The organism is Frankia alni ACN14a (assembly GCF_000058485.1).
Classification (GTDB): Bacteria; Actinomycetota; Actinomycetes; order Frankiales; family Frankiaceae; genus Frankia; species Frankia alni.
Map to the genome: position 1 here is coordinate 5,742,865 of NC_008278.1, position 57,671 is coordinate 5,800,535.

Genomic DNA, 57,671 nt, shown 5'->3' on the forward strand with positions numbered 1-57,671 from the left:
GGCGCCGGTGACCAGGACGACGGTGCCGGCGAAGCGCCCCCCGACCGTCCCCGTCCCCTCCGGCTCCGTCGCTGATACAGGGGCCGCTGATACAGGGGCCGCGGATACGGGGGCCGCGGATACGGGGGCCGCGGACACGGGCGCCGCGGACACGGGGGCCGGCGACACGGCGGGTTCGGCGGCCGACGATCCGGCGGAGGTGGCGGATAAGCCGGTGGTGGCTTCCGGTGCTGCTGTCATCTGCTCCTCCTGGCTCTCAGGGATAGCCCACACGGCAGGCCCCAGGGATGAGGACCCCGACTGGCTCTCAGGATGGCTCTGCCTGGCATTCGGCGATGGGTCCAGCCCACGCCGGGGTGAGCGCCGCGACCGGTCCGCGCACCCGCATCGAGCGGCCGATCACCGAGGCGCGGTCTTCACCCCGGTGCCGGGCCGCCGTCTCCGGCGGCCCGCCGGCCGTGACCCGCAACACTGCTGAATCATATGATTCAACCGATTTGGAGGCTCGTTTGCCCACGGACGCCCGGCCGGGGGCGCTGCGCGGATCACCTCTCAGGGGCGCGCTCGGCCCACCCCGCGCCGGAACAGCCAGCGCGTCGAGGCAACCCGCGCGCGGGGACAGCAGGCCTGCGCCCGGTCAGCCGCGCCGGCCGACCCCGGTGGTGGCCACGGCATCTCCGCGGCCGCCATCCCCATTGTCGCCATCCCCGCGGCCGCCATCTCCGCCGTCGCTGTTGCGGCCGTCGCCGACCTTGTCGTCGCCGCCCACCGCCTGAGCCGCAGCGACCCCGATCGTCGGTGCGGGCGCCCGGCGCCGGGCGGCAGGGATCATCATCGGGGTGCCCGTCTCGGGATCGGGGATCACCCGGCAGCCGAGGCCGAAGGTCGTCTCGATCAGCGCCGCGGTGACGATCTCGGCGGGCGGCCCTTCGGCGACGATGCGGCCGGCGGCCATCACGACGAGGTGCGTGGCGTAACGGCAGGCCTGGTTGAGGTCGTGCAGGACGGCGACCAGCGTGCGGCCGTGGTTCTCGTGCAGGTCCGCGCACAGGTCGAGCACGTCGAACTGGTGGGTGATGTCGAGGTAGGTGGTCGGCTCGTCGAGCAGGAGGATCGGCGTCTCCTGTGCCAGCGTCATCGCGAGCCACACCCGCTGGCGTTGCCCGCCGGACAGCTCGTCGACGAACCGGCTCGCGAGATCGGTGACGCCGGTGACCGCCATGGCCTCGCGCACGACCTGCTCGTCGCGGGTGGACCACTGGCGCCAGATCGTCTGGTGCGGATACCGGCCGCGGCTGACGAGGTCGACGACGGTGACGCCGTCCGGCGCGATCGCGGTCTGCGGCAGCAGGCCGAGGCGCCGGGCGATCTCCTTGGACGGCAATGACGCGATCTGCGCGCCGTCGAGGCGCACCACGCCGGCGGCCGGGCGCATGACCCGGGCCAGGGCGCGCAGAAGGGTGGACTTGCCGCAGGCGTTCGGGCCCACGATCACGGTGAACGCGCCGTCGGGGATCCGCACCTCGAGGCCCTGCGCGACGACGCGACGGTCGTAGGCGAGGGTCAGCTCCTCGCCGAGCAGCCGGGCCGGCGGGCGGCCGGCATCGCCGGGAGCCGACGAGCCGTCGACCGGCGACGCGTCCGCAGCTGACGACACCTCGGCCGCCGACGACACCTCGGCGGCCGGCCAGGATCGGGCCGTCGGGCCGTGGCGCAGCCAGGGTACGAAAGCCACCCGTCCTCCCCCGTTGTCGGGCTGCCGCCGCCGGGTCCACAGTGCCGACGCCGGTACCTGTGTCGTGCCAACACCAGGGTCGACCAGGCGAAGCCCTCGAATGTTTGGTTAGGCTACCCTAAACCAGCGCACACGGCGATCTGATCGCCGAGGCGTACCGGGCCGGGCCGCAGGGGCCGGGCCGCAGGAGACGGGCGAGGACGCCCAGGACGATCCCGCTCGGACCGCGCCCGCTCGCAGTACCGCGTAAGGCCGTCCCGGCCCGGCGTTCCGGTCCACGGAACCGGAGCCGGGGTTCCGCCGGCGGTACCGCTCCCGACGTGCACGAGAAACGGCCCTGTGCCGCGCAACACCGGTCCGGCCGGACCTTCTCGGCCGGACCTACTCGGCCGGCACGAATCTGCGACCAGGGGAGGCAATTCCGCGGTGGCACCGGCGGGTTCGTCGAAGCTGCGCACAAGCAAGCATGAGCCGTCGAACCAGCATGGCGGAGAGGGCCACAATCGCCCCGCCGGTAGAGTGATGACAGTTCGGCACACTCTGGGCGGGGGCCACGAGGCGCACGCCGGGCCGGGGGGGCAGGGGCATGGCGGTCAGGGACCAGCCGGGGGATCACGCCCGGCGCTGGCTGGTAGTCATCGTCGTTCTCGCGGTGCTTGCTCTCGTGCTGGGCGGGCTGATTCTGGGGAAGCAGGGGAATCATCCGGAGCCCTCAGCACACAAGCGTTCCGACTGCGCCAGGGTGGATATTTTCACCGGCAACCAGCAGTCGCCGTACTGGCCTTTCGCGACGGCCCTGGCAGAGCAGATCAGCCTGGAACTGCCGGGAGTGACAGCAGCCCCGCAGGCGACTGACGGCGGTGCGGACAACCTCTATCATCTCCAGGAGAACGCCCGCTGCGGAATCGCTATAGCCAAGCTCAACGTGGCGGTGGACGCGACCTACGGAGTCAACCAGTTCGCACCTGGCCCGACCGGGGGAGCACGCGCCCCGAAACCTCAGAATCCGATAGCGGGCCTGCGGACCATCGGGCCGGCGTTCGACGACCTCATGCAGATCGTCGTCCGGGACCGGCCCAACCGGCCTGACCAGCCGAACATCACCGACGTGCACCAGCTCTGCGACCGCCCCCTCAGCGCCGGCCTGCCGCTGTCCGGCTCGCTGCAGCTGACCCAGGTCTTCTACCGCGAGATCTGCTCCACCGAACTCGACCTGACGAAGGTCAGGCAGGAGAAACTGCGAGATGGTTTCACGCACCTCAACAGCGATGGGCCCGACGCCGTTGATGCGGTCATCTGGGTGAACGCGACGCCGACGCTCCAGGTTCAGACGGAGATCCGGGAGCACCATGCTCACCTGCTCTCCATCTCACCGGGCGTGCGGTACGACATGAACGACAACTGGCGGGAGGTCTACCGGGAGCGGGCCGGCAGGAAATTCATCGACCAGGACGTGATCCTGCCCGGCACGATCTTCAAGGAGGACTACGGCCTCCCCCATGACGTCACGACCGTCGGTGTACCCAACGGCCTGGTGGTCCTGCAATCCGCCGACCCCGGCTTGGTGGCGGCGTTGGCCCGGATTCTGCTGTCGGAGGAGCGCCGGGCGCCGCTCACGGACGCTCTCTGGGGGCACCAGCCGAGGCACAACAAGCTGGCGGGTCTGGAGAGCTATCTGACGAGCCAGGCGTCCTCTCTGTTCTGCCTGGTGCCGTTGCATCCGGAAGCGGCCGAGGTCTACCATCGTTCGAAGCTCGAGCTGCCGGACTGCGGGAAAACGTAGGAATGTGCGTGGCTCCGACTCCCCGGAACGGCGGTACGTGAACGGACGTCGGCGTACGGCATGGTCTGTTGCGCTCGCCTCGGGCGGAACCGTGGCATCGATCTTCGCCGTCGCCTCGCCGGCATGGTGGCCTGGGCCGGGCGCGGTCCTCAGCCCAGTAGGGGTCGGGGCCGTCGTCGGGACGGCGATGGCGGCGTTCGCCATCGTGAGGTTGCAGCTCCCCCGCCGGCCGGACGGTCTCGTCGTGGTCCTTGCCGCGTTGCTGGGTGCGGTCGTCGGGGTGCCCGTGGCTCTTCTGCTCGGCGCCGGGCCAGAAGAGCCGAGCATCCTCCTCCCCGAAGCCGCGGTCGCCCTGATCTTCTCTTCCGTGGCCTGCCTCCGCCTGTCGGCTCAACCAGGCAGGAGGACCACCCCCGGCAAGCCGCCGCCTCGCCGGAAGGAGCGTTCTCGCATCATGACGGAATCCAGAGGTCCTCTGGAGATCGACTGGGCACGGGTCGAACAGCTCACCGGACCGGAGCAGGGCGAGCTCAGCAAGATTCTGTGCACCGTGTTCCCCAGACGATCGGATTTTGCCCGGTTCCTTCGGCACCGACTCGACCGTGTGCTCGACAACTACGTCGGCGATGCCGTCGGGATGGAAGCCGCCGTGTTCACGGTGGTCGAACAGGCGCAGGCCGCCGGCTGGCTGGCGCCTCTCGCCGCGAAGGCCTACGCCGAGCGTGCGAACAATCCCCTGATGCGAGCCTGGGCCGAGAAATATCGGAGCGGGGCTCCGGCGACCGCCGGAGGAACTCTTCCTGCGGGGCGCGGCTCGGCTCGGTTGACGACAGACCAGCAGATCAAAGCAGTCGCGCAGGCGTTTCACAATCCGACGCTCGCGGACGGGGTTCTGGCCAGGGCCGGGCTGCCCCGAGAGCGCCGACCGCCCTGGCAGGAGGACCTCACCCCCGAGCATTACTGGCAGTTGATCCACGACAGGATCATCCTCGGGGCCGCGAAGGACGTCACCTGGCGTCGCGTGCTCGAAGCCGCACACGAAAACCTTCCGGGGAATCCGAATTTCGAAGTCTAGGTTTGGTCAGTTTAGGTATTAGTTTAGCCTTGGTCAGGCTAGGTTTGGTCGGGTGGTGAGGGCACGTTCGGCCCTGGTTGCGATCGCCGTCGCGTCTCGCGTCGGCGGCGGCCCGTAGTCGACCCGGGGGTGGGCGTCACCGACGCCGTACCGGCTCCGCGACGCGGATCCAAGGACATGGCGTCTACGTCCAGTTCTGGTAGTTGTTGCCGCTGCAGGGCAGCGTGTAGGCCTGGTATCCGGTTCCGTTCGGGCTTTCGTGATTGCTGTCCAGGCAGTTTCCCGTCGCCACGTTGCGGAAGGCCTGCCCGAATCGGGTGCTCGACGCGACCGCCCACTGCTGGCCGGCGGACCCGTCGCAGGTGGTCGCGTACAGGGAGTCCGGGATCTGGGTGCCGTCCGCGGTGTGCCCACCGGCGGCGCTGGCCATACAGGTGCCGGTGTGGAGGTTGCGGAACCGGAGACCGTCCCGGGTCCACCGCTGCCAGTCGCCACCGTTGCAGTCGAGCGTGTAGATCCTGGCACCGTCGCTGTCGAGGCAGGCGCCGGTCGCGGTGTCGGCCCAGGACTTCGTCGCCGACTGGGCCGCGGGAGCCGCCGGGGCCGGTGCGGTCGCGGGATCGCCTGCGGTCCCGGCTGGCGGCTGCGACCTGGGTGCTACCGGTTCGGCGACGGGAACCGCATTGCCCGCCGAGACGTTCCCGGTGCCGGGCCCGGCCGCCGAACCCGGCGCCGGGCGCGACCCGGTTCCGGCGGCAGGCGCGGCCGGCCCCGCGGAACCGGGCTCGGCGGTGGCCGAGGATGCCTCAGCAGTGGCCGACGTCGCGCCCGCGGTGGCCGACGCCGCGGCACCGGTGACCGGGGATGTGCCGGTGGTGGCCGAGGACGCGGCCGCGGTCGACGGTCGGACGGGTCCGGGGTCGCTGGCCGCCAGGTTCTGACGAGGGGCTGGGTCCGGCCCGTCGCGCAACGTGCGCTCCAACGCCGTCGCCCCGAGGGTGAGGACCACCGCCACGACGGCGACGAAGACGGGCACCCGCCGCCAGTAACCGCCGTGCGCGTTTGACGCCACCGGGTCCGACGCCACCGGGTTTGACGCCACCGGGTCCGACACCACCGGGTCCGCTGTCACGGGGTCCGGCGGAGGTAACGGAGCCGCGGCCTGCGGACGGGCGGGGCCGGCCGGGGCCGGCTGCGGTCCGGTCGCGGCGGGCGGCGGCGAGCCGAGCGGCGGCTGGGCGGGGCGGCCCTCGAGTCCGGGCTGCAGCGCGCGCAGGTCCGCCATCCCGGGCCGGTCCGCCGGATTCTTCGCGAGCATGGCCGAGATGACGGCCCACAGCGCGTCGTCGAGGCCGGGGGGACGACCGGGCAGCAGATCGACGTGGGCGCGCATGACGGCCAGCGGCATCAGTCCGGCGAACGGGGTGACCCCGCTGAGCAGTTCGTAGAGCACGATGCCGGCGGCGTAGACGTCCGCGGGCGGACCGACCTCACCCCCGGAGACCATCTCCGGGGCCATGTACGTCGGCGTGCCGAGGATGCCCTGGCTGGTGGTCAGCTCGGTGGAGGCGTCCATCACGGCGGCGATGCCGAAATCGGTCACCCTGGGGTGCAGCGCCGGAGAGTCGCCGCCGAGCAGGACGTTCGCGGGTTTGAGGTCGCGGTGGACGATGCCGAGGTCGTGGGCGACGCCGAGACCGGTCAGAACGTCGCCGGTCAGGGCCACCGCCTCCGCCGGGGGCAGCGTTCCCCGGGAACGCAGGTACTGACGCAGGTCGGAACCCTCGATGAAGTCCATCACAATGGCCAGCCGGCCGTGCTCGGCGACCAGGTCCCAGACCTTCACCACGAACGGCGACTGAATGCGGGTGAGGACCGAACGCTCCCGCATGAACCGGGCGACTATTCTTTCGTCGGTGGTGAGTTCCGGCAGCAGGAGCTTGAAGGCGAGGACTCGTCCGGACTGGTCGTGCCCACGCCACACCTCCCCCATCCCACCCCGTCCGACCAGGGATTCCAGGGTGTAGGAACTGCCCAGCCTCATCGCCATGCCGTGTACCCACCGCTTCGTCCGCCTACGTTGCCGCGCTGACGAGGCAACAACATAGCCAACGGGGCGGTCACCGTTTCTTTCGGGCCAACCCTTTTACCAAGAAAAGGCGGCCGGCCCGCTGACCTGCAAAAACGGCATCTTCGAGCGATGATCCTCGGGGATCAGCACAGGCGCCGCCGACGCACCCGGCTCCAGCCACGCCGATTGCGTCACGGCTGGTAGCGGTAGCCCATGCCGGGTTCGGTGGTGAGGTGGCGGGGGCGGGACGGGTCGGGTTCGAGTTTGCGGCGCAGGCGGTTGACGTAGAGACGCAGGGACGAGGTGTCGTCGGCGTGGCCGGGGCCCCAGACCTGGTCGAGCAGGGACCGCGAGCTGATCAGCTTGCCGGGCTCGCGGACCAGGGTCGCCAGCAGCCGCCACTCGGTCGGCGTCAACCGCACCGACTCGGGAGTCGGCCCCGGCTCGGCCCCCTGCACGGACTCGCTGGCCGAGGGTGTCGCCGGGTCGGGGAGGGTGGTGACCGTCTTGGTGGCGAAGTCGATGCGGTGGCGGCCGAGGGTGATGACCGGACCGGTCTCGGCACCGCCGGCGCGGCGGGTGACGGCGCGGATGCGGGCAAGGAGTTCCTCGACGGAGAACGGCTTGGTCACGTAGTCGTCGGCGCCCGCGTCCAGGGCAGCGATCTTGTCGTGGCCGGAGGTGCGGCCGGACAGGACGATGATCGGAACGCGGGTCCAGCCGCGCAGGCCGCGGATGACGTCGATGCCGTCGAGGTCGGGCAGGCCGAGGTCGAGCACGACCAGGTCGGGCGGGTGGCTGGCGGCCTCGCGCAGCGCGTGGGCACCGTCGACGGCGGTGCGGACCTCGTGGCCGCGGCTGTGCAGGTTGATCCGCATCGCGCGCAGCAGCTGCGGCTCGTCCTCGACGATCAGGATGCGTCCCACCGGCTCCCCGCTCCCCTCGCCGCCCGACCCGGCCGCCGGGCTCACCGCCGCGCCGGGGTGAGCGCGTCCAGCGCCCGGTTGAGGCCGAGCACGTTGACCGCCGGTTCGCCGAGGAAGCCGAGGCTGCGGCCGGTCGTGTGATCCCGCACGAGCGCGGCGACCTGGCCCACGGGCAGGCCGCGGACCCGGGCGACCCGGCTGACCTGAAGGTCAGCGTAGGCGGTGCTGATCTGCGGGTCGAGGCCGCTGGCGCTGGCGGTGACCGCGTCCGCGGGGACGGCGGGGTGCGCGGGAGCGTCGCCGCGGATCAGGACGCGCCGGCCGGCGGCGATGTCGTCGGTCAGCGTCCGGCAGCGCACCGGCACGCCGGCGTAGGTGGCGAGGAACGGCCGGGCCGGGCACAGCTCGTCGACGCTGACGACCCGCGTCACCCGGCCGTCGTAGCCGGGCCCGGCGTGGTAGACGGCGAGCACGGCGCCGACCCCGGAGGCGGTGCAGTACGGCCGGCGGCCGTCGACGCCGTCGAGCGTCCCTACGGCCATGCTGCGGGCGCAGACCTGGGTGAGCAGGCTCTGCCGGGACTCGTCGGTGTCACGCGTGGCCGGGTCGTCGAAGGTGTCGACGACGTCCTCCGGGCCGAGGTTCGACGCGGACGTGGACGTCGGGTCGTAGCCGTCCCCGGCGGCCGACGGCCGGCTCTGGAAGTAGCGCGGCAGCGGGTTGCCGTTGGCGTCGGTGAACGACTGGCCGATCAGCGACGAGCCGAGCCGGCGGCCGTCGGCGCCGTGGACGAACGAGCCGTCGGCGCGGTGGTGCAGGCCGGGGAGCTGGGCGACGGCGAGGATCGCCAGCGGGTAGGCGAGGCCGACGACGACGGTGAACACGAGCAGGATCCGCAGGGCGGCCAGGTGCTGGCGGGCCCAGCCGGGCAGTCGCGCGAACATGGGTCAACCCACCCCCGGGATGAACTGGACGAGCAGATCGATGATCTTGATGCCGACGAACGGCGCGATGATCCCGCCGAGGCCGTAACGGGACAGGTTGCGCGACAGCAGGGCGGAGGCGCTGCTCGGCGTGTAGCGCACTCCGCGCAGCGCCAGCGGGATCAGGGCGACGATGACGAGCGCGTTGAAGATGACGGCGGACAGGATCGCCGACTCGGGGGTGGCCAGCCGCATGATGTTGAGCCGGTCCAGCCCGCCGTAGACGCCGGCGAACATCGCCGGGATGATCGCGAAGTACTTGGCGACGTCGTTGGCGATGGAGAACGTGGTCAGCGCCCCGCGGGTGATCAGCAACTGCTTGCCGATCTCGACGATCTCGATCAGCTTAGTCGGGTCGCTGTCGAGGTCGACCATGTTGCCGGCCTCCTTCGCGGCGGAGGTGCCGGTGTTCATGGCGACGCCGACGTCGGCCTGGGCGAGCGCCGGGGCGTCGTTCGTGCCGTCGCCGGTCATCGCGACGAGCTTGCCGCCGGCCTGCTCGGCGCGGATGAGGGCGAGCTTGTCCTCCGGGGTGGCCTCGGCGAGGAAGTCGTCGACCCCGGCCTCCTCGGCGATCGCCTTCGCCGTCAGCGGGTTGTCGCCGGTGATCATTACGGTGCGGATGCCCATCCGGCGCATCTCGTCGAACCGTTCCCGCATGCCACTCTTGACGACGTCGGCGAGCTGGATGACGCCGAGGACCCGGGCGTGCGCCGCCGGGCCGGCGCCGGTGATCTCCCCTACGACCAGCGGCGTCCCGCCGGCGGCGGAGACCCCGTCGACGATCTCGCCCAGCTCGGCGGGGATCGTCCCGCCGGCCTGGCGCACCCAGAGGATCACCGCGCTGGCCGCGCCCTTGCGGATCCGCCGACGCCTCTGCCCGCCGGCCCCGCCCACGCCCGCGCTCTCGACGCCGTCGGCCGGGTCGGCGAGGTCGACGCCGGACATCCGGGTCTGGGCGGTGAAGGGGACGAACGTCGCCGTGCGTAGCTCGCCGGGTGAGCGTTCGCGCAGGCCGTGGTGCTCCTTGGCGAACACGACGACCGAACGGCCCTCCGGCGTCTCGTCGGCGAGCGAGGACAGCTGCGCGGCGTCGGCGAGGGCGGCCGCATCGATCCCGCCGACCGGGAGGAACTCCCGGGCCTGACGGTTGCCGAAGGTGATCGTGCCGGTCTTGTCGAGCAGCAGCGTGTTGACGTCGCCGGCGGCCTCGACCGCCCGGCCGCTCATCGCGAGCACGTTGCGCTGGACGAGCCGGTCCATCCCGGCGATGCCGATCGCGGACAGCAGCGCCCCGATCGTGGTCGGGATGAGGCAGACCAGCAGGGACGCCAGCACGATGCCGGTGATCCCGTGACCGGTCAGCGCCGCCGAGTCCGGGATGGCGGGCTGCTGCGCCTTGGTGAAGATCGCCAGCGGCTGCAGGGTGGCGACGGCGAGCAGGAAGATGACGGTGAGCGCGGCGAGCAGGATGTTCAGCGCGATCTCGTTCGGGGTGCGGCGCCGGTCGGCGCCCTCGACGAGGCCGATCATCCGGTCGATGAAGCTCTCCCCGGGCTGCTGGGTGATCCGCACGACGATCCGGTCGGAGAGCACCCTCGTCCCGCCGGTGACCGACGACCGGTCGCCGCCGGACTCGCGGATCACCGGCGCGGACTCCCCCGTGATCGCCGACTCGTCGACGCTGGCGATGCCCTCGACCACGTCCCCGTCCCCGGGGATGAGCTCCCCGGCGGCCACGACGACGATGTCCCCGCGTACGAGCCCGGGCGCGGGCACCTCCTGCACCGAGATCCGCTCCCCCGCGGCGAGAGCCCCGGCGGCGATCTCGGCGTCGGAGGGGGCGGCCTGGCCGGGCGACCAGCCGGTCAGACGGCGGGCGATCGTGTCGGTGCGGGTGCGCCGCAGCGCCGCGGCCTGGGCCTTGCCGCGGCCCTCGGCGACGGCCTCGGCGAGGTTCGCGAAGACGACGGTGAGCCACAGCCAGACGGTGATCAGCCAGCCGAACACGGACGGGTCGGCGATCGCCAGCACGGTCGTGAACGCCGCACCGACCTCGACGATCAGCATGACCGGGTTGTGCCACAGCGTGCGGGGGTCGAGCTTGCGCAGGGCCGCGGGCAGCGAGCGGCCGAGCTGGCGCGGGTCGAGCAGGCCGCCGCCGACCCGGCGCGGCCCGCCCCGGCCCCGGCCCGGCCGCGGCGCGGCGCCGGGCGGGGCGATGACGGTGGTGGTCATCAGTGGATCCCTTCCGCGAGCGGGCCGAGGGCGAGTGCCGGGAAGAACGTCAGCGCAACGATGATCAGGGCGATGGCGCCGAGCATCCCGGCGAACTGGGGCCGGTGCGTCGGCAGCGTCCCGGCGGTCGCCGGTACCGGATGCTGGCGGGCGAAGGAGCCGGCCATCCCGAGCACCAGCAGCATCGGCAGCAGCCGGCCGAACAGCATCGCCAGGCCCAGCGCGGTGTTGTACCAGGTGGTGTTCACGCTGATGCCACCGAACGCGGAGCCGTTGTTGTTCGCGGCCGAGGTGAAGGCGTAGAGCACCTCGGACAGTCCGTGCGCCCCGGAGTTGAGCATGCTGGCCCGCTCACCGGGCAGCCCCATCGCGACTCCGGTGCCGAGCAGGGCGATCGCCGGCGTGGCGAGGAAGTACAGGGAGGCGAACTTGATCTCTCGGGAGCCGATCTTCTTCCCGAGATACTCGGGTGTTCGCCCGATCATCAACCCGGCGACGAAGACGGTGACGACGGCCAGCACGAGCATTCCGTAAAGGCCGGATCCGGTGCCGCCGGGCGCGACCTCGCCGAGCATCATGTTGAACAGCAGCGTCGCGCCGCCGAGACTCGTGTAGGAGTCGTGGAAGGAATTGACGGCGCCGGTGGAGGTCAGCGTCGTCGCGCTGGCGAACAATGCCGAGTTCGGCACGCCGAACCGGGTGTCGGTGCCCTCCGTCGCCGCGCCGACCGCGACCGGCACCGTCCCGTGGTGCGCGGTCTGGAAGGCGGCGTTCACCGCGAAGCTGCCCAGGGCCAGCACCGCCATGACCGCGACGATCGCCAGCCCCTGGCGGCGGTCGCCGACCATCCGGCCGAAGGTGCGCGGCAGCGAGAAGGCGATCGCCAGCAGCAGGAAGATCTCGACCAGATTCGTCCACGACGTCGGGTTCTCGAACGGGTGCGCCGAGTTGACGTTGTAGAAGCCGCCGCCGTTGGTGCCGAACTCCTTGATGGCCTCCTGGCTGGCGACCGGCCCGCCGGTGATCGTCTGATGGCCACCGGCCAGCGTGGACACCACCCGGTTGCCGTGCAGGTTCTGGATCGCCCCGCCGGCGACGAGCACGATCGCCGCGATCACGCAGACCGGCAGCAGGATCCGGATCACCGTCCGGGTGAGGTCCACCCAGAAGTTGCCGAGCTCGTCACCGGTGCCGATCACGTCGTCCCGGCTGCCGGCGCCCGGCCCGTTCGGCCCACCCGGCCCACCCGGCCCGTTCGGACCACCCGGACCGCCCACAGCCACCGGCGCGCGGCGCCGCGCGAAGCCGCGCACCACCGCGATCGCCACCGCGATGCCGACCGCCGCGGAGACGAAGTTCTGCACGGCCAGGCCCGTCATCTGCACGGTGTGGCCCATGGTCGACTCGCCGGAGTACGCCTGCCAGTTGGTGTTCGTCATGAAGCTGACCGCGGTGTTCCAGGCCAGCGCCGGCCCCACCGCGCCGAATCCGAGATTCAGTGGCAGATGCTCCTGGACGCGCTGGAGCAGGTACAGCAGCAGCACGCTGACCAACGAGAACGCCAGCACGCTGCGGGCGTACACCGGCCACCGCTGGCCGGTGTCGGGATTCACCCCGGTCAGCCGGTAGATCGCCCGCTCGACCCGCAGGTGGCGTTTCGCCGCGAACACCCGGTACATATAGTCACCGAACGGACGGTAAGTGACCCACAGCGCGGCGACGAGCAGCGCCACGGCCAGCACGCCGGCCACGGACGTCGACATCAGAACCGCTCCGGGAACAGCAGCGCCGCGACGACGAATATCCCCAGTGCGATCGCCAGCACCAGTCCGGCGATGTTCTCCGCATTCACAGCCTTTCGACCCCTCGCAGCACCAGCGCCAACAGTGCGAAACATCCCAGCGTCAGCAGGACGTACACCACGTCTTGCATGCGCCCCTCCTTCGTCCCGGCAGGGGCCCAGTAAAGCGCGACGAAAACCGAAAAGGGTGATCGCTCACACGTTTCTCACGCCGTCCGGCCGGTTTCTCACGGCCCGCTAACACCGATCTTGAAAAAGCGGCCTGTCCGGACCTTCCGATGCTTCCCGCCCAGGCCGGACGGGCGCACCATGGGTGGCGTGCCACGCGGAACACTGCGCATCTACCTGGGGGCGGCGCCCGGGGTGGGCAAGACCTACGCCGCCCTCGACGAGGCCCGCCGTCGCCGGGACCGGGGCACCGACGTCGTCGTCGGCCTGGTCGAGACGCACGCGCGCCACCACACCGCCGCGATGCTCGACGGGTTGGAGGTGATCCCCCGCCGGTTCGCCGAGCACCGCGGCGCCACCTTCACCGAGATGGACCTCGACGCGGTGCTGGCACGGCGCCCCGCGGTGGCGGTCGTCGACGAACTCGCCCACACCAACGTCCCCGGCAGCCGCCACGCCAAGCGCTGGCAGGACGTCCAGGAGCTGCTCGACGCCGGCATCGACGTCATCTCCACCGTCAACGTCCAGCACCTGGAGTCGCTCAACGACGTCGTCGAGACGATCACCGGGGTGGCGCAGCGGGAGACCGTGCCCGACGCGGTGGTCCGCGCGGCGAGCCAGGTCGAGCTCGTCGACATGGCCCCCGAGGCGCTGCGGCGGCGGATGGCCCACGGCAACATCTACGCCGCGGACAAGGTCGACGCGGCGCTGGCCAACTACTTCCGCCCCGGCAACCTCACCGCCCTGCGCGAACTCGCCCTGCTGTGGCTGGCCGGCAAGGTCGACGACCAGCTCGACCGGTACCGGGCCGAGCACCACATCGGCGGGACGTGGGAGACCCGCGAGCGGGTCGTCGTCGCGCTCACCGGCGGTCCGGAGGGCGAGACCCTGATCCGCCGGGCGGCCCGGATCGCCTCCCGGACCAAGGGCGCGGAGCTGCTCGCCGTGCACGTCGCCCGCTCCGACGGCCTCACCGGCGCGGACCCCGCGGCCCTGGCCGGGCAGCGGGTGCTCGTCGACAGCCTCGGCGGCAGCTTCCACCAGGTGATCGGCGACGACGTGCCGACGGCCCTGCTCGACTTCGCCCGCGCGGAGAACGCCACCCAGCTCGTCCTCGGCGCCAGCCGCCGCGGCCGGCTCGCCCGGATCCTCACCCCCGGCATCGGCGTCACCACCACGAACCAGTCCGGGCCGATCGACGTGCACATGGTCACCCACGCCGAGGCCGGCACCGGCTGGCGGCTGCCGCGCGTGCGCAGCGGGCTGACTCCGCGCCGCCGGCTCGTCGCGACCGCGCTCACCCTGGCGCTCGTCCCCGCCCTGACCGCGGCGCTGGTCCAGGGCCGCGGGACCCTCAACCTGGCCACCGAGATGCTCGGCTACCTGATCGTCGTGGTGTCGGTGGCGCTGATCGGCGGGTTCTGGCCGGCGCTGCTGTGCGCCCTGGCCAGCTCCCTGCTGCTGAACTACTACTTCACCCCGCCGCTGCACCACTGGTCGGTGGCGGAGGGCAACAACGCCCTCGCCCTGGCCGGCTTCGTCCTGGTCGCGACGATGGTCAGCCGCGTCGTCGACCTCTCCGCCCGCCGCTACGGCCAGGCCGCGCGCGCCGCCGCGGAGGCGACGACCCTGTCGATGCTCGCCGGCAGCGTGCTGCGCGGCGAGGACGCGCTGCCCGCCCTGCTCGACCGGGCCAGGGAGACGTTCGCCATGACCTCGGCGACCCTGCTCGAACGCGACGGCGACGGCTGGCGGGCCGTGCTCAGCGTCGGCCCGGACCCGTGTTCCCGGCCCGAGGACGGCGCGGTGGACGTCCCCGTCGGCGACACCCTGGCCCTGACGCTCACCGGACGGCCGCTGCCGGCCGCGGACCGGCGCATCCTCGCCGCCTTCGCCGCCCAGGCCGCCGTCGCCCTCGACCAGCGCCGCCTGGCCGAGGCCGCCGCGCGGGCCGTGCCCATCGCCCAGGCCGACCGGGTCCGCGCCGCGCTGCTCACCGCCGTCAGCCACGACCTGCGCACCCCGCTCGCCGCCGCCAAGGCCGCCGTCACCGGCCTGCACTCGACCGAGGCCGTGCTCAGCCGGGACGAACGCGACGAGCTGCTCGCCACCGCGGAGGAGTCCCTCGACCGGCTCACCCGGCTGGTGGAGAACCTGCTGGACATGTCCCGGCTGCAGGCCGGGGCGCTGAGCGTGTTCCCCCGCCCGATCGGTCTCGACGACGTCGTCCCGCACGCGCTCGACGAGCTCGGCCCGCCCGCGCGCGCCATCGCCATCCGCATCCCCGACGACCTGCCGACGATCGACGCCGACCCGGCGCTGCTGGAACGAGTGCTGGTGAACCTCGTCGGCAACGCGCTGCGCCACGCCCCGGCAGGGCGTCCGCCGGTCATCACCGCCAGCAGCCTCGCCGACCGGGTGGAGCTGCGCGTGGTCGACCACGGACCCGGCATTCCCGCCGACCACCGCGACCAGGTCTTCCGGCCGTTCCAGCGGCTCGGCGACCGGGACAACACCACCGGTGTCGGCCTCGGGCTCGCGCTGTCCCGCGGGCTGACCGAGGCGATGAACGGCACCCTGACCCCCGAGGACACCCCCGGCGGCGGCCTGACGATGGTCGTCAGCCTCCCCGCCGCCGAACCGCCCCCGTCCCTGACCGCCCTCGACGACGCCGAACTCGGCCCGGCCACCCGTTCGCCGGCCTCCGTCGACGACCTCGCCTGAAACCCGCCGCCGGTACAACGGCGTGGGGACGGTGCATCGGGCGGAGAGGGGACGGGTGCGGGAGCGGATCGCGGCGGCGCTGGAGCGGTGGCAGGTGCCGATCTACCTGGGCGCGATCGCCGTCGGCGCGGCCGCGGGTCGGGCGGTTCCCGGGGCCGGGCCGGGGCTGGCGCACGCGATCAACCCGGCGCTCGGGGCGTTGCTGTTCGTGACGTTCCTGCAGGTGCCGGCGGCGGAGCTGGCGCGGTCGCTGCGGGCGGGACGGTTCCTCGCCGCGGTGCTGGTCGTCAACTTCGTCGTCGTTCCGAGCGTCGTCGCCGCGATGCTGCCGGTCCTGCCGGGCGAGCGGGCGGTGCGGCTCGGGGTGCTGCTCGTCCTGCTGTGCCCGTGCGTCGACTACGTGATCGTGTTCAGCGGGCTCGCGGGGGCCCGCGCCGGCGCGCTGCTGGCCGCCACGCCGGTGCTGCTGGCCGCGCAGATGCTGCTGCTGCCGGTGTTCCTGCTGGCCTTCCTCGGCCCGGGGCTCGCCGACGTCGTCGAGATCGACCCGTTCCTCGCGGCGTTCGGCGGCCTGATCGTCGTCCCGCTCGCGCTGGCCTGGACGGTGCAGGCGTGGGCCGCGCGCCGGCCCGCGGGCGCGGCGTTCGCCGGGGCGGCCGGGACGGCGATGGTGCCGCTCATGGTCGTCGTCCTGGGCTCGGTCGTCGCGTCGCAGACCCCGAAGATCGACGACGACCTCGCCGAGGTGGCCGCCTTGGTGCCGGCGTACGTCACCTTTCTCGTCGTCATGGCGTTCGCCGGGCTCGGGGTCGCCCGGCTGTTCCACCTCGACGTCCCCGCCGCCCGGGCGGTGGTGTTCAGCGGGGCGACCCGCAACTCGCTCGTCGTGCTGCCGCTGGCACTGTCGCTGCCCGACCGGTTCGCGATCGCCGCCGCCGTCGTCGTCACCCAGACCCTCGTCGAGGTCGTCGGCATGATCGTCTACGTCCGGGCGATCCCCCGCCTGCTGCCCGACCGGTGATGCGCCCGACCGCTCGGTGACGTGCCCGTCCGGACGGGCGATGTGAGCAGACAGACGCTGGCACGAACGGGTAGGTACGCCCTTTCCGAGCAGGATGAACGTGCAGGACAACAGCGTTCACGGGGATGGTCACGAGGGAGTCGTCATGGCATTCGATGGAGCGGGAGTCGTCGTCACGGGGGCGGGTTCGGGGCTGGGTCGCGCCGTCTCGCTGCGGCTGGCGGCCGACGGTGCTCAGGTCGTGGTCTCCGACATCGACGAGAAGGGCGGTCAGGAGACCGTCCGGCGCATCGCCGACCAGGGCGGCAAGGCGACCTTCGTGGCGTCGAACGTCGCCGACCCCGCCAGCGTCACCGAGCTGTTCGACACCGCCGTGTCGGTGCTCGGCGGCCTCGACATGGCGGTGAACAACGCGGGCGTCGCGCACGCGCCGACGGACCTGCACCTGCTGCCGGTCGAGGACTGGGACCGGGTCCTCGGAGTGGACCTGCGGGGCGTGTTCCTCTGCATGCGCGCCGAACTCGGCCACATGGTCGACGCCGGGCACGGCCGGATCGTCAACATGGCGTCCAACGCGGGGGTGAAGAACGCGCCGTCGATGGCCGGATACACCGCGGCCAAGCACGGCGTGGTCGGCCTGACGAAGAACGCGGCGCTGCAGTACGCCCGGCGCAACATCCGCGTCAACGCGGTGTGCCCCGGCACGATCCTCACCGAGGGGCTCGCCGGCTACGGACCCGAGCAGCAGGCGGAGTGGGCCTCGCTCGTCCCGATGGGACGCATCGGCACCCCGGAGGAGGTCGCCGGGTCCGTCGCCTACCTGCTCTCCGACGAGGCCGGCTTCATCACCGGCCACTCCCTGCTCATCGACGGCGGCCTCATGTGGGACTGACCGCCGCGACGCAGCCGGTGGTCGGGTGACGGCGGTCGGGGGCACCCGCCGCCGGCAGCGCGGCTGCCTGGAGGACCTCGTCGTCAACCACGTCAAGGGCAACGTCGTCAGCATGCACTCCGGCGCCGCCTGAGCGACCGGACCGCCACCACCGGCGCGGGCTACTCGACGGTCGGCCCGCGCGTTGCCGCCTGCCAGCCGACGGCGACGACCAGCAGCCCGGCCACCAGCGCCATCACCCCGGTGACGACCCCGTGGAAGGTGACGGCGTGCAGCCCGTGCGGCACGTACGTCAGGCCGACGACACTACCTACACCCGCGGCGACGACCACCACCGCCGGCAGGACCACCGACTCCGACGGATGCCGACGCGGCCGCCGCGGCCCCCGTGGCAGTGCCCGCAGGTGGGCGGCGATCGCCGCCGCGACGACGACCAGCCCGGCCGCACTCATGCCGTACTGCGCCCACTTGTAACCAGGCAGGGCGCCGTGCTCGGCGCGCAACCATGCCACCTGCCGGACGCCCCACCGACCTTCGTGGGTGAAGTCGTCCCAGACGACATGGGTCGCCGCCCCCACGGCCGCGGCCACCGGTGCCAGCAGCCACTGGCGTCCCGTGAGCCGCGCTCGCGCAGCCAGCCGCAACCGAACCGGACCCGGGGCGAGATCGACCAGGGCGTCGCGAGTGAGATGGAACCACACCCCCAACGCGACCAGCGACAGCACCGGAGCGACGGTCACGACACCGAGCAGGCTGTGCGTGAGCCGGTAGAACTCCGGCCACCCGAAGAACACCGGCACGTCGGGAACCATCGACCCGGCCACCATCGCGCTCATCGGCAGCCCGACGCGCCGCAGCGGCAGCACCGCCGCCGGATGACTCAACGTGAACGGCACCCTCAACCCCACAACGCGCAGATCGGCACGGCGAAGGTCCCCGGTTCCGCCCGAACACCACCGAATCGCACCCTCCGACACTAGCCGGTAGGCAGGCGCCCCTCGACGGACCCCGCGCGGCTTCCCTTGCCCTTCTGGGGGACGAATCGGACGCCGAACCCCCCACAAGAGCAAGGAAGTGCCCGCGGCCTGCCCGACTACCGACGGACAGCCGGGCGGCCACCGTCGGCGTCCGGACGGCGGGCATGGCCGGCGACGGTGCCGAACAGGGTGGTGCGCAGAGCCGGGCCGAGGGTGCGGACTATTTCATCAACGGTCATGGAGGCGAGCGGTTCGACGGCCAGGAGGTAGCGGGTGAACACCAGGCCGCCGAGCTGGCCGACGAACGCGCCCGCGCGGTGGCGGGCGTCGGCGCCGCTGAGGCGGTCGGCCAGCCGGTCGACCATCTCCCGCTGCAGGCCGCCGCGCAGCAGCGTCGCGAGCTCGGGGTCGGCCGCCGCCGCGCGGACCGCGGTGAGCAGCGGCAGGCCCGTCTCGGGCCGGTCCCAGCCGACCACCAGGGCGCGGATCGCCCGCTGGGGCAGGGACTCCAGCTCGCCTTCGAGCAGGCCGGCCAGGACATCCGCGGGGTTCAGGGTGAGCTGCAGGACGGCGGCGAACAGGCCACGCTTGGAGCCGAAGTAGTAGCTGATCAGGGCCGCGTCGACGCCGGCGTCGGCGGCGAGCGAGCGCATCGTGACCGCCTCGTAGCCCTCGCGGCGGAACCGATCCCGGGCGACGGCGAGAATCTGGGCCCGCACGTCGGGGCTGCCGGGCCGCCGCCCGCGCCGCGGCGAAGAATTCATCACGGTTGAACAACCCTAGCCGGCCTCGCCATGGTCGATCCAGCACACCAAGCTGGAGGACCGAGATGACCACGTCGCCTTCACCGACGACAACCACGCCGACAACAGCCACACCGACCACGCCACCGACGCCGACGACGCCGGCGGAGACGCACCCGGCGTCCACGACCGGGCCCGCTCTCCACCACACCCGGGTGCTGGTGGTCACGTGCGGGGCCCTGGCCACGGTGATCTCGGGGATGTCGTCGCTGAACGTCGCCCTGCCGTCGATCGCCGCCGACACCCACGCCTCACAGACCCGGCTGTCGTGGATCATCGACGCCTACAGCCTCGTCTTCGCCGCGCTGCTGCTGCCGGCGGGTGCGGTGGGTGACCGGTTCGGGCGGCGACGCGCCCTGCTGACCGGGCTGCTGATCTTCGGCGCGGGTTCGGCGGCGGCGCCGTTCACGAGCAGCGCGACGGCGCTGATCGGGCTGCGCTGCGTCCTCGGCGTCGGTGCGGCGCTGGTGATGCCGGCGACCCTGTCGACGATCACCGGGACGTTCCCGCGGGAACGGCGGGCGGCCGCGGTCGGCGTGTGGGCGGCCGTCGCCGGGGCCAGCGCCGTCGTCGGCCTGCTCGCCTCCGGGCTGCTGCTGCAGGCGTGGTCGTGGCGTTCGGTGTTCCTGCTCGGTGTCGTGCTCGCCGCCCTCGCCGCGGTGGGGACCTGGCTGTTCGTGCCCGACTCGGCCGCCCCGGACGGCCCGGCGCTCGACGTCGTCGGCGCCGTGATCTCGATCGCCGGCGTCGGCGCGCTCGTCTACTCGATCATCGAGGCGCCGGAGAACGGCTGGCTCGGCGTCCCCACCCTGCTCGGGCTGGGCGCCGGCGTCGTGCTGCTGGCCGGCTTCGTCGCCTGGGAGCTGCACACCCGTGCGCCGCTGCTGGACCCGCGGCTGTTCACCCGGCCGGCGTTCGCCGCGGGCACGCTGTCCATCCTGCTGCAGTTCTTCGGCTTCTTCGGCCTGATCTTCATCACGATGCAGTACCTGCAGCTCGTCCGCGGCGACAGCGCGCTCGTGGCGGCGCTCAGCGTGCTGCCGATGGCGGCCGGGATGATGCCCGCCGCCCGCCTCGCCCCGAAGGTCGTCGCCGCGGTGGGCGCCCGCGCCTGCTGCGTGGCCGGGCTGCTGCTGATCACGGCCGGGATGGTCGTGCTGTCCCGGCTCGACCAGGGCAGCTCGTACTGGCTGCTGCTGGCCGGGCTGTTCCCGCTCGGCGTCGGGATGGGCCTGGCGATGACGCCGGCGACCACCGCCGTCACCGACAGCCTGCCCCCGGCGCTGCAGGGCGTCGGCTCCGCCGTCAACGACCTGTCCCGCGAGCTTGGCGGGGCGCTCGGCATCGCCGTGCTCGGCAGCCTGCTCAGCTCCACCTACCGCCGCCACCTGGCCCAGCACGGCGCGCTCCCGCCGGCCCTCGCCGAGAAGGCCCGTTCCTCGCTGGGAGTCGCCGCCCACCTCGGCGAACCGGTCCTCGGCCACGCCCGGACGGCCTTCGTCGACGGCATGCAGATCGCCTTCCTCGGCGGCGCGGTCGCCACCGGGATCGCCGCGCTCGCCGTAGCCCTCCTGCTGCGCACCTCCCGCGCACCGTCCACCACCGCGACCGGCACGGGTATCGGCACCGGCGAGCCCGCGGCCGCGCCCCGGCCGGTACGGACGGCCCCCTCTTCCCCGGCCGCGACCTGAAACGCCAGAGACTGTCGCGGAGGGCGGTCCGGTGCCTTACCAGCTGGTCCGACCGTAGCTCTGACAGATGACGGTTGCGGTCTTGAGACGGCGTTCCTGCGTGGGATAGCCGAGCGCTGCGAGCAGGGGGACGGCTTCGACGGTAAGCAAGCAAGGCCGGATACGAAGTTGTCCGAGGTTTCGCGCAAGCCGTAACCCGGGGTACACCTGCGGTACCGGCCGAGGCATAATAGCGGTGTGGTTGACCGGGGGCGATCTGGGGATGGCTGGGACTTCTTTGTCTCCTATACAGCGGCGGACCGGGCATGGGCCGAGTGGATAGCGTGGCAGCTTGAAGACCACGGCCACCGCCTCTTGATCCAGGCATGGGACTTCGTACCCGGCTCGAACTGGACGGCCTCGATGGCCGACGGTATAGAGCATGCGGTTCGGACAATCGCCGTGCTGTCCAACTCCTATCTCCGGTCGGTCTACGGGCAAGCGGAGTGGCAGGCAGCCATCCGGGCCGATCCGACCGGGCTGACCCGCAAGCTCCTTCCGGTACGCATCGAGGACTGCCCACGGCCGGGCCTACTCGGCCAGATCGTCTCTGTTGATCTGTTTGGCTTTGAGGCCGCGGCGGCCCGGCAGGTTCTCCTCGACGGTGTCGGGTCAGCAATCGCTGGCAGGATCAAACCCGTCTCGGCACCGTCCTTTCCAGTCGGGATCAGAACCACGACGCCGGCGGAGCCCGAGTTCCCGGCGTCCGAGCCGGACTCAGAACCTCTGCCGTTGCCGTCCGCGGTGCGCAGGGGGCGGGTGTGGGAGGTCGGTGAGGTCTTCCAGCCAACCGGAATTCCGGAGATCACGTTCGTCCAGCCGAAACGTTTCGTGGCGTTCGGGATGGCCCTGCGCCAGCCCGGCCTGAGCATCGTGCTGGAAGGGCCGTCGGGAGTCGGCAAGACCACGTTTCTCCGGCATGCGATCGAGCAGGACGCCGCGCGCCTGAAGGAACCCCGCATCTTCAGCGCGCGAGTTGAGAAGGATCGGGCCGAGATCGACGCGATGATCGGCGGCGCCGGCCACACCGGCATCGTGGCGATCGACGACTACCATCGCCTGTCGGCGAATGAACAGGGCAGGGTGGTCGACTACCTCAAGCACCTCGCAGACTCCGGCGACCGAACCCGCAAGCTCGTGGTCGTAGGCATCCCGGACACGGCCCGTTCGCTGGTAAAGGTCAGCTTCGACGTCGCGAACAGGATCCGCGCCTTCCGGCCAGGACGGGCGACCGACGACCAGATCAACGAGCTGATCGACAAGGGCGAGCGGGCGCTGAACATCAGCTTTGACGACCGATCCGCGATCGTGCGGGCGGCCGCGGGCAGCCTCATCACCGCTCAGGCGTTGTGCTGGCATCTGCTTGGCCTGGCGCGGATTGAGGAGACCGTTCCGGAACACATCACGATCCGCACGGACGTCCGGGAGGCCCGCATCCAGGTCGCAGAGGAGCTTGAACTGAAGTATCAGGATGCGGTGGAGTCGTTCGTCGCACTCGACGGGCTGGCCGAGACGGTATGCATCGACCTGCTGCTCGGCCTGGCGAGAAGCCCGGACGGAATACTCGGCCTGGACGAGCACGCCGGCACGCAGATCAGCGCGGCCAGGAAGGTCGACAAAGTCTTCGCAAAACGGGTCGGCGCGGCGATGTCACAGAACGAGACCATCACCAGGATCCTTTACCATGACGCCGTGCGCCGGCGGCTGATCGCGGACGATCCCCAGTTCATGTTCTACATCCGCCAGCTCGACCGCAAACAACTGCTCCGGGACGCGGGGAAGCGCCCGCCGCCTGCGCGCCATCGTGCCTTCGTCTGCTACAGCCATCAGGACGTCGACTGGCTGAAGCGCCTGCGGGTCCACCTCAGTCCGCTCGAACGCGACAAGCTCCTCACCGTCTGGTCCGACGAGGACATTCACCCGGGCGACGACTGGCGCTCCGAGATCGACGCCGCGCTGGCCAGCGCCCGCCATGCGATTCTCCTCGTCAGCGCGGACTTCCTCGCGTCGAGTTTCATCCGGGAAGTCGAGCTCCCCCGCCTGCTCTCCGCCGCTGCCGAGGGCGGCTGCCGTGTCCTGCCCGTCCTCGTGAGTGCCAGCGCCTTCACCGAGACGCCGGAGCTGGCCCGCTTCCAACACGTCAACCCCGGAGGCCGGACGCTCGCCGCCATGCCCGCGGAGGAGGCCGAGCAGGTCCTCGCCGATCTGGCCCGGGCACTGCGAACGCAGCTCCACCTCGGCACCGCGGCCTCCCGCGTCCGGTAGGGGCGGGAGCTCTCCCGTCGGAAAGACGATGCTCCTTCCCTGACCGTCGCCTCAGGTTCTCGCCGGGAACCGAACCTCAGATTCGGCAGAGCGCCCGTAACGCTGGTGGAAGACGTTGTGGTCGACGGGACGGCGTCCGGGGTGGCGGCGTTCCTCGGCGGGATAACCGACGGCGACCAGCAGGGCGATGGCCAGGTCGTCGCGGTCGGCGATGCCGATCGTCTCCTTCACGGCGGCCTCGTCCCAGCCGTTCATCGGCGAGCTGGCCAGGCCCAGCTCGGTGGCGGCGAGCAGGACATAGGTCGCGGCGATCATCGCATCCTTGATTGCGTACTCGCGCAGCAGGCCGCGCCGGTCCAGGTCGCGCTGGAAGTCGTCGGACGCGGCGGCGAACATGGCGATGAAGTCGTCCGACCAGGCGCCCGCCTCGCGGGCCTGCTCGTAGATGTCGGCCCGGTCGGCGCGCCAGGCCTGCGGCTGCGCGACGACGACGAGGACGACCGGGGCCTCGGCCGGCTGCGGCTGCCCGCCGGTGGCGCGCACGAGACCCTCCCGGCCCGTCTCGTCGCTGACGACGACGATCGAGCGGTCCTGCAGGTTCCAGGACGTGGGTGCCTCGATGGCCAGGGCGAGCAGGGCGTCGAGCGTGGCGGCCGGGATCGGGTCGGGCCGGTAGTGGCGGACCGTGCGGCGGGTCCGGATCGCGTCGGCGACCGACAGGGTCGGCCGGGCAGGCGTCCCGAGACCGGCGGCGGGTCCGGGTGGCAGAAGCTGCGTCATGGCACTCACTGTCGGGGAGTCACTCTCTTTTCGGAAGAAGGCACTTGTTGGTGCGCTACTCTCCCCTGCATGGATGACCGCACCGTGGTCGAGTCCTCGGGCCTGCCCGCGGACGCCTTCTGCGCCAAGTGCCCGACCCGCCAGGTGCTCGACCACATCGCCGGCAAGTGGACGGTACTGATCGTCGACGCGCTGCTGAGCGACGGCACCATGCGCTACACCGAGCTCGCCCGCCGCATCGAGGGCGTCTCGCAGAAGATGCTCACCCAGACCCTGCGCGCCCTGGAGACGGACGGCTTCGTCACCCGCACCGTCCACCCCACCAGCCCCCCGCACGTCGACTACACGCTCACCCCCCTCGGCCACAGCCTCGCCGAACCGATCACCGCCCTGCGCCGCTGGACCGAGACCCACATCAACGACATCGAACGCGCCCGCGCCGCCGCGCGGCCGCTACCCCCCACCGGGGCCGGCCTCCGGTAGCAACGCGGCGACCGGTCCGGGCTCGGGCTGCGGGGTCAGGGCGCGCCGCGGGAGGATCAGGGGGGTCGCCAGCAGGAGCAGGCCGGCGGCCGCGAGCGCGATCCGCGGGCTGGTGAGGCCGGCCAGCAGGCCCCACAGCGCCGTCAGGACTGCGATGGCGGCCTTGCTGCTGACCGACCAGGCCGACAGCGTCCGGGCGACGCGCCCGGGGTCGGTCTGGTCGAGCCGGTAGGTGGCGAACACGGGATTGAACACGCCCATGCAGGCGACCAGGCCGAACTGGACGGCGAACACGAGCACGATCCCGGCCGTGCCGGGGCGGATGAAGGCCAACCCGAGCGACCAGCACGCCCGCAGCGTGCCGGCGACGAGCAGGACCCGGTGCCTGCCGTGCCGCGCGACGAGGGGTCGGGCCAGCCGAGCGCCGACGAGGCCGCCCACGCACGGCACACCGAACGCCAGGCCGTACTGCCACGGCGCGAAGCCGAGACGGCCGAGCATAAGGACGGCGACCAGCGGCGACGTCGCCATGATCAGTCCGTTGACCAGAACCGTGTTGACGAACAGGGGCCGCAGCGCCGGGTGGTTCAGAATGTGCCGCCACCCCTCGGTGAGGTCGCGCATCCGGGCCTTCGGCCTGCCGCCCGGCGCGGCGCGCTGCCCGCTCCCCCCGACCGCACCGCCCCCGCCGATCGCGCCGCCCCTACCGATCGCGCCGATCGCGCCGATCGCGCGCAGTCCCGCCGCCGAGAGCAGGTAGCTGATCGCGTCGGCGAGCACGGTCGCCACCGGTCCGAACAGGCCGATCGCGGCCCCGCCGAGCGGCGGCCCGACGATGGTGGCGGTCCAGGTCGTGGACTCCAGTCGGGCGTTCGCGACGAGCAGGGCGTCGCCCCGCAGGAGTGCCTTGACGTAGGCGCCGGCGGCGGCCGTGAAGGCGATGTCGGCCGCGGCGACCGTGATCGACACGACGACGAGCTGCGCGAAGGTGAGCCAGCCGAGCGCGAACGCGACGGGGACGCTCAACACCGCGACGAACCGGGTCAGGTCCATCGCCACCATCACCGGCCGCCTGCGGCGGAACTCGACCCAGGGGCCGAGCGGCACCGCCACCAGCGCCCCCACCGCCGGCCCCGCCGCCGCAAGCACCGCCACCCCGGTCGCCCCGGCGTGCAGCACGAGGATCGCGATCAGAGGAAACGCGTCGAACGCCAGCCAGGTGCCGAGGGTGCTGACCGCGAACGCGGCCCAGAGCCACCCGAAGCGCCAGCCCGAAGACCGCCCCTCGCCCACCACCCGACCCAACCCTTCCGCCGCAACTCGCCGACTCCGCGAACCCGGTCAGTCTCGCCGCGAACCCCGGTCAGTCTCGTCGCGGCGAGGTGCCCAGCTGCTTTGGCCCACCCACGACGACCCACGCCGCATCCCGCCGCATGAACCGACACCGGTCCGCCCCCGCTCCCTGATCTCGCGGGCGCCATGACGCGGACCCAACCTTTCGGTACCGACGAATCCTCTGTGGAAATGGAGCCGGTGGGCGTCCTGGACCCCGCCGCAGAAACACACAGGCGTCGCCCGGCTCCGCCGGTTCTCGCGTCCGGCACGCAGCAGGCCAGCGTCGCGAGGCCCGGCACCCGTTCCCGCCTGGAGAGGTCCGCCCATGGCAGCTGCCCACCCGGTCACCACCCCGCGTCCGCAGGAGCACCGAGTCCCGTCCACAGCCGCCGTTGCGGTCGGGCAGGTTCCGCCGAACCGGCCCGCTCGGCCGATTCGGGCAGATCGGCGTGAACGGCCGGCTCTGCCCGAACGGCCCTCTCGGCCAGAACGTCGTGGGGTTCGGTTGACGCGCCGGGTCGTCCGGTTCGTCGGCGGCGCCGTCGTCGCGGGAATCGCGGGCGCCTTCGCGGCCTATCCGGCCGGGTGCTTCTGGGAGTGGGTCGCGAACCTGCCCGGTTTGCCCATCTGACCAGTGCGTATGCCCGGCTCGGGCGCCGCGCCGGCGACCCGGGCCGGGCATGGTTGGATGATCTGACTACGACGTCTCCGAATATTTCTTTCGGCGCGGCCCAACCTTTCCCGCCCGGCGGTGCTCTGTGCAGGCAGTGGCACAACCGCGAAGCAGCGGGAACGGAGGCCCCAGCAGGATGACGACGACGCACGAATCCGGCGGCAACGCTTCGCCCCAGGCAGCCGGAGCGCCGCGGTGAGCGGCCTGCCCGAGCGATCTCGGGCCCTGTCCTTTCCGAGTGTGTGGCCGAGTGAGGTGGAGAAACTCTTCGACGACAACGCCGCCCGGCTTCGCGGGTATCTGCTCTCCGTCGGCTGCCCGGAACCCGACGTCGACGACGTCATCCAGGACAGCATCCTGATCGTGGCCCGCAGGTATGCGAGTCTCGACCGCCCGGAGATGGTCCGGACCTACTGGTATCGGATTGCCAGCCGCCTGGCGTGGAAGCTCCTGAAGGAGCGGCGCGACCGATCACTTCCCGGTGATCCGGCCGACTATCTTCAGGCACTCCCAGACCCGGTGGAGGGTGCGGTCGATCCGGACGGCCGGCAGGCCGCGCTCGCGCTCGTCCACCGCCTCCCACTACGACAACGGCAGGTGCTCTGGCTGCGGGTCGTGGTGGGATTCGGCGAGGCCGAGACGGCGGAGGTGCTCCAGATCTCCGTCGGCACGGTGAAGTCGCAGTTCAGCGACGCCAAGAAGAACCTGAGGAAGTTCGTGGAGGGCTCCGGGGAAACTCGGGAGGAGGGCACCAACTGATGGACGTCGAATCTCTGCTCAGAACCCTTGCCGACCCCGCCGAGCCGACCGGCGGGGATTCCGGGCGGACTTTCGTCCAGATCATGCAGGGTGCCGACGAGGACCCGCGGGAACGCCGCCGCATCCAGCGCCTCGCCGATCTCCTCGACGTCGAGGACGCCGTCTACGCCCAGGCACTCGACCATCTCGCGGCCGGCGACGACCACGCGGCCGAGCCGCTGCTGCGCCTCGCCGCCGACGCCGGCGTCGGCGAGGCCGAGGACCACCTCGCCCGCCTCCTGGCGAACCGTCCCGCGGACGCCACCGCCACCGACGCCGCCACCGACGCCGCCGCCGGCACCCCCGGGCCCAGCGGCTTCGGTGGGCAGCCCCCCGCACCGGATCGGCCCGAGTGGACCTCGGTCGCGGGCAGCCCGGACGATCTGCTTCTCCCCGCCGGGATCGACCCCCATGCGGATGTCCGCGACGATCTCGGCCTGCGGTTCCGTTACTCCACCGTGACGTTTCTTACGGTCGATCTCCAGGGACCGTCCCTGTTCCGGGCGCGGGCACTGAGGGCAGGCTCCTTCCGGGCCCACAGGCACGGGCCTTCGCTGGCCGTCCTGTGGGCGGAGGAGGTCCCAGCCCTCGGGACGGCCTGTACGTTCAACTCCCGTTTCGTGCTGGTTCCACCGGCCCGCGACCTCCGGCCGATCGATCAGCAGACCCGGCGGGTCGATCGCCTACACCGGCCCGCCGCCAGGACGGCCGCGGAGGTCATGCGCATCGACGTTCCCGTTCCGGTGATCTCCGCCGAGACGACCGTGCATGCCGCGCTGGAGCGGTTGTTCACCGCCGAGGCCCAGGTGGCCGCGGTGGAGGCGGGTTCGGAACTCGTCGGCGTCATCGGCCTGACCGCCCTCGCGCAGCGGCTGGCCGCCGCCCAGGGCTCCCCGTCGATCGAGCGCGTCACCGGGCTGATTCGGCCGGCGGACTTCGTGCCACCTGACGCCCCGATCGAGGCCGTCAGGCGCACCCTCGCCCGCGACCCCGGCGGAATCGTCGTCGTCCGCGGTCGGGATGGTCGGCGCCTCGGCTACATCACCGCCGAACTCCTGCTCACCAGCCCCGACAAGGACGACGGATCCACCAACAACACCCTCGATCAGCCGGGGACCGCCACGCCCGTTCCCTTTCCCGCGCGTGCGCTCCCGACGGGAATCAGCCGCCGCGCAACGGCCACCTGAGGCGGGCAAAAGTCCCGCCGCGGGGACGACGATCCGTCGGCGCGCCCAAAAGTTGGCGAACCGCCGGACCTCCGAGCGCGTCGGGGATGTACCGTGCCGGCGGTCCCGGACCTCGCCCGGGCCGCCCATGACCCCGGTTCGCAGCTTGGAGCGCCTACCTCGTGACGCGTCGCAAGAACGGGACGGCGGCGACCGCCCCGACCGGCGGGCGCCTGCCCGGACCTGCCCTGATCGCGACGCTGACCGCCCTCGTCGGGCTCGTCGACGTCATCGGCGCGATCAGCCACCGGCCGACCCGGTGGACCTGGCTCGGCCGGCTGATCCCCGGCATCGTGACGCAGGCTGCCACGGGCACCAGCGTGGGCGTGGGCCTGTTGCTCGTCGGCCTGGCCCACGGTCTGCGCCGGCGTAAACGCCGGGCCTGGCGCGCGGCGGTGGCACTGTCCGGCGCGGCCGTGCTGCTGGACCTCGCCCGCGGCCTGGCGGTGGTTCCCGCGGCCATCGACCTCGTCCCGTTCGCCGTGCTGGTCGCCTGCCGGCGCCACTTCCCGGCCGCCGGTGACCCGCGGACCAGGTGGCGGGCCCTCGGCGCCCTCGCCGCGCTGGGCGCCGCGGATCTGGTCGTCGGGCTCGCCGTCATCCGGTTCCGCCACGGCGACGGCGGCCTCGGGGCGCGGATGGAGCACGTGCTGGCGGGCCTCGTCGGGGTGACCGGACCGGTGCGGTTCGGCCCGGGTGACGGCGATCTCGTCGGGGCGGTGCTGCTCGCCCTCGGCGCGCTCACCGTCGCCGTCCCCGGCTACCTCGCGCTGCGTCCGGCCGCCCCGGTCGCCGCGCTGACCGGGGCCGACGAGGCCGCGCTGCGGGCACTGCTGGCCCGCCACGGCGGGCGGGACTCGCGCGGGCAGGTGGCGCTGCGCCGCGACCGCAGCGTGCTGTGGTCGCCGTCGGGGAAGGCCGCGATCAGTTACCGGGTCGTCGGCGGGGTCGCGCTCGCCGCCGGCGACCCGATCGGCGACCCGGAGGCATGGCCCGGGGTGATAGGCCCGTTCCTCGACCTCGCCGCCGCGCACGCCTGGGTTCCGGCGGTGCTCGGCTGCGGGCCGGACGGCGGGCGCGCCTACCAGCGGGCCGGCCTGCGGGTGCTGGAACTCGGCGACGAGGCGGTCGTGCGGTGCGCGGCGTTCGGCCTGGACGGGCGGCCGATGCGCGGCGTGCGGCAGGCGGTGGCCCGGGTCGAGCGCGCCGGCTACACCGCCCGGATCGACCGGGCCGCCGATCTGGACCCGGCCGAGCGAGCGGCGCTGGCGGACCGGGCGGCGGCCTGGCGTTCCTGCCGCACCGAACGCGGCTTCTCCATGGCGCTGGGCCGCGTCGGGGCGCCCGAGGACACCGACTGCGTGGTCGTCCGGGCGTTCCAGGACGGGCGGCTGCGCGGCCTGCTGACCTTCCTGCCCTGGGGACCGGACGGCCTGTCCCTGGACGCCGTGCGCCGTGACCGGGCCGCCGCGAACGGGCTGACCGAGTTCATGGTCGTGGCCCTGCTGCGGGAAGCCGACCGGCTGCGCGTCACCCGGGTGTCGCTGACCTTCGCGCCCTTCCGCGCCGCCCTGTCCCGCGGGGAACGGCTGGGCGCGACCCCCGCCCTGCGGCTGTGGCGCCGGCTGCTGCTCGCGGCGTCCCGCTGGTTCCGGATCGAGTCGATCTACCGCTTCAACGCCAAGTTCGACCCGACCTGGCAGCCCCGCTACGGCTGCTACCCGACCACCCGCGACCTTCCCCGCGTCCTGTTCGCCGCCCTGCGCGCCGAGGCACTGCTCCCCCGGCCCTCGCTGCCCGGACGCCGCCCGCACCCGCCCTCCTCCCCGACAGCCGACGACAGCAGCACCGCCGACAGCGGCACCGCCGACAGCAGCACCGCCGAGCAGGCGCCGCAGGAATCACGCGAACGGCCGGGACCCGAGCCCGCCGAATCAGCGGGGCCAGCGGGGCCAGGGCGGGCGGAGGTGCCGGCGCGGTCCACCGCCCGTCGCCGGGATGGATCTCATCCGACGGACGGCGGCCACTCCCGCGAGGGCCGTAACAGCCAGGAGCCCGGCCAGGCCCACGACGGCGGCCCTTCCCGGGACGGCATTCGTCGCTCCCCGCACCGGGCCACCCGACCACGCTCCCCCCGTCCGCGCCATGCCGAGACCCCCGACCGCTCCCCCAACATTAGTTAAATCAATAATGATTTCCGCTTCCGTGAAGCGAGGGACAGCAGGGGATCTCATCCACAATGACGAAGCAAAGACCGGCGAAGTGGCCTCCGCTCGGTCCTGGACGCGGCCGACGACGAGGGGACACGCCGGACAGGAAAGGATGATGCCGGCACCCGGCTCGTCTCCGCGACCGGCCGCACCTCTCTGCCCACGGATAACCATGGACCCGTTACGATGATTTGTGCCGCATCGTCCGGATAGCGAAGGAGCTGGACCGATGCCGAGCACGGATCTTCCCGACCGGGCCGACCGTGGCCGGAACGCCCCGGATCGAGATGCCCCAAAGCGGGACGACAAGGAGTGGTGGAAGGCATTCATGGAGCAGCGCACCGCGGTGGAGCTGAAGACCGATCGGCCGCACGCCGCCCGCATGTACGACTACTACCTGGGCGGGAAGGACAATTTCCCCGCCGACCGGCTGGCCGCCGAGCAGGCCCTGGCCGTGTTCCCGAACGGTCGCGTCACCGCCCGGCAGAACCGTGCGTTCATGGCACGCGCGATCCGCTACCTGGCCGGCGAGGCGGGAATCCGCCAGTTTCTCGACGTCGGCACGGGCATCCCCACCTCCCCGAACCTGCACGAAATCGCCCAGGCCATCGCGCCGGAGTCGCGCGTGGTCTACACCGACAACGACCCGATCGTGCTCGCGCACGCCCGCGCCCTGCTGACCAGCAGCCCGCAGGGACACACCGCCTACCTGGACGCCGACGTCCGCGACACCGACCGCATCCTCACGTCGCCCGAACTGCGCGACCCCCTGGACCTCGACCGACCGGTGGCGCTGTCCCTCGTCGCACTCCTGCACTTCGTCCCGGACGCCGACGACCCGGACGGCATCGTCCGCCGGCTCGTCGACGCGCTGCCCTCCGGAAGCTACCTGCTGCTGTCGCACATCACCGCCGACTACGACCCGGCCTGGGAGCGGGTGACCGAGACCTACCGGGCCCGCGGCATCCCCGCCCAGCAGCGCTCCCGCGCCGAGTTCGCCCGCTTCTTCGACGGCCTGGAACTGGTCGACCCGGGCATTCAGGTGGTGCACCGCTGGCGCCCGGACGGCGCCGTCCCCGACCTGACCGACGCCGCCGTCAGCATCCACGGCGGCCTGGGCAGAAAGCCCTGACGGCCGGGCCGCGGTCAGCGGCCGGTGGGGCGGCAGGGCTTCTGGTCGGCCGTCGAGACCTCGATGTTCGTCGCGGTCGCGGCGAGCGACAGACCCGTGGCGTCGGTCGAGGCGTTGGTGACGGTCAGGTGGAAGGGCAGGTCACCGACGGGAATCGGGATCTGCGGCACGTAGCTGCCGAGGTTGCCGAGCGGCAACGTCACGTTGAACAGTCCGCTCAGCGAGATCTCCGACGGCACCAGCGTGACCTTGTTGTCGTGGACGGCGAAGGTGGTCACGCCGCCGACCTGCTGGTCGCCGAGCAGCGGGATGTTCGCGGTCGCGGTGATCTCGAGGCGCCTCCCACCGTCGACCGGGGTGATGTGCACCCGGCCGGGCTGGGTGTGGAGGAAGGCGTTCAGGTCGGCGTACGTCAGGTGGACCGTCGCCCTCATGTCGTCGATGCGGATGGTGCCGTCGCCGCCGGTGGCGAGCCTGAAGATCGGGACGTGGACGCCGCGGACGTGTGCGCTGATCCGCTCGATGCGGGGGCCGGTGGTGGCCAGGCCGGTCATGGTCATGCCGACGTCGGAGAACGATCCGGTCAGCACCTGGGTGAGGAACGGGAATCCGCCGATGCTGACGTCGGAGACCCTCGGCGGGGGGGTGTCGCACGGCAGGTCGGCCAGGGCACCGCTGCGGATCTGGCTGGCCATCTCCCGTTTCGCGACCGCGACGGCGACCCGGTCGGCGACGAGGAACTGCGCGACGAACGCCGCCAGGACGATGAACGGGATCCCGGCACGGCGACCGGGACGACCCGGACGACCGGGACGAGCGCGCCCGGGAGCGCGGGTCCGCCGGGTCGCGGTGGTGACTCGCTCCGACGACTCCACGGGTCGCGCCGGCAGGTCCGGCGACTCGTCGTCGGCTGCCGTCGCGACGGCTGCGCCCGCGACGGGATGTGCGACGGTGTAACCACCGGTCCGTGACCACTTTTCGCTCCACGGCCTGTCCGCACCGTCGTTTCCCTGGTCGGCGTCGACCTCGACCTCCCATGACCTGCCGGTGTTTCTCAGGCTACCGTCACCGGTGCGAGCGACGGCCGAGGGACGCGAGGAAATGACGTGGTGACAGGCGGCGCCACCGTGCGGCTGGCGCTGGTGAGTGCGGCACCGACGCCGGCGCTGCGGGCCGCCCGCTTCCCGGCCGACGAGGACCTCGACCCCGATGGCCGGCGGCGCGCCGCGCTCGCGTCCCGGGCCGTGGCGGGCGGCGTGCTGCCCGGCCGGGCTCGGGTGCTCACCGACGGTTCCGCCCGCGCCCGCCAGACCGCTCAGGCGCTGGGCCTTCCCGGCGCCGACCCGCCCGCGGGCGCCATGGGGAGCGCGACCGTGCCCGGCGTCGACGTCGCGCTGCGGGACCTGGATGTGGGTGACTGGCGGGGTCGCGGGCTGGACGAGGTGCCCCTGAACATGCTGCGGCGGTGGCATGAGGACCCGGCGATGACACCGCCGGGCGGCGAGTCGCGGCTGGATCTGCTCGACCGGGTCGGTAACTGGTTGGCGCGGCTGGGCGGCGAACCGGGGAGTGCCACCGCCGGAAACGTGATCGCCGTGACCCATCCGGCGGTCGTCCGCGCGGTGCTGCTGTTGGTGCTGCACTGCCCGCCGGAGGTGTTCTGGCGCATCGACGTCGCCCCGCTCACCGCCACCCTGCTGCACCGCCGTGTCTCGCCCGCCGCCGCCCCCGCCTCGGCCCACGCTCCCGCCGCCGAACCCGCTCCTGCCGCCGAACCCGCCGCCGGCTGGACCCTCACCCAGGCCTGCCGCCCCCTCTGACCGTGCCCGGGATGCGCCCGCGCCGCCGCCGAACGTGAGGACCGGTGGCGATCAGTGGGCGGCGGCGGGGAGGAAGGGACGGTTGCCGTCCTCGGCTCTGTCGCGGGTGATGACGTGCAGCCGGATGCCGAACCGAACGGTGCGCCCGCGCTCCGACCCCGGGCCCCAGGCTCGGCCGGTTCCGCGGAACCGCCTCCGCGGCTGGGACGAGGCCCGACGCGCGACGAACCCCACCCGGATCCGAGCCGCGCAGCTCAGGACAGCGCGTCGATCACTTCCCCATTCTGCCCATCGCCGCGATCGGTCACCGCGGCCGCCGCGCAGCCAGATGACGTCGGATCGCTCGATCTGTCGACCGACGGGGGGCCGTCGTGGGAACGGCCCAGCGGCCCAGGGGATCGGCGGATCGGCGGATCGGCGGACGGGGACGATCTTTCCTCTCGGCTCCGCCGCCCGGCCGGGTGGTGGCGGCATTCCGCTCGGCGGGTTCGAGGGGTCAGTCGATCCGGTGGCCGAGGTCGAGGAGTTCCTCGTGGAATCCGCCGAAACCGGCGGCGTGGTCGACGAGGTGGATCTCCAGGATCCAGTGACAGGGCCGGCCGTCGAGGTCGGCCCGCCGCATCGGCTGATCGCTGCCGGGGGTGACGTAATAATCGATCTTGTTGCCGGGGATGCGGGCGTGCGGGAACTCGCCGACGAGGTGGCCGGCGAGCGGGCCGCCGTAGGCCCAGCCGGCGTCGGCGGCGAGCTGACCGACGGCGGCGTACAGCTCGGCGCCGGTGACGTCCGGGTGGGTCTCGAAGTAGCGGCGGCCGGCGTCGAAGATCTGCGGCAGGTCGGCGAGCAGCCGGTGCTTGGCCGGGTCGTCGCCGAGGACGAAGGTGCGGCCGAAGTCGGCCTCCCAGCCGTCGAAGACCGGCCCGAAGTCGCAGAAGACGACATCGTCGGCGCCGATCGGCCGGTCGGGCGGGTTGTCGGCGTAGGGGTACAGGGTGTTCGGCCCGGCCCGGACGATCCGTTTGTGCCAGTGCCGCTCGACGCCGAACATCTCGTGGGCGAGGTCGCGGATCTGGTCGCTGACCTCGCGTTCCCCGCGGCCGGGGACGATCAGGCCCCGCGCGGTGACCTCGTCGAACAGTTCCACCGCGCGGGCCTGCGCGGCGAGCAGGTGGGCCACCCGATCAGCTTCGAGAATCACGATGGCCCATCGTACGGACGCCGCTGTTCCGGCGTCCCGAGTCTCACAGGGGGCTGTCAGCCGTGGTGCGCCCGACGTTACCGCCGCCGCCGGCGCGTGCGATCCCCCCGAAACCGGTCGTTCCTACAGTCGGTGCGGACGTCGTCCGAGTATCCCTGGTCAGGGAGGGGACCACCCGTGACCGCACCCGCCCAACCGGCCCCGACCTGCCAGAGCCTGGCAGGCCAGGTGCGGTCGGTCTGTTCCTATTGCGGGGTCGGCTGCGGGATGGTGCTCGACGTCGAGGTGAGCGAGGACGGCCGGCGCCGCGTCGCCAGGGTCTCCGGCGACCGTGAGCATCCGGCCAACCGCGGTCGGCTGTGTACCAAGGGGGCTACCAGCGCGGAGATGCTGGCCGCGCCGGGCCGGCTGACCAGCGCGCTCGTCCGCGGCGACCGGCAGGGCGAGCCGTCGGCGGTCGAGGTGGACGCCGCCATCAGGCGCGTCGCCCGGGAGCTGCGGCGGATCATCGACACCCACGGCCCGGACGCGGTCGCGTTCTACGTCTCGGGGCAGATGTCGCTGGAGGCGCAGTACCTGGCGAACAAGCTGGCGAAGGGGTTCGTCGGCACCAACCAGATCGAGTCGAACTCGCGGCTGTGCATGGCCAGCGCCGGCAGCGGCTACAAGCTGTCGCTGGGCGCCGACGGCCCGCCCGGGTCGTACGAGGACTTCGACCACGCCGAGCTGTTCTTCGTCATCGGCGCGAACATGGCCGACTGCCACCCGATCCTGTTCCTCCGGCTGCTCGACCGGGTCAGGGCCGGTGCCCGGCTCATCGTCGTCGACCCCCGGCGCTCCGCGACGGCCGCCAAGGCCGACCTGTTCCTGCAGATCAACCCGGGCACGGACCTCGCGCTGCTCAACGGCCTGCTCCACCTGCTCGTCGAGGGCGGGCACATCGACGAGGCGTTCATCGCCGAGCACACCGAGGGCTGGGAGGCGATGCCGGCGTTCCTCGCCGACTACCCGCCGGACCGGGTCGCGGAGATCACCGGCATCCCGGCGGCGGACATCCGCCGGGCGGCGCAGTGGATCGGGGCGGCCAAGGCGTGGATGAGCCTGTGGACGATGGGCCTGAACCAGTCGACCCACGGCACCTGGAACACCAACGCGCTGTGCAACCTGCACCTGGCGACCGGGGCGATCTGCCGGCCGGGCGCGGGCCCGTTCTCGTTGACCGGCCAGCCGAACGCGATGGGCGGGCGGGAGATGGGCTACATGGGACCGGGCCTGCCGGGACAGCGTTCGGTGGTGGCCGCGGACGACCGCGCCTTCGTCGAGCAACGGTGGGGTCTGCCGGCGGGCACGCTGCGCACCGACGCCGGGCGGGGCACCGTCGACCTGTTCGCCCGGATGGCCGCCGGCGAGATCAGGGCCTGCTGGATCATCTGCACGAACCCGGTGGCCTCGGTCGCCAACCGGCGCACGGTGATCGAGGGACTGGAGGCGGCCGAGTTCGTCGTCGCCCAGGACGCGTTCGCCGAGACGGAGACGAACGCCTACGCCGATGTGCTGCTGCCCGCCGCGATGTGGGCCGAGAGCACCGGCATCATGATCAATTCGGAGCGGAACCTGACCCTGGTCCAGCAGGCCGCCGACCCCCCCGGTCAGGCCATGGCGGACTGGCGGCTCATCGCCCGGGTCGCCGCCGAGATGGGCTACGCCGACGCCTTCACCTACCGCGACGCCGAGGAGGTCTTCGAGGAGATCAAGGCCTTCCACAACCCGCTGACCGGCTACGACCTGCGCGGCGTCAGCTACGACCGGCTGCGCGAGACGCCGGTGCAGTGGCCGGCCGCGGCGGCGGACGGCCCGGCGCGCAACCCGGTCCGGTACCGCAACGACGGGGTCAGCCAGCGACTCGTCGAACGGCCCGACGGGACGCGGCCGCGCCTGGCGTTCGCGACCCCGTCCGGGCGGGCGGTGTTCCATCCGCGCCCGCACCTGCCCGCCGCCGAGCTGCCCGACGACGATTTCCCGTTCGTGCTGAACACCGGCCGCGTCCAGCACCAGTGGCACACCCTGACCAAGACCGGCAAGGTCGCGAAGCTCAACCGACTCAACCCGGGCCCGTTCGTCGAGATCCATCCGCGCGACGCCGAGGCCCTCGGGATCGGCGACGGCGACGCGGTCGAGGTCGCCTCCCGGCGCGGACGGGCGGTGCTGCCGGCGGTCGTGTCCGACCGGGTGCTCCCCGGGAACTGCTTCGCCCCGATCCACTGGAACGACCTGTTCGGCGAGTATCTCAGCGTCAACGCGGTCACCTCCGACGCCGTCGACCCGATCTCGTTCCAGCCGGAACTGAAGGTCTGCGCGGTCACCCTCACCCGCGTCGCCGCCACACCGACCGAGACGCCGACCGAGACGCCGACCGACGCGCCGGCGGATCTCCCCGCGGCGAGCGCCCCTCCCCCGGTCACGCGAACCGCGCCGATCCCGACGGGCGCGCACCCGGGCGCACCAGAGCCCACGGCACCGCCGACGGCGGGTTCCGGGCCGACCGCAGCGGAGGCGCTCGGGGAGCTGTTCGGCCTGCGGGCAATCGCCGCGCCGACCCTCGGCGACGACGAGCGGCGCTATCTCGCGGGTTTCGTCGCCGCCCTGCGCGACGCGGTCCCGGGGGCACCGGGCGGGGTTCCGGTCCTACCGCTCGGTTCTCCACTCGACCCCGCGCAGGTGGCGTGGGTCAACGGCGCGCTCGCCGGGGCGTTCTCCCGGACCCTCTCACCCCCGCTCGCCCCTGTGGGCGACGTCCCCGCGGGCGACGTCCCCGCCCAGCGCCGCGGCGGCTCCGTGCCCGCCGACCCGGAGAGCGCTGCCAGTCCGGAGTGCCCTGCCGGCCCGACGGTCACGGACGCGGAGGGTCGAACGGGACCGGGGACGCGGGAGGTCACAGTGCTGTGGGCGTCCCAGACGGGCACCGCCGAGGACTTCGCCGTCACGATCGCCGCCGAGCGGCTCACCACCGCCGGTTGGACGGCGCGGGTGCGGTCCATGGGCGAGTGCCCGCCCGAGGAGTTGCACGGCGGCGGCGACCTGCTCGTCATCACGAGCACGTTCGGCGACGGCGAGGCGCCCGACAACGGCGCGGGGTTCCTGGAGTCGCTGGCGGCGCCGGACACACCCCGCCTGTCCCACCTGCGCTACGCGGTGCTGGCGTTCGGCGACTCCAGCTATGCGGACTTCTGCGGCCACGGCCGGCGCGTCGACGAGCGGCTCGGCGAGCTCGGCGCGGTGCGGCTGGCACCGCGGACGGACTGCGAGCCGGACTACGAGCAGGACGCGGCGAGCTGGCTCGACGCCGTGCTCACCGCGCTCACCGCCGCCGACGGCCACGCCGCCCCTCGGGCCACGGCACCGGCCAGCTCACCACCGGCCAGCTCACCACCGGGCGGCACAGCACCGGCCAGCACCGTGCCGGCCAGCACCGTGCCGGCCGGTCCTGCCGGCCGTCCGTCGCGCGCGGCGCCGGTCATCGTGCCGCTGGTCGGCAACGAGCTGCTCAGCGGACCCGGCTCGGCGAAGGAGGTGCGGCGGTTCGCCCTGCGCTCCGCCGGCACCGCGCTGACCTACGAGGTCGGCGACGCCCTCGGCGTCTGGCCGGTCAACGGTGCCGGCCTCGTCGCGGAGTGGCTGGAGCGCACCGGCGCCGACCCGGCGCAGCCGGTGGCCGTCGGCGGGGTGGGTGAGGTGCCGTTCGGCGCGGCGCTGCGCCGCCACCTGGACATCACCAGGATCACCCCGGCCTTGCTGCGGTTCGTCGCCGACCGTAGCGGCGACCGGGACCTGCGCACCCTGCTGCGCCCGGACAACTCCGACGCGTTGGCCCGCTGGAGCTGGGGACGCCAGGCGGCGGACGTGCTCGCCGAGCTTCCCGTGCGGGCCACCGCGGCCGAGTGGGCGGGGGTGCTGTCCCGGCTGCAGCCGCGACTGTACTCGATCTCGTCGAGCCCACTGGCCCATCCCGACGAGGTGCATCTGACGGTGTCGGTGGTCCGGTTCGACGGCCGGGATGGCCGGACCCGCGGAGGCGTGTGCTCCACGTTCCTCGCCGACGGGCCGGACGAGGCGTCGGGGTCGGTGCCGGTGCCGGTGCCGGTGTTCGTACAGCGCTCGACCCACTTCCGACCGCCGAGCGATCCGGACACGCCGCTGGTGATGATCGGGCCGGGGACGGGAGTGGCCCCGTTCCTCTCGTTCCTGCAGGACCGCCGCGCCCGCGGCGCCCGCGGCCGGACGTGGCTGTTCTTCGGCGAGCAGCGCCGGGCCACCGACTTCTACTACGCCGACGAGCTCGCCGCGCTGCAGGCGGACGGCACGCTGCACCGCCTGGACCTCGCCTTCTCCCGCGACCAGCGGACGAAGGTCTACGTCCAGGACCGGATGCGCGAGCACAGCGCCCGGCTGTGGTCGTGGTTGCAGGACGGCGCTCACGTCTACGTCTGCGGCGATGCCAGCCGGATGGCCGCCGACGTCGACCGGACGCTGCGTGAGATCGTCGCCCTGCACGGCGGCCTCGACGCCGACGGCGCCGCCGCCTACGTACGCCAGCTGACCACCGACCGCCGCTACCTGCGCGACATCTACTGACCAGCCGCCGCCGACCACCACTGTCGACGACCGCTGTCGTCCACCGCTGTCGTCCACCGCTGTCGTCCACCGCTGTCCGCCACCGCTGTCGACCCGTGTCGCGGCGGTCGTCTCGACCTGCCCTCGGTCGTCAACGCTTCATCACGGAGTGTCAACAACAGGCGGAGGCGGAGCGCCTTGGACACTGTCCCGCATCTGACGATGCGGCCGTGGGGGTGGGGCCGGGACCTGTGGAGAGGACGACGATGCGCTCGGTGCGTACCCTCATGGCCTCCGCCGCCGCGGCGGCCGCCGCGGTGCTGGCGACGAACCCGATGACGGGGCCGGCGGCGCAGGCCACGACCGGCGGGCACGGGGGGCCGCGGCCGGTGGCCGGCGGATCCGACCGACCGATCGCGCCGGTTGATCTCGGGTTCGCGCCCGACCTGCCCTACCACTCCGCGACGGCGATCAACGACCGCGGGGTGGTCGCCGGGACCGCTTCCGGCGGGTCGTACGACCTGCACGGCTTCCGCTGGGCGGTGGGGCGGTCGGTGGCGCTGCCGGACGGCGCCCCCGGCCCGTCCGAGATCAACAATGGTGATCAGATCGCCGGGTTCGTGCCGCACCGGGACAGGCTCAACACCGGGTTCGTGCTCGACGCCGGGCGCGGCGTCGTCGATACCGGCTTTCCGGTCGACGGCCAGAACGAACGCGGTGAGGTCGTCGGCGCTCTGCCGGGGCCCGACGGGACCAGGCGCGCGGTGCGCTGGTGGCGCGGCCAGACCACTGACCTGGGCGCCCCGCCCGGAACGTCGAGCGGCGGCGTGGCGATCAGCGACGGCGGCCAGATCGCCGTGCGGGTCAGCGACGCGGACGGCAACCACGCCCGCGTGGCCCGCTGGGCCGGCGGCCGACTCGACGCGCTGCCCACGCTGCCCGGTGGGGGCGCGGCCTGGGCGACGGACATCAACGGCCGCGGGGACATCGTCGGCTGGGCGGACACCGCCACCGGCTCCCGCCATGCGGTCGTGTGGCTCGGCCGGCGCCTGGTCGACCTCGGCGCCAGCCTGCCCGGCCGCACCAGCCAGGCGACGGCCGTCAACGACGCCGGACAGGTCGTCGGGCAGACGTCCGACGCCCATGGCCAGCCCGGCCACGGTGTGCGCTGGGACCTCGGCCGACCACGGGACCTCGGCCAGCCACGGGACCTCGGGACCCTCGGCGGCCCGGTCAGCTCGCCGATCGCGATCAACGATCGCGGGGACGTGATCGGCGACAGCACCTCGGCGGACGGCCACCGTCACGGCTTCCGCTGGCGCGACGGCCGGATGACCGCCCTCGGTGACTTCGGTGGCGGCGAGAGCCGCGCGGCGGCGATCAACAACCGCGGTCAGGTCGTCGGCGACGCGCTGGCCCCCGGCGGCCACACCCGCGCCGTTCTCTGGCAGTGATCGCACAGCGCGTCGACGCCGGCGGACGCGGCCACCACGGCGGCCGGGTCACGGGCCAGCAGGCGCGGCCGGATGCCGGCCCGGACCAGCATCGCCACCACGTGCCGGCCGACGTTGCCCGTCGGCGTCGTCACCGCCATGCGCATCGGGCGCCTCCTCGATGATCCTCTCGGACTGCCGCCCGATCTCTACCCGGTCCGGCGGCACCGACGCCCCGCTCGGCACCGACGCCCCGCTCGGCACCGACGCCCCGCTCGGCACCGACGCCCCGCGCAGCATCGAGGCGAGGCCGGCGAGCACGCCGAGCCCGGCGGCGACCGCGAACACGATGACGAGCCCGTGGTGAAAGGGCCCGGCGAGCAGCTCGGGGAAGAACTCGCGGCCGGTCAGCGTCGCCCGGTTCGCAGGCGGCACGGCGGCCAGCCCGTCGCCGGCCGACAGCAGGTGCTCGACCGGGTTCACGCCGAGGACGGTGGCGAACAGCGACGACACCGGCGGCAACGCGGCGACGTCGTGGGCGATCCCCGCCGGCACGCCCTGCGCCCGCAGGCCGCCGTCCAGCGCGTCCGGCAGGGTGGCCGCGAGACCCGCGATCATCAGCGAGAAGAACACGCCGATGGACAGCGCGGTGCCGGAGTTCTGGAACGTCGCGCGCATCCCCGAGGCGGCGCCGCGCTGCTCCGCCGGCACGCTACCCATGATCGCCGAGGAGTTCGGGGCGGCGAACATCCCGCCGCCGATCCCGTTCAACGCGATGAGCAGGGCGAACGCCCAGTACGAAAAGGTGACGGGCAGCAGCATCAGACCGACGAAGCTACCGGCGAACACGGCCATCCCGGCGCTGGCGAGACCGCGGGCGCCGAACCGGTCGGACAGGATGCCGCTGACCGGCCCGGCGACGAGGATGCCCACGGTCAGCGGCAACAGGTAGATCCCGGCCCACAGGGGCGTGTCCTCGTAGTCGTAGCCGTGCAGCGGCAGCCAGATCCCCTGCAGCCAGATGATGAGCATGAACTGCAGGCCGCCGCGGGCGACGGACACGGCGAGGCCGGCGACGTTGCCGGCGGTGAACGCCCTGATCCGGAACAGGCCGAGCGCGAACATCGGCTCGGGGTGGCGGCGCTCGACGGCGACGAAGGCGACGAGCAGCGCCACTCCCCCGACGAGCAGGCCGACGACCGTCGGGTTCGTCCAGCCCATCGCGTGCCCGCGGTAGGGCTGCAGGCCCTCCGTGACGGCGATGAGCACGGCGGCGAGGCCGACCGCGAAGGTGATGTTGCCCCACCAGTCGATACGCCGGCCGCCGCCGCCGCGCGCCGCGGAGGTCTCGCGCAGCCGCCGGTACGCCCACACCGTCCCGAACACGCCGACCGGCACGTTCACCCAGAACACCGCCCGCCAGTCCAGCACGGCGAGCAGGCCGCCGGCGACGAGGCCGACGAACTGGCCGGCGAGCGAGGCGACCTGGTTGATGCCGAGCGCGAAGCCCCGCTGCTCGGCGGGGAAGGCGTCGGTGAGGATCGCCGCCGAGTTCGCCGTGAGCATCGACCCGCCGACCGCCTGCAGCACCCGCCAGCCGATCAGCCACAGCGCCCCGCGGCCGGCGTCGAACGGGTCGAACGACAGCAGGATCGAGGCGAGCGTGAAGACCGCGAACCCGGCGTTGTAGATCCGGACCCGGCCGAACATGTCGCCGAGCCGGCCGAGGGCGACGACGAGCACCGCCTGCACGAGCCGGTAGCCCATGATCATCCAGAGCAGGTAGCCGACGTTGCCCGGGGCCAACGGGTCCAGGTGGATGCCGCGGAAGATCGGCGGCAGCGCGATGAGGACGATCGACCCGTCGAGCGCGGACATGAACACCGCCGCGGTCGTGTTCGCCAGCACCACCCACCGGTAGTTGCCGTTCGCACCCGCCGCCCCGACGGACGTCCCCACGCCGGACGTCCCCGTGCCCGACGTCCCCGTGCCGGACGTCCCCGCGCCCGACGTCCCCGTGTCGGACGCCGGCATCAGACGCGCTCCGCGAGGCGTTCGAGCAGGGGCGCGGCCGCGGCGAGCTGGTCCAGTTCGGCCGGGCTGAACCCGGCCGAGAGCGCCCCGGCGAGCAGCTCGGTGCGCGCGTCGCGGCGGCTGCGCAGCGCCGCGAGGCCGGCATCGGTCGGCGAGAGGATCACCTGCCGGCCGTCGCCCGGGTCGCGACGGCGTTCGACCAGGGCGCGGGCCTCCAGCGCCGCGAGGGTGGCGCCCATGGCCTGCGGGCTGATCTGCTCGAGCCGGGCGAGCGCCGCCGCCGTGGCCGGCCCGCCCCGGTCCAGGCGGGCCAACGCCGCCGACTCGGGCATCGTCAGCTCCCCCGCCGGCTGAGACTGGCGCAGCCGGCGCACGAGCATCCCGAGACTCAGCCGCAGGGCGACGGCGATCTGACGGACATCTGGAGGAACATCGTGAAGGTCATCGGGCTGGACAACACGCTGGTCACCGGGCTGAGCATCGGGGTCCGAGGGCATTTCATCAGGCTAGGTTGATAAGCCTGGACTGACAAAGACTGGACAGCCCATGCACGGACTGCCACGCCGGGCGTCAGCCGGCCCCCGAGCCCACGCCGGCGCGGGCCTCGTCGAGCACGCGGGCGAGCAGCCGGGCGGCGAACTGGTCGATCGGCGGCACGAGGTCCGGCGGTAGCAGCTCGTACTCGCGGATCAGCCGGGTGACCCGGGCCGCGAGCAGGGTGTGACGCAGCGAGGCGAGCAGGAGGTAGTACTCCATGTTCTCCATCGGCCGGCCGAGGAGCTCGGCGTAGCGGGCCACCGTCGCCGCCCGGTCCGGCAGGCCGGGCAGCCGCGCCAACCCGACGCCCTCGCCGAGGTGGCGGTCGAGGTGCAGGAACCAGCCGAGGTCGGTCTCGGGCTGGCCGAGGGAGACCATCTCCCAGTCGAGCACGGCCGCGACCCGCTCCCCCTGGAAGATCATGTTGCCGATCCGGGCGTCCCCCCACACCAGCCGGACGGGATGGCGCTCGGCCGGCGGATGGCCGTGCAGCCAGGCCAGCGCGTCGTCCACCGTGCCCCGCGCGGCCTCGTCGACGGCGAAGAACTCCAGGTGCCGCTCGTAGGCGGCGAGCTGCTGGACCGCTCCGACCGGGCCGTACTCGGGCTGCCCCGCGAAGCCGAGCCCGAGCCGCTGCGGGTCGAGCCGGTGGATCCCGGCCATCGCGACCAGGCCCGCGTCCCAGACCCTGGCCCGCGCGGCCGGCGACATCTCGATCATGAAACCCTGCATGTGGTACGGCGGGAGGTCGGCGGGCACGTCGCCGTCGACCCGGCCGAGGACGACGAACGGCGCGCCGAGCACCTCCGGGTCGAGCTCGTGGCCGTACACCGGCGGCACCGGAACGTCGGTGTCGCGGGCGAGGATCTCGGCGACGCGGCACTGCTCGGCGAACCGGTCCCACGGGTAGAGCCGGAACCGCCGCGGCGCCATCCGCACGACCAGCGGCCGGGAGACCCGCCGCCCGTCCGGCCCGATCCGCGACGCCGGCAGCACCACCAGCTCCCCGGAGAACCCCTGCGCCGACGGCACGGTCGGCTCCCCGAGCTCCCACCGCACGCCCGCCGTCCCCGCCGGGCCGCCACTCGCCGAGCCGCCATCCGCCGCGTCGGCACCCGCCGGGCCGCCATCCCCCGCGCCGGCGGCATGCGCGGCGAGCCAGGCGGCGAGCCGAGCCCGCAGCCGGTCCGGATCGGCCTGGAACGGGACAGCCACCGCGCACCCCCTCGAGCCAGGCCGAACGGCATGGCGGTCGACCCTCACCTCGGACGAGACCCGAGGACTACCCCTGGACGTGACAATCACGCCGAACGGAACATTCTCCCGAACGAGCCTCCCGCCGACCCCCCCGCCACGCAAGCACCAACAGGCGGTTCCGCCTGGGAACCACTCGTTCTACGGGGTGGGAGAGGCAGGGGAGGCAGGGGAGGCGGCGACGGCGCGGCGCAGGAGACGCGGCACCGACAGCCGGTGCAGCGGCAGGGCCGCGGCCCACAGCAGGCGGGCCGCCCGCCGGGTGAAGGTCACGCTGGTGGTGAGGCTGATCGCCGCCGGCCGCACGCGCAGGACCAGTTCGGCGGACACCAGCGGCGAGTCCGTGGCCAGGCGGACCACATCCGGTTCGCGCGCCACGATCGGCCAGCCGAGCACGTGCCGCGGCGACGATACCGGCCCGAGCCGCAGGCCCAGCACGAACCGCCAGCCGGCCCGCAGGAACCACCGCACCGGCGCGGGCGCCCCCTCGAGCACCGCCCGGATCCAGCCCTCGGCGTCCCGAGCTCCGGCACCCTCGGCCGCCGGGCCGGTTGCCGCCTCGAAGACCTCGCGGTAGTCCGCCCCGGCGCCGTCCACGTCCACGCTGCCCGTCCCTGCTCGACATCGCCCCATGCGCGGCCGGCGGACGGTGGGCGCGGAACCAACATTACGGTCGCTGTGCGCCGATCCGGACGTCGACGCCCGGCGAGTAGTGCACGAGCGGGTCGCCGATCGGAGGCGGCAGCCCGGCCGCGGTGAGCAGGTGATCGTCGACGTCGAGCAGGTCGGCGCGGTGTAGCGGCCACGGCTCGTGCCAGACCTGGGCGTGCCGGCACCGCCCACCGGCGGCGCTGAACAGCCGCCAGCGGGCGGTCAGGGAGTGCTCGCGCGGGCCGAGATCGGCGGCGGCCAGCGGCGCGCCGACGCGCACCCGCACCCGGCTCTCCGCCGCCACCGGCCGCGGGGCCCGCCGGCGGCAGCGGTAGGTGATCTCGTCACCGACCCGGGTCAGCGCCATCGACGACCAGAAGTACGGCAGCCGGAACCGCGTGCGCGCGACGACGACGGCACCGAGCCGCGCGGCGTCCAGCGACAGGAACCACACCCCGCGCCGGCCCGCGGCATCGACGACGTAGGTCCGCACGTTCGTCTCGCAGAACGTCGTCACCGGCCCGAGCCCCCGGCCGCCCGCGGTCGCGACCCGCATCCGAAACGGCACCAGGCCCACCCAGGCGGCACCGTCGAGGACCTCGACCCGCAGGTGGGCGGGCACCAGCCGCGACACCACCGCCGGCTCGAACGCCCAGTGCACGAACGTCAGCTCCGCCCACCGCTGCGTCATCGTGGGCTGCTCGACGGTGAACGGGCAGGACCCGCCCGCCACACCGTCCTGCGGGTCGACCTGCACGCTCCCCGTGACGTCCATTCGACCGTGCCCCCCGCCGTCGTCCTGGTCGAGCACGCCCTCAGCCGACCCGGCCACCGAAGAAGACCTCCGTGCACACGAGCTGGCCGGCGCGCACCGTGCTGAACTCGGTATTGCGGAACCGTTCACCGGTGCGCAGCTCGTACTCGTAGAGCAGGAACACACCGCCCTCGTTCGCCTCGACGAGCGCCAGGATCTCCTGGGAGACGAACCTGTCCGCCGTCGGAAAGCACCGCTCCAGGAAGGCGTCGCGGTCGAGATGGTCGTCCTGCGGGCTGGTGAAGGTGAACTCGGGGGCGAGCAGGCGGGCGGCCTGCTCGCGATCCTGGGCCCGGTAGGCGGCGAAGGCCGCGCGGACGGCGTCGGCAGCGGCGGCGGACATGGCGGCTCCTCCTCACCTCACAGCGTGTTCCTACCCGGCTCGGCGGACGAGCAACGGAACCTGCGTCACCCGCCGTTGCGTCGATCATGGCGGGGGGTGACCGGCGACCGATTGTTGACGATCGGTGGGCCGGGTGCCCGCCGCCCCCGGGGTGGGGGCGGCGGGGCGAGGTCAGGTGCGGTCCTGGATCTCGCGGACGGCGCGGTCGATGTGGTCGGTGTGCTTGTGGTCGGTGCGGTCGTCGACCACGTCGCCAAGCTTGGCGACGGCGGCGTCGATCTTGTCGTCGTGCTCTTCCGCCAGGTCGCCGAGCTTGCCGAGCGCGCCCTTGAAGTCGACCATCGAATGCTCCCCTCCGTCGGGTGCCGGGCCCGGGTCGCGGAAGAGCGGCGCACGCGCGCATGCACGCTGTCGTCACCTCCGCGGCGACCGGGTCGCCGGCACGATCCTGCCGCCGCCAATCCTTTCAGGTGGCGGGGACGACGGCGCCCGGATGGAGGCGTTGGTAGCTCTCGCGGCCGGCGTCAGGGCTGGTGGGGCGGGCGGCGGCGGAGCAGGAGCAGGGTGGCGTCGTCGTCGTTGTCCGGGTCGCGGCAGGTCCGGAACAGCGAGTCGCCCAGGCCGCGCAGGTCCGGGTGGGCGGCCGCCGCGCCGTCGGCCTGGGCGCGCAGCCGCTCGATGCCGACGTCGGGGGCCTCGGTGCGCCGCTCGGTGAGTCCGTCGCTGAACAGGGCCAGCGCGTCCCCGGGCGCGAGACGCACCCGCGCCGTCCACCCGCCAGGAGCATCGACGGCCTCGCCGGCCGTCGCCGGAGGCCTCGTGGCCGCCAGGCCGGGGATCGCGGCGCCCACCGGCGGGGCGATCTCGACCTCGACGACGACCGGCTCCCCCACGGCCGACAGGAGCACCGGCGGCGGGTGACCGGACGAGGCGATCTGCGCGAGCCCGGTCACCGGGTCGGTGACGGCGACGGCGACCGTGGCGATCGCCTCCGGCAGCAGGGCGGCGGCGAGCCGGTCGAGGCGGTCGAGGACGCTGCGGGCGGGCCGCGGGTCGGCGGGGTCGACGTCGACGACGTAGGCACGCAGGGCGTTGCGCAGCTGCGCCATCGTGCCGGCGGCGGCGACGCCGTGGCCGGCGACGTCGCCGACGATGAGGGCCACCCGCCCGTCGGGCATCGGGACGGCGTCGTACCAGTCGCCGCCGACCCGCCCGGCCGCCGCCGGGTCGTACCACGCCTCGATCTCGAAGCCGGGAATCGGCGGGAGGCGCTCGGGCAGCAGGCTCTCCTGCATCAGCCGGGCGAGGTCGGCGCCGCGCCGAGCCCCCGGGTAGACCAGCCGCAGCAGGTGCTGGCGCAGCTCGGCGGCGATCGCGAGGTCGTGGGCCGACCAGGGACGGGCGCGGTCGCGGACGACCTCGCGCCAGCGGTCGAACGACCGGCGCGGGCTGAGCCGCACCCCGGCGGCCTCCCGGGCGTTGAGCTCCTTGTTGCGCGGGTCGCCGCCCCAGTCGACGGTGCGGACGGTCTCCGGCCGGAACCAGGCGACACCCTCGTCCCCGGAGAGCCGGAAGGCGAGGATGCCGCAGGCCACGTCGCGGTGTTCGGCCATGTGGGGGGCATCGCGGGGCAGCGCGTCGCAGGCGAGGATGGCGCCCTCGGTGCCCAGGGCGTCGAACGCCGCTCGCTGCGCCTCGCGCGGCGGGACGGCGCCGAACGTGCGGTACTCGCCGTCGATCGCGACGGAGACGCCGCCGCAGTCGATCAGGTCGGCAAGGTTCGGCCCGCCCGAGGTCAGGACGTCGACCAGCAGGGCGCCGCCGCTCTGCGCCTCGACGAGGATCTGGTCGAGCGCCTCGCGGGTTGCCAGCGTCGACTCCAGGGTCTGCTCGTTCTCGCGGCTGACCAGCCGCAGCGAGAACAGGTGGCCGAGGAACTCGGCGGCGGCGCAGATCTCGTAGCCGGGCTCGTGCCGGCCGGAATAGTGATGGCAGGCGATGAGCCCCCACAACCGGCCGTCACGCAGCAGCGAGATGGACATGGACGCGGTGACGCCCATGTTCTGGAGGTATTCGATGTGGATGGGCGAGACGCTGCGCAGCCAGGCGTCGCTCAGGTCGAGCGGCCCACCGGTGACGATGTTCACCGCCGGGACGAGCGGAACCGGCCGGTAGTCCACGTCCGGGATCAGCCGCAGCCACGACCGTTCGTAGAGGGCGCGGGCCTGCGCCGGAATGTCCGTGGCCGGATAGTGCAGCCCGTGAAAGCTGTTCAGGCGGTCGAGTTTCGCCTCCGCGACGACCTCGCCGTTCCAGGCGGCGTCGAACCGGTAGACCATCACCCGGTCGAACCCGGTCAGCCGCCGGACCTCCTCGACCACCACGTCGTAGAGCTCGGTGAGCGAACTGGAGCTGCTCAGCCGCAGCACGGACTGCCGGGTCCGCGCATAGGTGCCGGAATAGGACAGCGGCCGGGTGCTGCGGGCGGCCTGCAGCTCGATGACGACCTGCTCGCCCACCCGGTGCAGCAGGGCGTCGTAGCGGCGCAGGTCGTGACCGTCGCCGACGACGAGGTCGACCGGGCCTGCCCCACGCAGGTCGAACGCGGTCCGCACGACGTCCCGCACGGCCTTCGCCGCCGCGTCGCCGACGAGCTCGCGCAGCGGCCGGCCGATCGTGGCCGCGGCCTCGCGGCCGAGGGTCTCGGCGATGTTGGCGGAGACCTGCACCACGGTGAGGTCGTCGTCCGCGCGGACGGCGAGCAGCACGCCGTGGGGCTGCACGCTGCCCGGGATGTGGATGGGCTCGCGGTCGCAGTTCGTCAGATCCACGGGCTCCGGCGGCGGCATCTCCGGGAACTCGCCGGCGCCGCTCACCGGGCGAATTCCGCCTCGAGGGCGCCGAACAGGGCCGCCGCAACGCCGGTGCAGGCCTCCACCCGCGCCGCCTCGCCGGCCGTCGCGGCGCGGATCGCGTGGCGGACCTGGCTCCAGCGCCGGCCGACCTCGTCGCCGTAGGAGCCGAAGAACGCCGTCGCCCCCGGCGGCACCGCCGTCGTCACGACGTGGCGGACGATGAACCGGCCGCCCAGCGTGGCCCCCTCGAACACGTACAGCACGCCCATCGCCGCCGCGACGCCGTCGACCGCCGGCACCCGGGGGCGAGGCAGCGCGGCGAGGGCCGCCTCGTCGACGCCGAGCAACCGCAGATCATGGCGCAGCAGCGGCACCTTTCGCCGCGACGGCCAGTCGGGCAGCGGCGAGCCGGCGCCGGTCAGCATGTCGTCGAGCCGCGGCTCCAGCGCCTCGTAAAAGCCGTACATCCGCATCAGGACGTCACGATAACGACTGACCGAAAGGTCAGGTGACAGCAGCTCGAGTGCGTTTTCCAGCCGGGTGTGCACCGCGGCCGTGCGCCGCCGCAGCACCGCCATCACGTCGGAGAACGGCGGAACGGAACCGCCGCCGTCGTGCATAGCGATGCTGCCCTTCAGTACTCGTCGCACCCGGATTAGCGCGCTCCGGCGTCACCACACCTACCCTCACCATACCGACGCGGATGTCACCGTCCAGCGGCCTGGCGACAATGCAACGCCCGCGCACCGCGACGCTTTTCCCAGCCTCCTGGCCGCCGCGCCCGACTGGCAGCGGCCCTCGACCGGCCGCGGTGGCCGACCGGCCGTGCGCCAGGCTGATCGCGGCGTCAGCGCAGCTCGTCGGCGGGGGCGCGGGCGGCCTCGGTGTCGCCGGCGGCGCCGCCCGACTCGCGGGCGAACACGTCGGCGGCGCGGCGGTCGGCGGACGTCTGCCCGGCGACCTCGCGCGCGGCCTCGGCGTCGGACAGGCCGGCTCCGGCCGGGCGGGTGTTCTGCTGGTCGGCGGGGCGGACGTGGTCCACGATCGCCGCGCAGAAGGCCTTCAGATCATCCGGGCGTCGGCTGCTGATCAGCATGTTCGCGTCCGTGGCGTCGATGACGACCTCCTCGTCGACCCAGTGGGCGCCGGCGTTGACGAGGTCGGTGCGCACGCTCGGCCAGCTCGTGATCCGCCGCCCGCGCACGACCTCGGCGTCGATGAGCGTCCACGGGCCGTGGCAGATCACCGCGACCGGCCGGCCGGCGTCGAAGAAGGCCCGGGTGAACCGGACGGCGTCGCGATGCGTGCGCAGGAAGTCCGGGTTCGCGACGCCGCCGGGCAGGACCAGGGCGTCGAAGGCGGCGGGGTCGGCCTGGTCGACCGTTTCGTCGACGTCGAAGCGGTCGCCCCGGTCGAGGTGGCGGAACGCCTGGATCTTCCCGGGTGCGGTCGACACGAGGACCGGCTCGCCCCCGGCCTCCCGGACGGCCTCCCAGGGCTCCGTCAACTCCACCTGCTCGACGCCCTCGGGCGCCGTCAGGAACGCGATCCGGGTGCCAGCGAGATCCTTCGTCATCAGCGTGTTCCTCTCTCAGCCGTTCTCGGGTGCTCTCCGCCTGCTCGTCGTCCGCGGCCTGGTCTCGTCCGTGGGCCGCTCCCGGCCCGCGGGCTGCTCTCCGTCCGCGGACCCTCCTGGCAGCCCTGCCCGAGCTCGGCCGGGTTACGCAGGTCCGCCGCACACCGATCCGATGACGACTCTCCGCAACATCTCGACGACAAATGGCGGCGTCACGTCCAGCCACCATCTCCGCCTCATCACGGCCTGCGACACCTCCACTGCTGTCGGAATGACGACTCATCCCGGAGCATCGGCCATTGAAGACGGCCACATACGATTTCCTCCGACCGGGACATATGATCTTGGGCCGCCGGTACGGCGGGTTCTCCAAGGCATGTCCGCCGCATCAGGGAGGCATCCGATAGACCGCAACGAGCTCATCGACCTGACTCGACGGGCGCTCAAAATCGTCACCGACAAGACAACGGACATGACGCCCGAGGAGCGGCGTCAACCGGCGGCCGTGTACACGGAACGGGAACGCTTCGACCAGGAGCGGGAACTCGTCCTGAACTCGCCGCAGCTCGTCGGCTACCGGTCCGAGCTGCCGAACCCGGGAAGCTACTGCACGAAGACCGTCATGGACGTTCCCGTGCTGTTGACCCGCGGGTCGGACGGCATTGTCCGGGCCTTTCAGAATGTGTGCGCCCATCGTCAGGCGCCGGTCGCGCAGGGCTGCGGCGAGGCCGAGCGGTTCGTCTGCCCGTACCACGCGTGGACGTACGACAACCGCGGCTGCTTCACCGGTGGTCCCGGCCGGGAGGGCTTCCCCGCCACGATGGCGGGCGGCGTCCGCCTCACCGAGCTGCCCGCCGCCGAGCATTCCGGTTTCCTGTGGGTGGGCCTGCGCCCGGACGCCGGGCCGCTCGACATCGGCGCCCACCTCGGCGATCTGGGCCCGGAGCTCGAGTCCTGGAACATCGGCAACTGGGCACCGATCGGCGAGAAGACCCTCGATTTCCCGATCAACTGGAAGCTCGCGCTGGACACGTTCGCGGAGAACTATCATTTCGCGACCGTGCACAAGGACACGTTCGCCCTGTTCACCCGGAGCAACTGCGCGCTGTTCGACTCCTACGGCCCGCACCACCGGCTGGTGTTCCCGATGCGCCACATCGGCGATATCGCCGACCAGCCGGAGGAGAGCTGGGAGCCGCTGCACAACTTCGTGGTGATCTACGCGTTGTTCCCGAACATCGTCCTGTCGTGCACCGTGGCCAACGGCGAGGTGTTCCGGGTCTACCCCGGCACCGGACCGGGTCACTCGGTGACCTTCCACCAGAACGCCACCCCGATGGACCTCAGCGACGAGGGGAACCGGAAGGCGGCGGACGAGATCTTCGAGTACGCCCACGCCACCGTCCGCGACGAGGACTACGTCCTGGCCAGCGACATCCAGCGGACCATGGCGACCGGCGTGCGCCCCGAGCTGGTGTTCGGCCGCAACGAGCCCGGCCTGCACCACCGGCACGCCGCCCTCGACGCCGCCCTCGGTGCCGCCGGCCAGTCGATCGCCGAGCCGCTCGGCCGCTGACCCCCACGCGGGCGCCCCGCCCCCGCCCGCATCCCACCCCCGGTCCCGGCCGCGGCGCCACCGCGGACGGGACCGGGACCCCGTCCCGGCCCGTCCCACGCCGATCGAACCCGCGCCGTGGCGGAAGGTCCCTGAATGAGCTGCGATGATCAGGCCGTGAGCTCCTCGCCGCCGCCCGCTCTGCCGGGTCGCGGCTACAAGGCGATCCGGGCCTCAACCTGACGATCACGACGTTCCGCGGTTCCGCGGAACCGCGGAACCGCGCCCGTGAGCACGGGGTTCCGGCGAACCGCGCCATGCCGGCGGGGGTGCTCTTGCGCGGCTGATGCTCGTGGTCGGAGACATGTGGACGTAATGGGGGGGGCCTAACGTGCTCGACGTCGAGGACGCCGGGTGATGAGTCGAGGGATGCCGATGCCGATCCAGGGCGCGGACGATGCGGAGCCGAGCAGGGCCGCCAGGCCGACATCAGCCGCGGAACCGGCCCCCGGAGTCCGGCCGACCGTCGGCGTGGGCGAGGGAATTGTGCCGGTCGTCGACATCTCGGCGTGGACCGGTGCGTGGACCGGTGCGTGGACCGGTGCTGGGACCGACGCCGGGGCCAACGCCGGAGACAACGGCGGGGCCGATGGTGGTGAGCGGGCGGCCGAGCGGCGGGCGGTGGCGCGGCGGCTGGACGAGGTGTGTCGGACGGTGGGGTTCGCGCAGATCGTCGGGCACGGGGTGCCGGCGGGGCTGATCGCCGACACGTTGGCCGTCACCTCGGAGTTTTTCGAGCTGCCCGTCGAGGAGAAGGCGCGGCTGCTGCCGCCGGGGCCGGAGGTCAACCGGGGCTACGCGCCGTTCGGCAGCGAGGCGCTCGCCTACAGCCTCGGCGCCGAGACGGCGCTGCCGGACATGTTCGAGGCGTTCAACATCGGCGTCGACGCCTGGCCGGCGGGGGACGCCTACTACGAGGCCGAGGCGCACCGGATGTTCGCGCCGAACCTGTGGCCGGCGCGCCCGGAGCGGATGCGGGCGGTGTACGTCGCGTACTTCGACGCGCTCGCCCGGCTGGCCGCCACGCTGATGTCCGCGTTCGCCCAGGCGCTGGACCTGCCCGAGGACTACTTCGCCGGACGCACCGGGCGGGCGCCGAACGTCATGCGGGCCAACCGGTACCTGCGCCAGCCGGGCTCGCCGGACGCGGCGCCGGGCCAGCTGCGGATGGGCGCCCACACGGACTACGGGGCCTGCACGATCCTGCTCGCCGACGACGTGCCGGGCCTGGAGATCCTCGGCCCGGACGGGGCATGGCACGGGGTGCGGCCGGAGCCGGGGGCGTTCATCGTCAACATCGGCGACCTGCTCGCCCGGTGGACGAACGACCGGTGGCGTTCGACGCTGCACCGGGTAGTGCCGCCTCCCGCCGCCGAGCGTGGGCCGGCGCTGCGCCGCTCGATTGCCTTCTTCCACGAGGGCAACCACGACGCGGTCGTCGAGTGCCTGCCGACCTGCGTGTCCGCCGACAACCCGGCGCGCTACCCGGCGGAGACGGTCGCCGACCACCTGATGGCCAAGCTCCTCGGCCCGCGCACGCTGACCTCGTCCGCGGCGACCTCGACCACCACCGACCGCCTCTCCACCTGACCGGCGCCCCCGGGCGGGGGACGGGTCGGCGCTCACCCCGGCGTGATGAACGTCAACACGGTTCGCCGGGCGCGTCGGGAACCTCGTCGGCGACGGGCTGGCGGGGACGCCCGCGGCCAGCGGTTTCCGCTGGGGGGCCGCCGCGGCAGGGCCGCCGGTCCCGGGCGGGCACGACCTTGGGCCCCCGGCGGGTGCCCGGCGGCGGCGTAGCGTTCCCGGTATGGCATCGGTACCCACTGCACCCGTCGTCGCGACCGGTCTCGTCGGAGGCTATTCGGCCGCCCGTCTCAGCGGGCGCCGGGAACTCGCCGGCGTCGTCCTCGCCGTCGCCGGCACGGTCTGCGGGCGCAGCTGGCTGCGCTCGCGCGGTCCCGTGCTGACGGGCGTGCTGCTCGGCACGTACACGGCGGCGTTCGGGGCGGCCCACCCGCTCGCGAAGAAGCTCGGAGCCTGGCCCTCCGTCCTCACCGTCACCGCCGCCGCCACGGCCACGACCTACCTGCTCGCCGACCGTCCCTCCGCCTCTTCCGCTCAGCAGCGGTAGACCCGGGCGGCGTTGGCGGCGAACAGGCCGTCGCGGGCCGGGGCGGCGAGCTCGTCGACGAGCTGCGCGTACGTCCCGTACAGGTCGTCGTAGCTGCCGAACATGCCGTCGACGGGGAAGTTCGACGCGAAGAAGCAGCGGGCCGTACCGAAGACCTCCAGGCTGTGCGCGACCCACGGCCGGAACGACGCGGCGTCGATGCGATGCAGCGTCATCGCCAGCCCGGACAGCTTCAGGTGCACTCGCGGGCCGAGCGCGGCCAGGCGGGCCAGGCCGTCGCGCCACGCCGCGGCGTGCTCCAGGTCCTCCGCCAGCGGCCAGCCGGCGTGCTCGACGACGACGGTGAGGTCCGGGAACGCGGCGAGCGCCGCGGCGGCCGCCCGCATCCCGTCCGGATGGACGACGAGGTCGTAGACCAGGCCGCGGTCCTGGAGCGCGCCGAGCAGGGTGTGCCCGGTGTCCGTGTCGAGGTCGAGACCGGCGCTGGCGCGCACGCCGCGAAAACCCGGGGCGCCCGCCTGGGCGTCGAGCTGCGCCACGATCCCGGCCGCGCCGTCCCGGCCGTCGACCCCGCCGATGATCGCCTGCGGCTGGCCGGTGGCCTTGGCGAGGCGGGCGATCTCGGCGGTCTCGCCCACGAAGTGCTCGGGCGCGGCGGTGACGTGCACGTACGCCTCGACGTTCCAGTGGCCCGCCTCGGCGAGGTACGTCGGCTGGTCGAACGGGCGGCGCATTCGGTCGGCATCGGGCATGCCGACGGCGGCGAGCGAGGTGTCGGCGGCGGCGAGGAACGGGTACCAGTCGGTGCGCGCCGGATCCCAGTGGTGGACGTGGGCGTCGACGACCCGTTGCGGATGTTCCACAGCAGCCTCCCGGGGACGGAGCCGATCAGCCGAACGGTGCACGGGGCCGATCAGCCGAACGGTGCACGGGGCGATCAGCCGAACGGTGCGAGGGCGTCGCGTAGCACGTCGTCGGTCCAGGGGCCGAGCTCGGCCCCGGCCAGCGACGCGGTGACGGCCGGCGCCGGGTGTGCGCGCAGGCCCAGCCAGCCGGGCCGGACGACGAGTTCGGCGCCGGCCAGCGCCGCCGTGTCCGGCGCAGCGACGAGGCTCGCCACCAGCTCGACGAGCCCGACGCGGTCGGCCGGGTGTGGGCTCTCCGCGCTGACCGCGAACTCCAGCAGCCCGGGGTTGGACGCGGTCGGGATGATCGGGGTGTCGTTGACGGAGCGGGCGAGCTGGGTGACGGCCTGGGCGGCGCTGCGGCCGCCGGGGCTCAGCGCGGGCACGACGTGCACGACGCGCAGCGCCCGTCCGGTCGCCGCCACGTGCCGCGCGGCGGCGCGGGACCACGCGGCATGCCCGAGGATCGTCGCCGCCGTCCCCGCGTGGCTGGCGAGGATCGCACGCCAGTCCCCGCCCGATTCCCCGCCGGGGCTGGTCGCGTCGGCGCCGTGGATGACCACCACGGCGCCGAGCCCGGCGGCGGTGGTCGCCGCGGCCCGGCCCAGGCCCTGCTCGGCGGCGGCGAAGCCGGTGGCCGCGTCGTCGGTCCCGGTGACGCCGACCGGCGCCGCGGCGGTGGTGTAGCCCCACGGGGCGAGTGCGGCGGCGAGCTGGTCGGCGAGCGCGCGATCATCGCCCACGACGAGGCACGCCCGCACGCCCGGTTCCGCGGAACCGCTCGGCCCCGCCGAACCGGGGGGTACGGCGGCGAGGGGTGCGGAGCGCGGGTTCGAGCCGCCGGTCGAGCGCTGCTGCGCGTGGGCCGGCGCCAGCACCGGGCGCGCGAGCGCGCCCAGGGCGGCGGCAGCGCCCGCACCGCCCGTCGCCACCGCCTCGACCAGCCGCGGCGGCGCGATCAGGGACAGCTCGGAACCGGCGGAGAACAGCACCCGCCCGCGGCACCAGCCGAACTCCTCGCTCGCCAGCCGGGCGGCGGCGGGGGCCATGTGCTCCGGCTGCGGCATCGCGGACAGGTCGAGGCCGCGCGGATCGGCGCCGGCGGCGACGAGACCCTCGGTCACCATCCGGGTCGCGGCGATGGGCGACAGCGCGTTCACCGCGACCCCCGCGGGCAGGACCGGGCCGAGCTGCCAGGTCAGGGCGGCGACGGCCCGCTTGGCGCTGCCGTAGGCCGGGCCGTCGACCGAGGTTCGCGCCAGCCCGACGCCGGAGGTGACGCCGACGATCCGGCCGTACCCGGCGGCCGTCATCCGCGGCAGCGCGGCGGCGAGCAGGGTGAGATACCCGCCGAGGTGCACGCCGAGCAGCGCCGCCCAGTCGTCCGCGGCGACCTCGGCGGCGGCGTCGCCGATGCGGGGGAAGCGCACGATCCCGGCCGCGTTGACCACGACGTCCAACGAGCCGAACCGGGCGACGGTCTCCGCCACGAGCCCGCGCACGGCGTCGGCGTCCGTGACGGAGATCGGCGCGGCGACGGCCCGGCCGCCCGCAGCCTCGATGCGCCGCACGGTCCGCTCGGCGCTGCGCTCCCCCAGCGGCTCGCCGCGCAGGCCGTCGCCGCTGTCCAGCACGACGACGATGGCGCCGCGCCGGGCGAGCTCCACCGACACCTCCGCGCCGATGCCGCCCCCGCCACCCGTCACGATCGCCACGCGGTCCCGCACCCGACCGACCTCCCATCCGCTCCGACAGGTGACGCCGCTCACACGCTATGTGCGCGACGATTTGTCGTCAACGTGGCGGGCTGCCCCCGCCGGCGCCCACACTCGTGCCAGCACCAACCGGCTCCCGCAGGCCGACCCAGAGGCTGTCGCGGGCCCGCGTGAGGGCGACGTAGAGCTGGCGGCGTTCCAGCACGGCGCGTTCGCGGTAGGCGTCGTCCGACTCGGTCGCGCGCCGCGGGCGCGGGAAGCGGTTGCGGTCCGGGATGTACACGCGGGCGAAGTCCAGGCCCTTGGCCCGGTGATAAGTGCCCACCTTGACCGCGTTGGACGTCGTC

Annotated in this window: 46 protein-coding genes (2 of these 46 only partly in view); 19 read left to right on the forward strand and 27 right to left on the reverse strand. The window is 73.1% G+C overall.

The features are described 5' to 3' along the window. Together FRAAL_RS23080 and FRAAL_RS23085 are read right to left on the reverse strand one after the other, a co-directional pair. A protein-coding gene (locus tag FRAAL_RS23080) for an SDR family NAD(P)-dependent oxidoreductase (protein WP_173402700.1) crosses the window boundary here: on the reverse strand, positions 1-240 show its start. Its footprint begins 756 nt before the window's first position; the window shows 240 of its 996 coding nt (coding positions 1-240); it begins with the start codon at positions 238-240; its stop codon lies beyond the left edge, outside the window. A gap of 397 nt (positions 241-637) precedes the next feature. Beyond that, complete coding sequence (locus tag FRAAL_RS23085; RefSeq protein ID WP_011606385.1) at positions 638-1,735, reverse strand: ABC transporter ATP-binding protein; 1,098 nt, start codon at positions 1,733-1,735, stop codon at positions 638-640. 586 nt (positions 1,736-2,321) lie between these two features. Here FRAAL_RS23085 and FRAAL_RS23090 point away from each other — a divergent pair. Then, positions 2,322-3,518: a TAXI family TRAP transporter solute-binding subunit gene (locus tag FRAAL_RS23090; protein ID WP_011606387.1), complete on the forward strand. Its 1,197-nt coding sequence runs from the start codon at positions 2,322-2,324 to the stop codon at positions 3,516-3,518. A 187-nt stretch (positions 3,519-3,705) separates the two neighbouring features. Then, positions 3,706-4,593: an effector-associated domain EAD1-containing protein gene (locus FRAAL_RS23095; RefSeq protein ID WP_041939672.1), complete on the forward strand. Its 888-nt coding sequence runs from the start codon at positions 3,706-3,708 to the stop codon at positions 4,591-4,593. A gap of 184 nt (positions 4,594-4,777) precedes the next feature. On the opposite strand, the gene FRAAL_RS23100 is transcribed toward FRAAL_RS23095, so the two are convergent. The 6 genes from FRAAL_RS23100 to kdpF all read right to left on the reverse strand — a co-directional run bounded on the left by FRAAL_RS23100 (position 4,778) and on the right by kdpF (position 12,663). Further along, positions 4,778-6,637, reverse strand: coding sequence for a serine/threonine-protein kinase (locus tag FRAAL_RS23100; RefSeq protein ID WP_231861216.1), 1,860 nt, complete (start codon positions 6,635-6,637; stop codon positions 4,778-4,780). A 218-nt stretch (positions 6,638-6,855) separates the two neighbouring features. Then, positions 6,856-7,590 carry a response regulator gene (locus FRAAL_RS23105; RefSeq protein ID WP_041940903.1) on the reverse strand — a complete coding sequence of 245 codons (735 nt, stop codon included), beginning with the start codon at positions 7,588-7,590 and terminating at the stop codon, positions 6,856-6,858. A 41-nt stretch (positions 7,591-7,631) separates the two neighbouring features. Beyond that, a complete protein-coding gene (locus tag FRAAL_RS23110) occupies positions 7,632-8,534 on the reverse strand; it encodes a potassium-transporting ATPase subunit C (protein WP_011606391.1) in 903 nt (300 codons plus the stop codon). Positions 8,535-8,537: 3 nt separating this feature from the next. After that, positions 8,538-10,811, reverse strand: coding sequence for a potassium-transporting ATPase subunit KdpB (gene kdpB, locus FRAAL_RS23115; RefSeq protein WP_011606392.1), 2,274 nt, complete (start codon positions 10,809-10,811; stop codon positions 8,538-8,540). Continuing rightward, entirely contained in the window at positions 10,811-12,574 is a 1,764-nt protein-coding gene (kdpA, locus tag FRAAL_RS23120) for a potassium-transporting ATPase subunit KdpA (protein WP_011606393.1), read from the reverse strand. The genes kdpB and kdpA overlap by 1 nt, the downstream gene beginning before the upstream one ends. Further along, positions 12,574-12,663 (reverse strand): K(+)-transporting ATPase subunit F, encoded by a 90-nt coding sequence (gene kdpF, locus FRAAL_RS23125; protein WP_041939673.1) that lies wholly within the window; start codon positions 12,661-12,663, stop codon positions 12,574-12,576. Before kdpF ends, kdpA begins: the two co-directional genes overlap by 1 nt. Before the next feature lie 258 nt (positions 12,664-12,921). Here kdpF and FRAAL_RS23130 point away from each other — a divergent pair, with 258 nt between their 5' ends. The 3 genes from FRAAL_RS23130 (at position 12,922) to FRAAL_RS23140 (ending at position 17,417) form a co-directional block, all read left to right on the forward strand. After that, positions 12,922-15,504, forward strand: a complete 2,583-nt coding sequence (locus FRAAL_RS23130) for an ATP-binding protein (RefSeq protein WP_041939674.1) — start codon at positions 12,922-12,924, stop codon at positions 15,502-15,504. A 55-nt stretch (positions 15,505-15,559) separates the two neighbouring features. Beyond that, positions 15,560-16,525 carry a bile acid:sodium symporter gene (locus tag FRAAL_RS23135; RefSeq protein ID WP_157892194.1) on the forward strand — a complete coding sequence of 322 codons (966 nt, stop codon included), beginning with the start codon at positions 15,560-15,562 and terminating at the stop codon, positions 16,523-16,525. 145 nt (positions 16,526-16,670) lie between these two features. Beyond that, positions 16,671-17,417, forward strand: a complete 747-nt coding sequence (locus tag FRAAL_RS23140) for an SDR family NAD(P)-dependent oxidoreductase (protein WP_011606396.1) — start codon at positions 16,671-16,673, stop codon at positions 17,415-17,417. A 161-nt stretch (positions 17,418-17,578) separates the two neighbouring features. Here FRAAL_RS23140 and FRAAL_RS23145 read toward each other — a convergent pair whose 3' ends face one another. Then, positions 17,579-18,313 carry a DUF4184 family protein gene (locus FRAAL_RS23145; RefSeq protein ID WP_011606398.1) on the reverse strand — a complete coding sequence of 245 codons (735 nt, stop codon included), beginning with the start codon at positions 18,311-18,313 and terminating at the stop codon, positions 17,579-17,581. A gap of 197 nt (positions 18,314-18,510) precedes the next feature. Further along, positions 18,511-19,158, reverse strand: coding sequence for a TetR/AcrR family transcriptional regulator (locus tag FRAAL_RS23150; protein ID WP_041939675.1), 648 nt, complete (start codon positions 19,156-19,158; stop codon positions 18,511-18,513). A 65-nt stretch (positions 19,159-19,223) separates the two neighbouring features. Here FRAAL_RS23150 and FRAAL_RS23155 point away from each other — a divergent pair, with 65 nt between their 5' ends. Then, entirely contained in the window at positions 19,224-20,888 is a 1,665-nt protein-coding gene (locus tag FRAAL_RS23155; protein WP_083866894.1) for an MFS transporter, read from the forward strand. Positions 20,889-21,125: 237 nt separating this feature from the next. After that, positions 21,126-23,192, forward strand: coding sequence for a TIR domain-containing protein (locus tag FRAAL_RS23160; protein WP_011606552.1), 2,067 nt, complete (start codon positions 21,126-21,128; stop codon positions 23,190-23,192). Positions 23,193-23,243: 51 nt separating this feature from the next. Here the strand turns inward: FRAAL_RS23160 and FRAAL_RS23165 are convergent, their stop codons facing one another. Further along, complete coding sequence (locus FRAAL_RS23165) at positions 23,244-23,972, reverse strand: nitroreductase family protein (RefSeq protein WP_011606553.1); 729 nt, start codon at positions 23,970-23,972, stop codon at positions 23,244-23,246. A 69-nt stretch (positions 23,973-24,041) separates the two neighbouring features. Between FRAAL_RS23165 and FRAAL_RS23170 the strand changes: the two genes are divergently transcribed. Beyond that, positions 24,042-24,455, forward strand: a complete 414-nt coding sequence (locus FRAAL_RS23170; protein ID WP_041939676.1) for a winged helix-turn-helix transcriptional regulator — start codon at positions 24,042-24,044, stop codon at positions 24,453-24,455. Here FRAAL_RS23170 and FRAAL_RS23175 read toward each other — a convergent pair. Then, positions 24,426-25,760, reverse strand: a complete 1,335-nt coding sequence (locus FRAAL_RS23175) for an MFS transporter (protein WP_011606400.1) — start codon at positions 25,758-25,760, stop codon at positions 24,426-24,428. The genes FRAAL_RS23170 and FRAAL_RS23175 overlap by 30 nt on opposite strands. Before the next feature lie 535 nt (positions 25,761-26,295). On the opposite strand from FRAAL_RS23175, the gene FRAAL_RS35625 reads away from it, so the two are divergent. The 5 genes from FRAAL_RS35625 (at position 26,296) to FRAAL_RS23195 (ending at position 31,829) form a co-directional block, all read left to right on the forward strand. Next, entirely contained in the window at positions 26,296-26,421 is a 126-nt protein-coding gene (locus FRAAL_RS35625; RefSeq protein WP_256788595.1) for a hypothetical protein, read from the forward strand. 237 nt (positions 26,422-26,658) lie between these two features. Next, positions 26,659-27,222, forward strand: coding sequence for an RNA polymerase sigma factor (locus FRAAL_RS23180; RefSeq protein ID WP_011606402.1), 564 nt, complete (start codon positions 26,659-26,661; stop codon positions 27,220-27,222). Then, positions 27,222-28,448, forward strand: a complete 1,227-nt coding sequence (locus FRAAL_RS23185) for a hypothetical protein (RefSeq protein WP_011606403.1) — start codon at positions 27,222-27,224, stop codon at positions 28,446-28,448. Before FRAAL_RS23180 ends, FRAAL_RS23185 begins: the two co-directional genes overlap by 1 nt. A gap of 161 nt (positions 28,449-28,609) precedes the next feature. Then, the gene (locus FRAAL_RS23190; protein ID WP_011606404.1) at positions 28,610-30,670 is read left to right on the forward strand and encodes a phosphatidylglycerol lysyltransferase domain-containing protein; all 2,061 of its coding nucleotides are present in this window, start codon (positions 28,610-28,612) and stop codon (positions 30,668-30,670) included. A 256-nt stretch (positions 30,671-30,926) separates the two neighbouring features. Next, positions 30,927-31,829 (forward strand): SAM-dependent methyltransferase, encoded by a 903-nt coding sequence (locus FRAAL_RS23195; RefSeq protein WP_083866896.1) that lies wholly within the window; start codon positions 30,927-30,929, stop codon positions 31,827-31,829. A 14-nt stretch (positions 31,830-31,843) separates the two neighbouring features. Here FRAAL_RS23195 and FRAAL_RS23200 read toward each other — a convergent pair whose 3' ends face one another. Beyond that, positions 31,844-32,704, reverse strand: coding sequence for an LmeA family phospholipid-binding protein (locus tag FRAAL_RS23200; RefSeq protein WP_011606406.1), 861 nt, complete (start codon positions 32,702-32,704; stop codon positions 31,844-31,846). Positions 32,705-32,935: 231 nt separating this feature from the next. Here FRAAL_RS23200 and FRAAL_RS23205 point away from each other — a divergent pair, with 231 nt between their 5' ends. Next, positions 32,936-33,649: a histidine phosphatase family protein gene (locus tag FRAAL_RS23205; protein WP_011606407.1), complete on the forward strand. Its 714-nt coding sequence runs from the start codon at positions 32,936-32,938 to the stop codon at positions 33,647-33,649. A gap of 496 nt (positions 33,650-34,145) precedes the next feature. Here FRAAL_RS23205 and FRAAL_RS23215 read toward each other — a convergent pair whose 3' ends face one another. Further along, on the reverse strand, positions 34,146-34,847 hold the full coding sequence (locus tag FRAAL_RS23215; RefSeq protein WP_011606409.1) for a M24 family metallopeptidase: 702 nt from the start codon (positions 34,845-34,847) through the stop codon (positions 34,146-34,148). A 267-nt stretch (positions 34,848-35,114) separates the two neighbouring features. Between FRAAL_RS23215 and FRAAL_RS23220 the strand changes: the two genes are divergently transcribed. Both FRAAL_RS23220 and FRAAL_RS30655 read left to right on the forward strand, forming a co-directional pair. Beyond that, on the forward strand, positions 35,115-39,479 hold the full coding sequence (locus FRAAL_RS23220) for a molybdopterin-dependent oxidoreductase (RefSeq protein WP_197537221.1): 4,365 nt from the start codon (positions 35,115-35,117) through the stop codon (positions 39,477-39,479). A 254-nt stretch (positions 39,480-39,733) separates the two neighbouring features. Then, positions 39,734-40,912: a hypothetical protein gene (locus tag FRAAL_RS30655; RefSeq protein ID WP_157892196.1), complete on the forward strand. Its 1,179-nt coding sequence runs from the start codon at positions 39,734-39,736 to the stop codon at positions 40,910-40,912. A gap of 48 nt (positions 40,913-40,960) precedes the next feature. On the opposite strand, the gene FRAAL_RS23230 is transcribed toward FRAAL_RS30655, so the two are convergent. The 10 genes from FRAAL_RS23230 to FRAAL_RS23270 all read right to left on the reverse strand — a co-directional run bounded on the left by FRAAL_RS23230 (position 40,961) and on the right by FRAAL_RS23270 (position 50,955). Next, the gene (locus FRAAL_RS23230) at positions 40,961-42,925 is read right to left on the reverse strand and encodes an MFS transporter (RefSeq protein ID WP_011606413.1); all 1,965 of its coding nucleotides are present in this window, start codon (positions 42,923-42,925) and stop codon (positions 40,961-40,963) included. After that, positions 42,925-43,422 (reverse strand): MarR family winged helix-turn-helix transcriptional regulator, encoded by a 498-nt coding sequence (locus tag FRAAL_RS23235; RefSeq protein ID WP_231861217.1) that lies wholly within the window; start codon positions 43,420-43,422, stop codon positions 42,925-42,927. Before FRAAL_RS23235 ends, FRAAL_RS23230 begins: the two co-directional genes overlap by 1 nt. A 73-nt stretch (positions 43,423-43,495) precedes the next feature. After that, complete coding sequence (locus FRAAL_RS23240) at positions 43,496-44,677, reverse strand: phosphotransferase family protein (RefSeq protein WP_011606416.1); 1,182 nt, start codon at positions 44,675-44,677, stop codon at positions 43,496-43,498. A gap of 180 nt (positions 44,678-44,857) precedes the next feature. Beyond that, a complete protein-coding gene (locus FRAAL_RS23245) occupies positions 44,858-45,319 on the reverse strand; it encodes a DUF2867 domain-containing protein (protein ID WP_050997227.1) in 462 nt (153 codons plus the stop codon). Between the two features lie 64 nt (positions 45,320-45,383). Beyond that, the gene (locus FRAAL_RS23250) at positions 45,384-46,199 is read right to left on the reverse strand and encodes a YqjF family protein (protein WP_231861218.1); all 816 of its coding nucleotides are present in this window, start codon (positions 46,197-46,199) and stop codon (positions 45,384-45,386) included. Further along, positions 46,183-46,524, reverse strand: coding sequence for a DUF4440 domain-containing protein (locus FRAAL_RS23255; RefSeq protein ID WP_011606419.1), 342 nt, complete (start codon positions 46,522-46,524; stop codon positions 46,183-46,185). Before FRAAL_RS23255 ends, FRAAL_RS23250 begins: the two co-directional genes overlap by 17 nt. Before the next feature lie 171 nt (positions 46,525-46,695). Then, entirely contained in the window at positions 46,696-46,866 is a 171-nt protein-coding gene (locus tag FRAAL_RS32040; protein WP_011606420.1) for an antitoxin, read from the reverse strand. A gap of 182 nt (positions 46,867-47,048) precedes the next feature. Next, the gene (locus FRAAL_RS23260) at positions 47,049-49,400 is read right to left on the reverse strand and encodes a SpoIIE family protein phosphatase (protein ID WP_011606421.1); all 2,352 of its coding nucleotides are present in this window, start codon (positions 49,398-49,400) and stop codon (positions 47,049-47,051) included. Further along, positions 49,397-50,029 (reverse strand): biliverdin-producing heme oxygenase, encoded by a 633-nt coding sequence (locus tag FRAAL_RS23265; protein WP_011606422.1) that lies wholly within the window; start codon positions 50,027-50,029, stop codon positions 49,397-49,399. The genes FRAAL_RS23260 and FRAAL_RS23265 overlap by 4 nt, the downstream gene beginning before the upstream one ends. A 197-nt stretch (positions 50,030-50,226) precedes the next feature. Beyond that, the gene (locus FRAAL_RS23270) at positions 50,227-50,955 is read right to left on the reverse strand and encodes a type 1 glutamine amidotransferase domain-containing protein (RefSeq protein ID WP_011606423.1); all 729 of its coding nucleotides are present in this window, start codon (positions 50,953-50,955) and stop codon (positions 50,227-50,229) included. 376 nt (positions 50,956-51,331) lie between these two features. On the opposite strand from FRAAL_RS23270, the gene FRAAL_RS23275 reads away from it, so the two are divergent. From FRAAL_RS23275 to FRAAL_RS23285, 3 genes are all read left to right on the forward strand, one after another. Beyond that, the gene (locus FRAAL_RS23275) at positions 51,332-52,531 is read left to right on the forward strand and encodes an aromatic ring-hydroxylating oxygenase subunit alpha (protein ID WP_011606424.1); all 1,200 of its coding nucleotides are present in this window, start codon (positions 51,332-51,334) and stop codon (positions 52,529-52,531) included. A gap of 510 nt (positions 52,532-53,041) precedes the next feature. Next, positions 53,042-54,160 (forward strand): isopenicillin N synthase family dioxygenase, encoded by a 1,119-nt coding sequence (locus FRAAL_RS23280; RefSeq protein ID WP_011606425.1) that lies wholly within the window; start codon positions 53,042-53,044, stop codon positions 54,158-54,160. 220 nt (positions 54,161-54,380) lie between these two features. Next, positions 54,381-54,704, forward strand: a complete 324-nt coding sequence (locus FRAAL_RS23285; protein ID WP_011606426.1) for a hypothetical protein — start codon at positions 54,381-54,383, stop codon at positions 54,702-54,704. On the opposite strand, the gene FRAAL_RS23290 is transcribed toward FRAAL_RS23285, so the two are convergent. From FRAAL_RS23290 to FRAAL_RS23300, 3 genes are all read right to left on the reverse strand, one after another. Beyond that, positions 54,692-55,567 (reverse strand): amidohydrolase family protein, encoded by an 876-nt coding sequence (locus tag FRAAL_RS23290; RefSeq protein WP_011606427.1) that lies wholly within the window; start codon positions 55,565-55,567, stop codon positions 54,692-54,694. The genes FRAAL_RS23285 and FRAAL_RS23290 overlap by 13 nt on opposite strands. 74 nt (positions 55,568-55,641) lie before the next feature. Beyond that, positions 55,642-57,336: an SDR family NAD(P)-dependent oxidoreductase gene (locus tag FRAAL_RS23295; protein ID WP_157734291.1), complete on the reverse strand. Its 1,695-nt coding sequence runs from the start codon at positions 57,334-57,336 to the stop codon at positions 55,642-55,644. Between the two features lie 67 nt (positions 57,337-57,403). Further along, positions 57,404-57,671 carry the end of an NERD domain-containing protein gene (locus FRAAL_RS23300; protein WP_157892197.1) on the reverse strand. Its footprint extends 2,093 nt past the window's final position, so the window shows 268 of its 2,361 coding nt (coding positions 2,094-2,361); its start codon lies off the right edge, out of view — the gene reads right to left on this strand; its stop codon occupies positions 57,404-57,406.

Bases quoted from the DNA above. Each gene is read 5' to 3' on its own strand.
- FRAAL_RS23090 (WP_011606387.1), top strand. From the start codon at position 2,322: ATGGCGGTCAGGGACCAGCCGGGGGATCACGCCCGGCGCTGGCTGGTA.
- FRAAL_RS23095 (WP_041939672.1), top strand. From the start codon at position 3,706: ATGGCGGCGTTCGCCATCGTGAGGTTGCAGCTCCCCCGCCGGCCGGAC.
- FRAAL_RS23100 (WP_231861216.1), bottom strand. From the start codon at position 6,637: ATGAGGCTGGGCAGTTCCTACACCCTGGAATCCCTGGTCGGACGGGGT.
- FRAAL_RS23110 (WP_011606391.1), bottom strand. From the start codon at position 8,534: ATGTTCGCGCGACTGCCCGGCTGGGCCCGCCAGCACCTGGCCGCCCTG.
- kdpB (WP_011606392.1), bottom strand. From the start codon at position 10,811: ATGACCACCACCGTCATCGCCCCGCCCGGCGCCGCGCCGCGGCCGGGC.
- kdpA (WP_011606393.1), bottom strand. From the start codon at position 12,574: ATGTCGACGTCCGTGGCCGGCGTGCTGGCCGTGGCGCTGCTCGTCGCC.
- FRAAL_RS23130 (WP_041939674.1), top strand. From the start codon at position 12,922: ATGGGTGGCGTGCCACGCGGAACACTGCGCATCTACCTGGGGGCGGCG.
- FRAAL_RS23140 (WP_011606396.1), top strand. From the start codon at position 16,671: ATGGCATTCGATGGAGCGGGAGTCGTCGTCACGGGGGCGGGTTCGGGG.
- FRAAL_RS23150 (WP_041939675.1), bottom strand. From the start codon at position 19,158: ATGAATTCTTCGCCGCGGCGCGGGCGGCGGCCCGGCAGCCCCGACGTG.
- FRAAL_RS23155 (WP_083866894.1), top strand. From the start codon at position 19,224: ATGACCACGTCGCCTTCACCGACGACAACCACGCCGACAACAGCCACA.
- FRAAL_RS23165 (WP_011606553.1), bottom strand. From the start codon at position 23,972: ATGACGCAGCTTCTGCCACCCGGACCCGCCGCCGGTCTCGGGACGCCT.
- FRAAL_RS23170 (WP_041939676.1), top strand. From the start codon at position 24,042: ATGGATGACCGCACCGTGGTCGAGTCCTCGGGCCTGCCCGCGGACGCC.
- FRAAL_RS23185 (WP_011606403.1), top strand. From the start codon at position 27,222: ATGGACGTCGAATCTCTGCTCAGAACCCTTGCCGACCCCGCCGAGCCG.
- FRAAL_RS23195 (WP_083866896.1), top strand. From the start codon at position 30,927: ATGCCGAGCACGGATCTTCCCGACCGGGCCGACCGTGGCCGGAACGCC.
- FRAAL_RS23220 (WP_197537221.1), top strand. From the start codon at position 35,115: ATGGTGCTCGACGTCGAGGTGAGCGAGGACGGCCGGCGCCGCGTCGCC.
- FRAAL_RS23230 (WP_011606413.1), bottom strand. From the start codon at position 42,925: ATGCCGGCGTCCGACACGGGGACGTCGGGCGCGGGGACGTCCGGCACG.
- FRAAL_RS23235 (WP_231861217.1), bottom strand. From the start codon at position 43,422: ATGCCCTCGGACCCCGATGCTCAGCCCGGTGACCAGCGTGTTGTCCAG.
- FRAAL_RS23255 (WP_011606419.1), bottom strand. From the start codon at position 46,524: ATGTCCGCCGCCGCTGCCGACGCCGTCCGCGCGGCCTTCGCCGCCTAC.
- FRAAL_RS32040 (WP_011606420.1), bottom strand. From the start codon at position 46,866: ATGGTCGACTTCAAGGGCGCGCTCGGCAAGCTCGGCGACCTGGCGGAA.
- FRAAL_RS23270 (WP_011606423.1), bottom strand. From the start codon at position 50,955: ATGACGAAGGATCTCGCTGGCACCCGGATCGCGTTCCTGACGGCGCCC.
- FRAAL_RS23275 (WP_011606424.1), top strand. From the start codon at position 51,332: ATGTCCGCCGCATCAGGGAGGCATCCGATAGACCGCAACGAGCTCATC.
- FRAAL_RS23285 (WP_011606426.1), top strand. From the start codon at position 54,381: ATGGCATCGGTACCCACTGCACCCGTCGTCGCGACCGGTCTCGTCGGA.